The following is a 42,162-nucleotide window of genomic DNA, read 5'->3' as shown; positions in this document are numbered from 1 at the left end:
CCCCCGGTAATACGGACAAATTCATTTTGTTTTGGAAAGGTTAGCATGAAGGTCGTTCCCGATCCAAGCTTTGATTGTACCGCCATTTTTATCAATAATGGTTTTGCAGCTTTTTTGGCCAGGTAGAGTCCCATACCGGTTGCACCACTCTCTTGATGCTTGGAAGTTGAGGTAAAGCCTTTATCAAATATCCGCGGGAGGTCTTTCGGATCAATCCCGCGGCCAAAATCCTGCACCTCAAGAATGGTCCGGTCATCTTGCTGATAACTTTTTATAATGATATCGGATGGCTCGCTGTATTTTACGGCATTGGTTAACAGCTGTCTTAGTATAAAGGAAAGCCATTTTGCATCTGTTAGCACTTCTGTTATTTCTAATTCCACTTCAAAACCAATTCCTTTTTGCATACACCATGTTTGCAGGGTTTTAATTTCATTGAAAATTAGCGTCTTTAAATTAGTTTTTTCTATATATAAATCATTTTCCATGAAGGGAATTCGCCTTTGATGAAGCTGCTGATCCAACAGCAGGTGAATACGAAGCCATTCATAGGTCAAATTTGCTTTCAACTTTTCATCGTCAACATGGTCGATCATTAAGGACAGTGCCGTTAATGGGGTTTTCACTTCATGGATCCATGACAACAGATCATCTTTCTCCTTCTCCAAAAGTAGGAGGTGTTTTTCTGATTCTTGTTTCAAAAATTCTGTTTGGCTTTTTACGCTATTTTCAATCATTTTTTCGAAAGGGCTTTTCGCATCAAGAAGCTTGGTGGTATCAAGATTATTTTCCCATTCTTCCAAGCTTTTATAAAACCTCGTTTCCTTCTGAAAACGGATGATCAAAAAAACGATAAAGATAATGGTAGATAAAAAAACGATGTACAACAAGGGCGCAAATGGGATAGTTGTATCAAGAAAAGCAATAAAAATTGTGAGGAATTGCAAGAAAAGAAAGAGCAAAATCCAGCTGCACCGTTCAATGAGATAATTTTTGATCATGGTAATTGGACCTCTTCAGCGGCCATATAGCCTTGCCCGACTTTTGTTTCGATGTATCTCCCAAGGCCAAGCTCATCGAGTTTTTTTCTAAGTCGATTCACATTGACTGTTAACGTATTATCGCTGACAAACCGTTCATCCTCCCATAGGTTTTTAATCAAGTGCTCACGGCTGACAATTTTATTTTTTTGCTCAATCAGTACTTTTAAAATGAACATTTCATTCTTAGTTAATTCTACTGTTCCTGCTTCATTTTTAACGGTATTATTTTCATAATCAACTGTTGCTCCGTTCCATGTTTTAAGGGAAATGGCTTCCGTATTACAATTATAAACGCGTCTTAAGATCGCCTGGATTTTGGCAATGAGCACATCAAAATGAAACGGTTTCTGAATAAAATCATCTGCCCCGAGCTGCATCGACATCACCATATCAGTCGGATGGTCACGCGATGACAAAAAGAGAATCGGCACATTCGAATGAGAACGAATCATCCTGCACCAATGAAACCCATCAAACCTCGGCAACTGTATTTGAATATGGAAATTTGCAGGCTCACTTTAAATTAATGAGATGTGAAAGGCACCATGTGAAAAATTCACAGGTGCCTGACACTTTTATATTTCAATGATAATAGGAAGGATCATTGGTTTACTCTTGGTTTGGGCGTATAGATATTGACCTATCGTTTTTTTGATATTTTGCTTGATGATATTCCATTGATAGATGTTAGATTCTTGCAATTCGGTCACAGTCTTTTTGGTAAGGCGGTTGACTTCCTTAATCAGCTCATCGGCATCACGGTTATAAACGAATCCGCGAGAAATGGTGTCAGGCCCTGAAATAATCGCCCGATCTCCTTTATTAATGGTAATGACAGTGACAAGCATGCCGTCTTCAGATAACTGTTTCCGGTCACGCAGCACAATTGTACCAACATCCCCAATCCCCATTCCGTCAATATAGGTGTCACCTGATGGAACTCTCCTTGTTTGACGGGCAGTACCCCCAGCAAAGTCAACGACATCGCCATTTTTGATTATAAAAATATTCTCACTTTCGACTCCAACTGATTTGGCCAACAAACGGTGATGATGCAGCATTCGATATTCCCCGTGAATCGGAATAAAGTAGGTTGGTTTGATTAGGGTAAGCATAAGCTTTAAGTCTTCCTGATAGCCATGACCGGAAACATGCATTCCAGTAGAACTGCCCGATCCATAAATAACATTGGCTCCAAGTTGATATAAGTTATCAATAATACGTGAAACGTCTTTTTCATTTCCTGGTATCGGTGAGGCCGCTAAAATAACAGTATCACCGGGATAAATCGCAGCATCCCGGTAATTGCCGGTTGAAAGGCGAGCCAGGGCAGCCATAGGCTCCCCTTGACTTCCTGTACAGAGAATTGCCACTTTCTCGGCGGGCAGTTGTTCAATCTCATTTGCTTCCATCAGCATGCCATCAGGGATCTTTAGATACCCGCGTTCCAAAGCCACCGAAACGACATTCACCATTGTCCGGCCCAAGAGTGCTAGCTTCCGTCTTGTTCGAAAAGCAGCATCCACCACTTGTTGAATTCGGTTCACATTCGAAGCAAAAGTGGAAACAATCACTTTTCCAGTTGCTTTCATAAAGGCCTCTGTTAAATGACCACCGACAATCCGCTCTGACGGTGTAATCCCTGGGCGTTCGGCATTGGTACTTTCCGATATTAACGCTAAGACACCTTGCCTGCCAATTTCGGCCATTTTATGAATATCGGAATATTGATGATTCTCGGGTGTTAAATCAAATTTAAAGTCCCCGGTGTGTACGACAATGCCCTCTGGAGTATGAAAAACAATGCCAAGGCAATCGGGAATACTATGGCTAACCCTAAAAAAGGATACTTGTATCTGGCCAAACTCTAGATTTGATTGAGCATTTATCTCGATAAGCTTCGTTTCCCTTTTAAGTCGGTGTTCCTTTAACTTTAAGTCAATTAAACCTAGAGTAAATTGTGTTGCATAAATTGGTATATTTAATTTTCTAAGGATATAAGGGATACCCCCGATATGATCTTCATGACCATGGGTCACAATCAAAGCCCGGATTTTGTCCTGATTTTCTTCGAGGTAGGCAATATCCGGGATTATCAAATCAATCCCTAATAAGCTTTCATCTGGAAACTTCCCCCCGCAGTCGATAATAATAATATCAGCACCATATTGTACCACATACATGTTTTTTCCAATTTCATTGATCCCGCCTAAGGCGAAAAAGGATAGGGTATTTTCACTATTGTTCATTGTTATCACCTGTCAATTTCTTTTAGATATCGATAGTATTCCCCGCTATAATGGCTTTATTTAGGTATAGAACGTATAAATTTTAAAAGAAAAAATCATAGTGTTATAGGAACTCTATCCTAAAAGATAATTGAGGAAGAAAAGATAGCCATCTTCAGGAAGGCCAAAAGAGGTAAACTCAGACCATTGGCGGAACTTAAAGCAGTGACTACTTCAAAATAAGAGGTGTAGAATTTGAAATTTTCAGTCATTAAAGATATTGACAGCGTTCTCATTGAATTATATACTTGACTCAACAAGTTAATATTTGTGACGGAGATAAGGAGATTCACACAGAAACCCAGTTTGGGTTAATTCTGTCGTGAATCTCTTTTTTGTATCCGTTTACTGCTATGACTTGAAAATATTTTCTTAAAAAGGGGATGGAAGAATGACACCATTTGTTGGGGAAATGATTGGAACAATGCTTCTAATTGTGTTTGGTGCAGGAATTGGAGCAGGCTCATCTTTAAAGAAATCCTACTCGAATAACGCTGGGTGGATTGTCATTACGCTTGCTTGGGGGCTTGCGGTTACGATGGGGGTTTTTGCTGTAGGTTCTGTAAGTGGGGCCCATTTGAACCCTGCTGTCACGATCGCTTTAGCGTTAAACGGAAGTTTTCCTTGGTCTGAAGTACCAGGCTATATTGCAGCACAAATGATTGGAGCTATTTTAGGTTCTGTTATCATCTATTTTCATTATTTACCGCATTGGAAGGAAACAGAAGATCCGGCGGCTAAGCTTGGAGTTTTTGCTACAAGCCCGGCAATTCCGCATACTTTTTCAAATTTATTAAGTGAAATTATTGGCACTTTTATTCTTGTTTTAGGTCTTTTATTTATTGGTGCAAATAAATTTACTCAAGGGTTAAACCCACTTGCCGTAGGGTTATTAATTGTCGCCATTGGTATGTCTTTAGGGGGAACAACAGGTTATGCGATTAATCCCGCTAGAGATCTTGGCCCTCGTATCGCCCATTTCCTCCTGCCAATTGCAGGGAAGGGAAGCTCCAATTGGGGATATGCCTGGATCCCAGTGATGGGTCCAATTTTGGGAGGAAGCCTTGGAGCAGTATTTTATAAAGCAGTTTTTTTAGGAAAGGTTACTAGTTCTCTTTTGATCATTATAGCAATAAATATTATTATATTATTTCTGGCATTTCTAGCAAGCAAGAATCAACCAAACGGTATCAGACGAACTAAAAAAGCAGCCTAATACAAGGATATAAACAAGGAGGAGAATTGATTATGGAAAAATATATATTATCTTTAGATCAAGGAACAACTAGTTCTCGGGCAATTATTTTTAATAAAAATGGGGAAATAGTTCAAATCGCTCAGAAGGAATTCACGCAATATTTTCCAAATCCAGGTTGGGTAGAACATAATGCGAATGAAATTTGGGGTTCTATTCTTTCTGTAATCGCACAGGTCTTATCAGTCTCTGAAATTCAACCTGAACAAATTGCAGGAATCGGAATTACTAATCAGCGTGAAACAACTGTGGTTTGGGATAAAGAAACTGGTAATCCAATATATAATGCAATTGTTTGGCAATCTAGGCAAACGAGTAAAATATGCGAAGAGTTAAAAGAACAAGGATATAATGACCTATTTCGTGATAAAACAGGGCTGTTAATTGATGCTTATTTTTCGGGAACAAAGGTCAAATGGATCCTCGATAATGTAGAAGGGGCACGTGAAAAAGCAGAACAAGGAAAATTATTATTTGGAACAATTGATACTTGGTTAATTTGGAAGCTTTCTGGGGGTCGTGCACATGTTACGGATTATTCCAATGCTTCAAGAACCTTAATGTTCAACATACACGAATTAAAGTGGGATCATGAATTATTGGATATTTTAGGTGTGCCTAAATCAATGCTCCCTGAGGTTAGACCATCATCACAAATTTATGCATATACTGCGGATTATCATTTCTTCGGTAAAGAAGTCCCGATTTCAGGAGTTGCAGGAGACCAGCAGGCTGCATTGTTCGGGCAAGCATGCTTTGAAGAAGGTATGGCAAAGAATACCTATGGGACTGGCTGTTTTATGTTAATGAATACCGGAGAAAAAGCTGTTCGCTCAGAACAAGGATTATTAACGACAATAGCATGGGGATTGAATGGTAAAGTTGAATATGCACTTGAGGGAAGTATATTTGTAGCTGGTTCTGCTATTCAGTGGCTGCGAGACGGGTTACGGATGTTTAAAGACGCAAAGGATAGTGAGGAATATGCAACAAAAGTTGATTCCACAGAGGGTGTCTATATTGTTCCAGCTTTTGTAGGATTAGGAACCCCTTACTGGGATAGCGATGTACGTGGAGCGGTGTTTGGTTTAACCCGCGGTACAACAAAAGAACATTTCATTCGAGCAACATTAGAGTCACTTGCCTATCAAACAAAAGACGTATTATCTTCTATGGAAGCGGATTCGAAAATTGAACTTAAAACTCTTCGTGTTGACGGCGGGGCTGTTAAAAATAATTTCTTAATGCAGTTTCAAAGTGATATTTTGGGCGTTCCAGTAGAAAGGCCGGTTATAAACGAAACAACCGCATTAGGCGCAGCCTATCTAGCTGGACTAGCCGTTGGATTTTGGGAAAGCCAAGTTGAAATTGCCAAGCAATGGGCAGTTGATGGAAAATTCTCACCAAAGATGTCTGCTGAAAATCGTAACCATTTATATAAAGGCTGGAAAAAAGCTGTTAACGCAACAATGGCTTTTAAATAAAAGCAATAGGCAAGCCTTTATACTACCTTTTTCGACAACAGCATAAGACGTTTTTTATTCAAGCAAAGGATTAAACATTCCCGATAAAAAAAGCCCTTTAAATAGGGCTTTTCTTATCTAGCCAATCGCATTCAGCAGGAAATTGGCTAAGAATAGAATTGAGATAATATAGGTTGATATAGAAAGCTGGTGTTTTCTATTGGTAAACAGCTTTACCAATGGATAGGAGATAAACCCAAAGGCAATGCCATCCACTATGCTATATGTTAAAGGTATCATGACGATCACAAGGAACGCTGGAAACGCTTCGGTAAAATCGTTAAAATCAATATTAACGACATTTGTCAGCATCAACCCGCCAATTATGATAAGGATTGGTGCGATTGCCGCATTTGGAACTAGTTTGATAAATGGCAAAAAGAAAAGTGAGGAAAGAAATAACAAACCCGTCACGATGGAGGTTAAACCAGTTTTACCGCCTGCTGTAATCCCTGCAGCTGTTTCAACCGTTGAAACGGAAGGACTTGTGCCTAATAATCCACAAATAATAGTGGATATGGAAATGGCTTTTAACGATTTCCCGTTCTTTTCAGGTGCCTCCAGCATTCCATTTACTTGGGAATGAAGCAGGCCAATATTTTCAAAAACAAGAACCAAAACGATTGAAAAAGCAGCAGTCCAAAACGGAATGGCTGTTATTTTTCCAAAGTCTGCACTAACGAATACCTTTTGATAATCATGGAACGAGATAAACCCAGTATCCATAGCTGAAAAATGCACAATTCCAAAGAACCAAGATACTATGGTGCCCGAAATGATACTAATTAAGAAATTTCCCGGTACTTTCTTTAAGAAAAGAAATAACGTCATGATGAGATTAATGATCGAAGCCAGTACAACCGGCGATGATAGATGGCCGAGCGCTACAAAATTAGTAGAGTTTCCGATAATAAGCCCGCTTTTTTGCAAGCCGATAAAGGCAATAAATATCCCAATTCCCACTGAAATGGATTCTTTTAATGAGTTCGGGATTGCCTTTGTCAGGATGACTGACAATTTTGTGAAAGCTACCATAATAAAGAGAATACCGGAAATGATAACAACTGCTAAGGCCTCTTTGTAATTCAGTCCTAACGATCCTACAACCGTATACGTGAATAAGGCATTAATTCCCATCCCAGGAACGATAATCAATGGTGCATTGGCGATAAACGCAACCAGCAAGCAGCCAATTAGTGAAGAAAATACGGTTGCGATGATTCCGGCTTCAAGCGGTATCCCGGCATCCTGAAGTATCTTTGCATTGACAGCAATAATGTAGACAATGGAAAAAAACGATGTAAGCCCTGCAATAACCTCCTTTTTTATATTTGTTCCGTGCTGTTTAAGTCTGAAAACTCCTCTCATATGTTTGATCACACTTTCGTGTTGCCCTCTCCCACCCGCATCAAGTAAATATACTTATGCCGGAAAATATTATAACACAGAGTAAGCTCCGCTGCCTGTCTTTTCTATTTCCATCTCTAATGTCGAGACTGTAAAAACACCGGGATTCTCAAATTTGACTGGACATGGCGGATTTATGCCGAATGGATTAAGTAATGTGTTATTGGGCATTACGGTCGTTATTTTTTCCTTTATGGGTACGGAAATTGTGGCGATCGCTGCGGGTGAGTCCTCAGAACCGGCCAAAGCAGTGCGGATTGCCACTAATAGCGTCATTTGGCGTATTCTGATCTTCTTTATTGGTTCTATTGCGATCGTCGTTACCTTGCTTCCATGGAACTCTGCTAATATTTTGAAAAGCCCGTTTGTTGCTGTTCTGGAACATGTCGGAATTCCCGCAGCAGCTCAGATTATGAATTTCATCGTGTTAACCGCTGTTCTTTCCTGCTTGAATTCCGGATTATATACAAATTCAAGAATGTTATATGGTATGGCAAAGGCAGGTGATGCCCCGAAAGTTTTTCTTAAAGTAAATAAGAACGGGGTGCCCATTTACGCCGTTTTGTTCGGAACCATTTTCTCCTATATCGGAGTCATTTTTGATTATATTTCTCCTGATAAAGTATTCTTGTTTCTAGTGAATGCTTCAGGCGGGATTGCTTTGTTAGTGTATTTGGTCATTGCGTTTTCTCACTTACGGATACGTAGAAGGGTAGAAAAGACAAAACCGGAAGCTCTTAAAGTCAAAATGTGGCTGTTCCCTTACTTAACCTACTTAACGATGGTAGGGATTATCGCGATTTTAGTCGCCATGGCTTTCATTGATTCCTTGCGCCCTCAATTATTACTTACATTGCTAATCGCCGTACTCGTAGTCGGTTCCTTTTTCCTCGTGCGTAATAAAAAAGGAAATCAAATGATAGTAGAAACCATAGAGAAAATCAAACCATAAAAGTTAAAAAAGGTGTCAGGCACCATTTAGTGCCGACACCTTTTTTGTAATATGAGAATTTATAAAAATCGATTTCGAAAATTGTCCAGCGCAAGCAGCCTAGCCCCTTGTTATGTGCTCCTGCGCCAAAGCTTATTCGAAGAAGCAGGCAGGCTGACCAAGGCGCTTACGCTTTCTAATTCACTTGACAAAATGCGGGGAATAACAGGTACTCACCCAACCAAATCGATCCTCTTTCTTCCCCAACTGTATTCCAGTCAATTCATCATAAACTCTTTGAGAAAGCTTCCCAATTTGATTATCATTAATCGTTATAGCCCGCCCTTTCCAGTTGAGTTCGCCAATCGGCGAGATAACGGCTGCTGTTCCGGCTCCGAAAACTTCCTCCAGTTCACCTCGGGTCTGGGCAGCAAATATTTCTTCAATTGAAATTTTTGCTTCACGGATGGGAATATTCCAATATTTTAGAAGTTCAATAACCGAATCGCGAGTAATTCCCGGGAGAATGCTGCCGTTTAATCGAGGAGTTACCACTTCGCCATTGATTTTAAAGAAAATATTCATGCTTCCGACTTCTTCAACATACTTATTCTCTTTTGCGTCGAGCCAAAGAATTTGGGCATATCCATTTGCCTCTGCTTCTTTCTGGGCTTTTAAGCTGGCAGCATAGTTTCCGGCGGTTTTTACATGGCCGACGCCGCCCACAACAGCCCGGACATAATGTTCTTCCACATAAATTTTAACAGGGTTCAATTGGTTTCCGTAGTAGGCTCCAGACGGCGACAGGATGATAAGTAATTTGTATTCATGGGCCGGCCGGACGCCGAGGTAGGATTCTGTCGCAAAAATCAACGGACGGATGTACAGTGATGTTCCTTCCTCATTAGGAACCCAGTCCTTTTCGGTTACAATTAATTGCTTAATGGCATGTAGTAAAAAATCCTCATCGATTGGGGGAATGCACAGCCTCTCGCAGGATGCATTCAAGCGCTGCAAATTTTTCTCTGGGCGGAAAAGCTGGATGGTTCCATCTGCTGCCCGATAGGCCTTTAATCCTTCAAAAATAGCTTGACCATAATGAAAAACCATTGCGGCTGGCTCAAGGGTCAGCGGCTCATAAGGAATAATCCGAGGATTATGCCAGCCCTTTTCACTATGATAATCCATCTCAAACATATAATCAGTGAAATACTTCCCGAAGCCAAGTGAAGCAGGATCAGGTTTTACCTTTAAAGTTTCTCTTTCAATAAATGCAATTTCTTTCATGATTACACCTCCGTGTTTTTATTATTATCTATTTTCAGACTACTCCAAATTTCATCAAAACACAATCATTTGAAATTTAGCATAAAAGTGATACATTAACATATGGTATAGTCTTTTAGTTGGATGTTGTTGGAATATATTTTTGATCAAATATTCTCTTGAAGACTGCAAGTAAAGAGTACTAACCCGTATCAAATATGGAAGGGAAGGAAACAATGAGGCGAATTATTCAATTTTCGATTTCAAACAAATTTGCTTTGTGGCTGTTAACACTGATTGTAGTGGTAGCTGGGATCTATTCTTCTATGAATATGAAAATGGAGACTTTACCCAACATCACATTGCCGGTGATTACTGTTACAACAACTTATCCTGGAGCTACACCGCAAGAAGTGGATGACCAGGTAACAAAACCTTTGGAACAGGCCATCCAAAATCTATCTGACGTTAATACGGTGTCATCAAGCTCTAATAAAGATGTTTCTTCGATCCAGATTGAGTTTAATTATGATACGGATTTGGATAAAGCAGAGAGTAATTTAAAAGATGCAATCGGTAAAATAACTTTTCCAAACAATGTGCAGGCACCGAATGTAACGCGGATTTCTTTTAATGCTTTTCCGATTGTTACGTTAAGTGTGGCGCAAGCGGGTAAATCGCTTGCCGATTTGTCGGATACGGTAACTAATCAAATAGTCCCGAATCTTCAAGGGATTAAAGGAGTATCATCTGTTGAGGTTTCAGGGCAGCAGGTAAATGAAGTTGAGTTGTCTTTTAAAAACGATGAACTGCAAAAGTATGGTTTAGATGAACAGACTGTGCAAAATATCATAAAGGGGGATAATCTCAATTATCCGCTTGGGTTATATAACTTTAGTGATTCGCAACAATCTGTGGTGATCAACGGGAAATTAACCACACTTGATGATTTGAAAAACTTGCCGATTCCAATTACGGGCACAGCGGGAGCTGCACAAGCACCAACAGCGGCAGGACAAACGGCTGGACAGTTTGCAGGTGGGAAAGCTGCAGGAAAAAATCCAGGCCAAGCAGGAGGAAAGGCTTCTGCCATCCAGGGACAGAATATGGTTCCGAAATCACAGGCTATCAAGCTCCCAACGGTTAAACTCAGTGAACTTGCGACGATCAATCTGGTTGGGAAATCCGAATCCATTAGCCGAACAAATGGTAAGCCGTCCATTGCGATTCAGATTGTGAAATCTTCAGATGCAAACACAGTCGATGTCGGTAACGCGGTTCATGATGCGATCTCCAAGTTAAAGAGAGATCACCCGGGTCTTGAAGTTACTACAACTCTGGACCAGGCAAAGCCGATTAAAGATTCGGTTCACACGATGCTTGAAAAGGCCATTTTGGGCGCCATTTTTGCGATGCTTATTATTTTACTGTTTTTGCGAAACTTTAAATCGACTATCATTTCGATTGTTTCCATCCCATTATCTCTTTTAATAGGAATCGTTCTACTGCACTGGAAGGGAATCACGTTAAATATTATGACTCTAGGGGCAATGACGGTTGCGATCGGAAGGGTTATCGATGATTCCATCGTAGTTGTTGAAAATATTTACCGCCGGATGTCATTACCTGATGAGCCATTAAAGGGCAGTGAGCTTATCATTTCCGCCACAAAGGAAATGTTTGTGCCAATTATGAGTTCTACCATTGTCACAATTGCCGTATTTTTGCCATTGGGATTTGTGACCGGGATCGTAGGGGAACTGTTTTTGCCATTTGCTTTAACGATTGTGTTTTCACTGGTCGCATCTTTATTAGTAGCCATTACAGTAGCACCAATGCTTGCACATAGCTTTTTTAAAAAAGGAGTCACATCGAAAAAGCCAAGGCAGCATGATAAAAAGCGGCGGCCTAAGCTTGCCCCTTTTTACCGAAACATTCTCAACTGGTCATTGAATCATAAATGGATTGTTTCTACACTTGCAATTGTCTTATTGATTGGCTCGTTATGTCTTGTTCCATTTATTGGTGTAAGCTTTATTGGTTCGGATGAAGAGAAAATCATGACGATTACGTATAAGACGGATCCAGGACAAACACTTGAAGATGTGGAACAGGTTGGAACAAAGGCGGAAGATTTTTTGCATCACCGCAAATTTGTCAAAACGATTCAATACTCAATCGGCGGAGGCCATCCGATGGCGATGGGGCGCGGTCAGGATAATAGTGCCTTATTCTATGTACAATATGCCGATAACACACCAAACTTTGCAAAAGAGCAAGAAAAAGTAATGGCGCACCTGAAGAAAATGACAGACAAGGGGCAATGGGGAACGGTGAATATGTCAAGCTCCGGTACCTCTAACAATTTGACAGTATATGTTTATGGGAATTCCATTGAGCAGATCAAACCAACTATTAATAAAATCCAAGGGATCATGAAGGATAACCGCAATCTTAAAAATGTCACCACAAGCCTCTCGAAAAATTATGTTGAATATTCACTTGTGGTTGACAAGGATAAGTTGAGTCAGCTTGGATTGACAACGGCGCAAATTGGTTCTGCACTTGGCCAAAATAATCAGCAAGAGCTTTTAACAACGATTCAACAAGAGGGAAAAGATGTGAATGTTTATCTTCAAAGTGACACCAGCAGTTACGCCAGTATTGATGATTTAACGAATAGGACCATTACGTCACCAACTGGGCAGACAGTGAAAATTTCTGACGTTGCAAAAATAGTCAAGGGACAAACATCTGATACCATTACTCGGAAAAATGGCGATATTTATGCTAGTGTTACCGGTGAGATTAAAACACAGGATGTCTCGAAAGTAAGCCAGGATGTGAAAAGTAAGCTTGACAAATTAAAATTGCCTGTAGGTGTGAAAACGTCTATGGGCGGTGTGACAGAAGATATTAACAGCTCATTCTCACAGCTGGGTTTAGCGATGCTTGCAGCGATCGCTATTGTGTATTTAATTCTAGTCATTACGTTCGGCAGTGCTTTGGTGCCGCTGACAATTCTATTCTCATTGCCATTTGTCATTATCGGTGCGTTTATCGGTTTATTTATTACGAAAGAAACGATCAGCGTATCGGTCATGATTGGCGCACTTATGCTGATTGGGATCGTCATTACCAATGCGATCGTATTAATTGACCGGGTCGTTCGCAAAGAAAAAGAAGGCTTGTCAACAAGAGAAGCAATCCTTGAAGCAGCATCCACACGTCTGCGGCCAATTTTGATGACAGCAATTGCAACCATCTGTGCCCTTATACCACTTGCAATAGGAATGGAAGGAAGCGGCGGCTTGATTTCAAAAGGATTAGGCATTTCTGTGATAGGCGGCTTAACAAGTTCAACCTTATTAACATTAATTGTTGTCCCAATGGTATATGAGATTTTTCTGGGACGAAAGAATAAGCGATTAAAGAGGATGAAAGAAATGTAGCAACGCCCAGCCAATCAATGGGATTGTTCCTGTTTTGACTGTAAAAAATTCTAGAGCAGGGTGCCCAAACATAGGTATTCTCATAAAATTGAACGGCGGTCCTTGCTGCCGTTCTTTTTGTTTTGCTAAAAACCAGTGGAATGGTAAAATAATATTCGAAATATTTAGATTACCATTTTCGCCAGGTCAAATAAATGTGAAGGAGTCGAGTGGAGTATGGAGAAAGTTAGGACAGAAAGCAAAGGGTATTTTGGAGAATTTGGCGGGAGTTTTGTTCCGGATGATTTGCAGCGTGTGCTAAACGAGCTGGAAGAACAATTTCTGCGATATAAAGATGATCCGGAGTTTATTGAAGAATATAAGTTTTATTTAAGAGAATATATCGGGAGGGAGAACCCTTTAACATATGCCGAAAATTTAACGAAACAAATCGGTGGTGCAAAAATTTATTTAAAGCGGGAAGATTTAAACCATACTGGGGCCCATAAAATCAATAATGCCATTGGGCAAATTTTATTGGCAAAAAGAATGGGAATCAAGCGGATCATCGCGGAAACAGGAGCAGGACAACACGGAGTTGCGACTGCTACGGCATGTGCTATGTTTGGCATGGAATGTGTCATTTATATGGGGAAATTGGATACCGAACGCCAGGCATTAAATGTTTTTCGCATGGAATTGCTTGGGGCTAAGGTTGTACCGGTTTCAAAAGGCCAAGGCCGGTTGAAAGATGCTGTTGATGAAGCGTTGTCCGATTTAGTGCAAAACTATAAAAATACCTTTTATTTATTGGGGTCAGCAGTCGGACCACATCCATATCCAACTATGGTAAAGCATTTCCAATCCGTTATCAGTGAAGAATCCAAACGCCAGATTCTTGAAAAAGAAGGAAAATTGCCGACGGCCGTTATTGCCTGCGCAGGCGGGGGAAGCAATGCCATTGGAGCATTTGCCTATTATATTGATGAAAAAGATGTCCGCCTGATCGGAGTAGAGCCGGCGGAGGCCCCGACCTTAACAGAAGGAATTCCGGCAGTGATTCATGGGTTTAAATGTTTGACTTTGGTTGATGAAAATGGCGACCTGAAACCAACCTATTCCATAGCTGCTGGACTTGATTATCCCGGTATCGGCCCAGAACACAGCTATTTAAAAACGAGCGGCAGAGGGGAATATGTAACCGTTACGGGTCAAGAAGCGTTAGATGCATTTTTGTTGCTTAGTAAGACGGAAGGAATCATCCCGGCCCTCGAAAGTTCCCATGCTATAGCCTATACCATGAAGTTGGCAAAAGAATTAACGCCCGATGATGTGTTAATTGTAAACTTGTCAGGCCGCGGCGATAAAGATGTAGAGCAGGTTTATAAGATGTTGACAAATCAATAAGAGAAGCAAAATGAATTTATATGGCGGATAGTTCTTCACTGTCCGCCTTTTCCTATTTAGGCTTGTGACTGGGGCATTAGAATAGTAGATAAGAGCTGTTCAACCTTCCAATAGGAAAGATCGGCCGATCAGAACCTTTTGGTCTGTTGGTGCATGTTTTTGATCATGATCGAATATATTTTAGTAATTCTAAGGTGGGTAATGGGGGCTGTTATGTATTGGACAAGATATAAATATTACATTGATTATGTCAGATCACACTACATATCAATTTATAAACGGAGTTGTTTTATATTTTTGGGGACCGTCCTGGACGCGATTGCCTTAGAATTATTTATCGTTAAAAACTATCTGATTGATGGCGGGATTATCGGAATTGGCATTATTCTGTCCCATATTACCGGCTTTGAAGTAGGTCTATTGTTATTATTACTGAATTTACCTTTTTTCTTTATTGGCTATACGTGCCTTGGGAAGCGTTTTTTGGTGCAGAGTTTTTTTGCTATTTCAGTCTTAACAATTGTAACGAATCTTCTCGATCCTTAACCCGTCATCACCCGGAATCCCGTCTTTGTTATTATTTTTGGAGGGATGTGTTTAGGTCTAGGGGTAGGAATTATTATTCGCTTTGGCGGCTGTTTGGATGGAACTGAAGTGATTGCCATTTTATTTAGTTAGCGATCTAATGTTTCTATTGATCAATGTGTGTTTCTATTTAATTTTTTTTATCTTTAGCAGTGCTGTTTTTATTTTTGGGATGAAGGAAGCAATCTGCTCATTAGCTACCTTTTTTGTTGCTTATAAAACCATCGATTTAATAATAGACGTATGACTTCTGCACCGTCAGCGATACATTGTCCACATGCAAATTTCTTGAAAGCCCAGCTTCTTGTAAATGGTCCGGCAGCAGGAATATCATAAAAAAGGCATTTCGTTTTACCTTCATCAAGAATCTTTTTAAAAAATTTGTTCATAATGACTGTCGCCAAACCCTTAGAAAGTCTTGCCAAGTTCGGACAACAACAAATCAGTTCGAAGGCACGCTAAGTTTCACGTTGAATGAAACTTTCTCGGACAGTTTCCGTATATATATTATAATGCTTAGAAGGAGTTGGGAATGGAAGTTGTTCTTAAATGAACTTCAACCAGAGGAGAAGGTTGCGTTTCTTGAGCTTGCCACTTTGATGGCGAATATTGATGGGAAATTATCAGTTTTTGAAAGTTCAGTACTTGACAAATATCAAAAAGAAATGGGGCTTGAGAATTACAAATTGAAAGGTCTCTCAATGGATGAGATCTTAAAAACTTTCAAAAGTGAACGCTCTAAATACATTGTTTTAACGGAAATCTTCCAATTAATTTATGCAGATGGAGTTTATCATGATCGGGAAGCAGAAGCGGTCCGGTTAATAAAGGAGCACTTCGGATTTGCTGCTGATGAATTTGCCGATTTTAAAGATTGGATTGAGAAAATAAAAGAATTGTCAATGACTAAAGTTGAAACTAATAAAGGCCCCAGTCCCGGTAATTAACAAGGACAAGGGCCTTTTTCTTATATGGTGATTCACGAATTATTCCTCTTCTCCGTAAGATTCCGTTGTGGTATCCCTGCATGACCAGCATTCCGATCGATTCTTCTCCAAGATCGATAATTCTTCTCCACAAGAAATACATTTATCCATCCGCAATCCCCCTTTCATGTGGAAACAATAAATATATATGCATTATATATATTCAAATATGCTTATTTACTGTGCTTACTGACTTCTGAATATCCAAAAGACTATGCCTCCTCTAAAAATGTTCCTATTTATCTTTACATAAAATTCAATAACCCAAATAATACAATTGTTAGGAAAATATGGTGGAAGAGGACGTGAATTTGCGTAGTAGGTTCGTTAAGCTTTTTTCACAAATGATGAATATCAAAATAGCAGATGATAATACAAACGAAGAACTGTCATTTACAAATAAAGAACTTTCTAGCCATTTGGCTGAAAACGTAAAAGCTTTGGAATCTGTCTACGCAGATTGTTCAGATGTGAAGTTTCGTCATTTTTTAATTGGAAGTCATACAAAAGCTGTTCTCATTTATATTGACGGCATGTCAAATATCGAAGAAATTGACCGTAATATGCTGAATCCTTTAATGAAGCTAGAAACAGAAAACGATGTGCATGTTGGAACGATCCTTAAGAAAACCCTTACTGTTTCCAATGTAAAAGAAGTAAAAACGATTGATGATGTGATAAATGAAATTCAGGAAGGACATCCTGTTGTTCTGATTGATCAACAGGAACAAGGATTTTCCGCAGATTTACCCAAATGGGAAAAACGTTCGATTCAAGAACCGACTGCTGAAGCGGTTGTTCGCGGCCCAAGAGATGGTTTTATTGAAACATTAAAGACAAACATTGTCCTTTTGCGGAGGAAAATTAAAAGCCCTTCTTTGAAAATGAAATCCATTCAAATAGGACGTTACAGCCAAACAGAAGTCGTCATCATGTATATCGAGGGCTTAGCAGATCTAATGCTTGTTCAGGAGGTACAAAATCGATTAAGCAGAATTGAAATAGACGGTATTTTAGAAAGTGGGTACATTGAAGAGTTTATTAGGGATCACCCGTTTTCGCCATTTCCGCTAATGTTAAATACAGAACGGCCAGATACCGCCGCAGCAAGCTTACTTGAAGGAAATGTGGTCATTTTAACAGATGGTACGCCATTTGTCTTAATTGCTCCGACAACTTTTTATTCCCTGTTACAGTCCCCGGAGGATTATTATGAAGGATATCTTATCGGAACGTTGATTCGTTGGCTCCGATATGCCTTTTTATTAGTAGCTTTGCTGCTTCCTTCCGGGTATGTTGCCATTCTAACCTATCATCAAGAAATGATTCCAACGAACCTATTAATCAGCGTTGCAAGAACACGAGAACAGATTCCTTTCCCTGCACTAGTGGAAGCCCTTATTATGGAGAGTACGTTTGAGGCACTTAGAGAAGCAGGGATCCGATTGCCGAAAAATATCGGTTCGGCTGTTAGTATCGTTGGAGCACTCGTAATTGGGCAGGCTGCTGTATTAGCTGGAATCGTTTCAGCACCGATGGTCATGGTCGTCGCGATTACTGGGATAGATTTTTTTTTTAATACCGCGGTACAATGCAGCGATTACCCTAAGAATCCTCCGATTCCCCATTATGTTTCTAGCAGAACCATTGGGACTGGTAGGGATTATGTTGGCACTTCTCACCATTATTATCCATATGTGCACATTGCGTTCTTTTGGCGTTCCCTACCTGCAGCCGCTAGCACCGATAAGAAATTCTGAATTGAAAGATACGATCATTAGGGCACCGTGGTGGTCACTCAAGAAGCGTCGCCATTGGACAGGGGATTATAACAAATTTCGCCAGTCAAACGGTCAAAAGCCTTCTCCTGGGAAAGGAAATGAATAGGAGTTGTTTCAATTATGATGAAACAAGCGAAAATCTCACCGATTCAAATGGCATTACTAATGAACCCTGCCATAGCTGCAACAGTGCTTTTGTTAGTGCCATCCATCACCGCAAAACAAGCAGAGCAGGACTCATGGATCTCACCAATTTGGGCTTCAGTAATTGGTTTTTTGGTCGTCTTTATCGCTTATCAATTAAACAAAATTTTTTCCGGAGGAATCGATCATTGAATATAGTGAATATATTCTGGGAAAATTTTTGGGGAAATTGATTAGTGCTGCTTTTCTATTCTTTTATTTACATATAACAGGGATTATTGTTCGGGAATATGGTGAGTTTGTTTCTGCAACTTCTCTGTTTAATACACCCATGACCGCTATCATTGAGTCGATGGTTCTTGTCTGTTCCTTTGCCGTTCTGGGGGGACCCGAAGTTATAGGCCGTGTTTCAGAAATCATTGTGCCCGTTGTAATGCTTCTCTATATTATTATTTTTATCTTGCTGATTAAAGATTTAGAGGTTAAAAACATGTTTCTAATTATGGAAAAAAGTGTTAAACCCTCCTTAATGGGGTCCATTGTACCCCAAAGCTGGTTTAGCGAATTCATCCTTATTTCGTCTTTCCTCCCCTTTGTAAAAGATAAGAAAAAAGGGATGAAATGGGGGATGATATCCGTATGTAGTGTCATGATTTTAATGGTCCTTACCAATATCATGAATCTTTTTTTGTTTGGCAAATTGACTGCTTCCTTGACCTATCCTGTGATGGTTGCGGCTCGCTATATTAGTATTGCTGATTTCCTGGAACATTTAGAATCCATTGTAATGGCCATTTGGATCGCTGGAACTTTTATTAAAATATCCGTATTTTATTTCATACTTTCTCTTGGCATTGCTCAATGGCTAAAGCTTTCTGATTATCGTCCGATTGTTTTGCCGATTGGTTTTTTAATCCTTTTACAAGGTCTTTGGTCAGCCGGGGATTTGCAGGAATTGTCCCACTATCTTGCGACAACTGGTGCAGTCTATATTTTATCCTTCCAAGTACCGATTCCTGTGATCCTGCTGCTTATAGCAACCATTCGAAACAAAATTCAGCAGGGGAAAGGAAATAAACAGAATGAAGCCCCTGTCAATCATTAAAAGCAGCGAACTTTGCTTACTTATATTTTATTATGCTCCTTTCCGGATGCTGGGACAGGCAAGAATTAAATGATTTGGCTTTGATTATGGCTGCAGGTTTTGATATAAAGTCAGATCATAAAATTGAACTGTCTGTTCTTGTATTTATCCCCAAAGGCGGAGGAAGCCAGCAGGGGATGGATGTTTCTGGTGAAATAGGAGGGGGAGAGCAGACACTGGTTAGATCAGCCGAGGGAGTTACGAGTGCCGACGCAATGTCCAAGCTTCAGGAAATTTTGCCGCGTAAAATCTTTTGGGGACATACAGAGGTTTTTATATTTAATGAGGATCTTGCCAAGAAGGGAGTTTCTAAACAAGTTGATTTTATTATGCGACATCCGCAGCTCCGTGAACGTGGCCAAATTTTTGTCAGTAAACAACAAGCCAAAGACATTTTGAAACTGATTTCTCCACTTGAACGCGATTTATCGAGAGGTGTTAAGAGAATTGGGAGAGCACAAAATAGGGCTGAGTGTCATGACTAAAGAATTATCGGAAATGCTGATTGGTGACTCCAAGGATTATGCATTGCCTTGGATTAAAATACTGCCAGCCGAAAGTAGCAAGAATCCCAAGCAAACCATTGTCTATATTACCGGAACAACCATTTTCAAGCAGGATAAAATGGTTGGGAAAATTTATGATTCGTTGACAAGAGGCCTTCTATGGCTGCGAAATGAAATTCGGTTAGCTGTCTTCACGATCAAGCTGCCAAACACATACGGTTATATTTCGTTGAATTTATACAACGCAAAATCGGAGTTAACACCGGAAATAAAGAATGGGAAGTGGGAAATCGTCCTTCATGCTGAATCCTCTAGTGACATTGTTCAAAATACAACGAATTTAGATGTATCCAACCCAGCGATCGTAAAAAAACTGGGACATTATTTACAAGAGGAGATAGAGAAAAGAATCGAGCGTTCAAGAAATCGTGTTCAAAAGGAGATGAAAGCAGATGTTTTTGGATTTGCTGAAGCCTTTCATCGTAAATACCCTGAAATTTGGAATCGAGAGAAGGACGATTGGAACGAAATTTTCCCGAAAGCAGAAGTAACTTATGATATAAAAACGAAAATCCGCAGTTTGACTTCTTAGGAATAGGAGGAGGGAGATCATGAATTGGGGCTTAGTATTCGCAAGTATTTCCATCATAATTGCGATGTTCCTATATCATTGGCCAAAACTAAAAAAGAATCAAAAAAAGGAGAAAGCAGCATTTCTCTTCTTTTCAATACTCGGATGGCTTTTATCCATTTTGCTGATGATAAACCCGGAAATACCAGGCCCCACCCAATTGACTGATTGGATATACAAACCGATTGGAAAACTTTTGGAGAAATAACTTGTTAGGGTAAAAATAGTTTATAAATAGAAAAGTAAAGTATAAATTTTGAATTTGAAAATTGTCTAGCGCAAGCTCCCTAGCCCATCGGGGTTAAAATCCAGATGCACTAAAAGTCGAAAGGCAGACTTTTAGTGCAGAAGAAACATTTGCCCGTCGGGGATGACCAAAACGCTTTCGCTTTTCTTATAATCCACCGCAAGATGGCTTTTCGCTGCTTTCTTGGCCGGACTGCCTGTTCTCCGAGTTATCGGTGGTAACAGATTCCAGCCCGTATCCGGTAGAGATGATCTTCAATATTTGTTGATTCTCTTTATTTTTTGTTGGCTCCCGAAAATGATCTTTGTTCAAATGATAGGCCTCCTTTTCAAACAATTGATTTCAGGATTATTATTTGAAAAGTGAAGGGAAAATATCATTTGGTTCTTTCGTGATCTGATCATTCGCCGATTTCGTCCGCTTTCAACATTCGTTTCGCTCGTATAAAGGCGGTTATATCGATTAATTCATCCTGTGACAATGGCTCCCCATCCAGCGAAAGCCTATTGGAATCATTTTTTATTAGAGCTGTAATTTCGATAACATCATGTTCCGCATCCGTTCTTCCTAATAAATAATCAACCGTTGTTTCAAATAAATCGGCAATTTGTGATAATGATTGAAGGGAGGGTTCACGGTATCCAGATTCATACCCGGCATACGTGCTTTTCGCAATCCCGAGCTGATCAGCGGTTTCTTGTAAAGACCATTTTCGCTTTTTTCTTAACTCGTATAATCGTTCCAGCATATGTTCATACTCCAATTTGAAATTTTGCCCCCATTATAGCACAGGAAAATAGACTAGACTAGAAAAAAAGTACGCGAATTGAATACGAAATCTTGATTTTTTATTATTTAGTTCTATAATTACAGTTGAAAATACGCGTTTCGCGAAAATGAGATGATCCTGGCTATGGAGATGGTGTTTATGAAGAAAATTTTATTACTTGCTACCGGCGGGACGATTGCTTCCGTTGAGGGAAATGAGGGACTAGCCCCTGGCTTAACTGCGGAAGAATTACTCCATTTCTTACCAGAATCGCCTAGCAATGTAAAAATAGATGGTAAAATTTTAATGAATATCGATAGTACGAATTTGCAGCCGGAGCATTGGGTAATGATTGCGAATGCCATTTATAAACATTATGATGAATATGATGGATTTGTGATTACGCATGGAACGGATACATTAGCCTATACATCGTCAGCGCTTTCTTATATGCTACAGGGCCTGAAAAAGCCTGTTGTTCTAACCGGATCACAAGTTCCGATCAGTTTTAAAAAAACCGATGCCAAGAAAAATGTTGCGGATGCACTAAGATTTGCCAGCGAGGATATTGGCGGCGTGTATATTGTATTTGACGGCCGGGTTATTCTCGGAACGCGGGCGGTTAAAATGCGAACCAAAAGCTATGACGCTTTTGAGAGTATTAACCACCCATATGTGGCCTATATCAATAAAAATGAGGTCAAATATCATTGGAAGCCTGAACCATCGAGTGGACCTATGTCCTTAAATACGAATTTGTGTACAGATGTTTTTCTAATGAAATTATACCCTGGCACAAAGCCAGAGATTTTTGATTGTCTGAAAAATTTATACAAAGGAATTATTATTGAAAGTTTTGGTAATGGCGGGCTACCTTTTGAAGGAAGAAATTTGCTTCCTAAATTGCAGGAGCTTACCGAACAAGGGATTGCCGTCGTTATTACGACACAATGTCTCGAAGAAGGCGAAGACTTGCTCCTATATGAAGTAGGACGCAAAGTTGCTCAGTACAAAGTGATTTTATCCGGGGATATGAATACCGAAGCCATCGTTGCCAAATTAATGTGGGCACTTGGACAAACAGATTCTTTGGAGCGGGTCAAGGAAATCATTGAAACCCCGTTGGCTGGAGATTTAACCATTAAAACAGAAGATGAGTAATGGGACGGTTTTGTAAGAACCGTTAAATTTAAGGAGAGCGAGTATAGTATGTCAGTTACAATGAATCAAATGCGAATAGAAAAAGATTTTTTAGGAGAGAAAGAAGTTCCTGCTAACGCCTATTATGGGGTCCAAACACTCCGAGCAGTTGAAAATTTCCCTATTACAGGATACCGGATTCATGAAGAATTGATTACAGCAATGGCGATTGTGAAAAAAGCAGCCGCACTTGCGAATATGGATGTTAAACGACTATATTCCGGTATTGGGGAAGCCATTGTGAAAGCTGCAGATGAATTAATCGAAGGCAAATTGCACGATCAAATTATCGTTGACCCGATTCAAGGTGGGGCAGGGACTTCGATTAATATGAATATCAATGAAGTCATTGCCAACCGCGCATTAGAATTGATGGGGAAAGAAAAAGGGGATTATGCCCATTGCAGCCCTAATAGTCATGTCAATATGTCGCAATCGACCAATGATTCCTTCCCGACCGCGATTCATATTGCCGTGCTTAAACAATTGGAAAAATTACTGGCAACTATGGAAGATATGCATGCTGTTTTCCAACAAAAAGCCCAAGAATTTCATCATGTGATTAAAATGGGGCGTACCCACCTTCAGGATGCTGTACCGATTCGGCTTGGACAAGAGTTTGAAGCCTATAGCCGTGTATTGGAACGTGATATTAAACGGATTCAACAGTCGCGCCAGCATTTATACGAATTGAACATGGGAGCAACAGCAGTTGGTACTGGTTTAAATGCAGACCCTCGTTATATTGAATTAGTTGTAAACTATTTGGCACAAATTAGCAACCTGCCATTGACCGGTGCAGAACATCTTGTAGATGCGACACAAAATACCGATGCTTATACAGAAGTATCCGCTGCATTAAAGGTTTGCATGATGAATATGTCGAAAATTGCCAATGACTTGCGTTTAATGGCCTCCGGTCCGAGAGCAGGTTTAGGTGAAATCACGCTGCCGGCCCGCCAGCCAGGCTCATCCATCATGCCAGGGAAAGTAAATCCGGTTATGGCTGAAGTAATCAATCAAGTAGCATTTCAAGTCATCGGCAATGACCATACAATCTGCCTTGCATCCGAAGCAGGACAGCTGGAGCTGAATGTGATGGAACCTGTTCTTGTATTTAATCTGCTGCAATCCATCAGCATTATGAATAATGCCTTCCGTACGTTTACGGACAATTGCTTAAAAGGAATCAAGGCGAATGAAGAAAGATTAAAAGAGTACGTAGAAAAGAGTGTAGGCGTCATCACAGCGGTTAACCCGCATATTGGATATGAAGCAGCAGCACGCATTGCCAGAGAGGCAATCTTAACTGGCGCTCCAATTCGGGAACTTTGTTTGAAATATGATGTCTTAACAGAAGAGGAACTTAATTTGATCCTAGACCCGTATGAAATGACACATCCTGGCATCGCAGGCGCTGTTTTATTGGAAAGACAGTGATATATTTTAGAAGGAGAAGAGAAATGGTCTTTTCTCCTTTTTTGTATTTGGGGCAGCGAGATTGTAAGAGAATTCCATACTCATTCCAAGTGATTGATAACAGAAGCGAGAGTAAACAGTTTAGTTCCGTACCTAACTAAAGAGTATTGGAACTGGAATCCGAGAAAAAAAGCCAGCTTCGGGTTTCAATCAAAGGTATTGGAACTGGAATCCGAGAAAAAAAGCCAGCTTCGGGTTTCAATCAAGGGTATTGGAACCGGAATCGGCAAAAAGAAGCCTAGTTTTCGTACCTAATCAAGACGCTTGGAACCGGTAACAGAAGAAGGAAGGATATCTGGGAGAGGCAGACTAACTTTCCTTACGAATTCTAAAGAGTCTGCCTTGGGAGTTGATTGCTAAATATTTCTACAACCCCGGCAATATTCTTTACTACATAATCAGCATAAGTTTGGCCCCCGATATTGTGAGTATCAATTAAAATTGTTCTACATCCCAATTTATTCGCTGGAATGATTTCATTAATGGCATTGTCACCAATGCTAAGAATATTTGAAAATGATACATGATAATGGTTACGAATAATTTCGAAATATTCTTCTGATTTCACGGGCTTCTGCCCTTTAAAGATTTTATAATCAAAAAAATCCCTAAGCCCCAGCTTTTTCAAAATTACTTCACTATCTTTTTGAGGGGAATTTGTATAAAGGACTAGTTTTTTTGTTTTACTTAACGAACAAAGTATTTCTTTGAAGCCGGGAATTTCCTTCATTTGAAAATCGGGAGACATCATATATTCTCTTGTTTGTAAAAATGCTTGCTCGGCACCATCATCAGAAATACCATAATGTTTGGCAATCGAAACTGGGATCCACCAGAAGTCCCCTACATTCAAGAGCGAGTGAAAATTAAATTTCAATTTCTCTGAATAAAGCTCCCTTACCTTATCCTCGGCCAGTTTTTTTCCTGCCCAACTGATAGCATGAAGAACTTTTCCATCCCTTTGGATTAAAATAAGATCTTTGACAGCATCATATACCGAACCTACTTTTAATGGGTGCTTATTTTCTTTGACTAATTGATAATCCTTATAAAAATCATCTCTGTTTTTCGGATTTAACTTTTCGCATAACCGCTCGGCATAAAAGTTAAAATGATGCGTATCATCGTATAGAGTTCCATCAAGATCAAAAACAATGACTTCAATATCCTTTAACATCTGATTGACAGTCCTTTAAATGATTGGATTGATTTATTGTGTGCCAAAATAAAGAGAATAATCAACATATTGTCGATAAATTTGAAATTTGTGTTGATATCCATCCAAAATATGTCGATATCCATTAAAACTAATTGATATCCTTCAAAAATGTGTCGATATTAGCAGCTCATCAAAAAAAGGGCGTAAAATCACGCCCAAATAATTTTATAATGATTGCTCAAGCTCATACCAATAGTAACAAAGTGTTTCCAACCCTTTATCGAAATTTTCCAGATGGAAATGTTCATTTGGAGCATGGAAGTTTTCATCCGGCAATCCAAAACCCATTAACACAACTGGCTTTCTTAAAATTTGATCAAATGTTGCGACAATCGGAATGGACCCGCCCATGCGTGTAAAGGATGTTGGAACATGATATACTTTTTCATACGCTCTTCCGGCTGCCTGAATAGCAGGGTGGTCAAAAGGCGTCACAAATGGTGCTCCTTTGTCCAACAGGGTTATATTTACCGTTACGCCAGGCGGTGTATGGGATTGAATATGTTTTTGCAAAAGCTCCACAATCTCATCCGGGTCCTGATTAGGGACAAGGCGGCAGGTGATTTTTGCATGAGCTTCAGAAGGGATAACCGTTTTAATTCCTTCTTCTTGGAAGCCACCATAAATTCCATTTACTTCAAGGGTCGGACGCACCCATGTTCTTTCTACTGTTGTATAGCCTTCTTCACCAAACATTTCCGGCACTTCCAATTGCTCAATGAAGGATTGATCGGTAATGCCTAGCGATTCATAAGCTGCTTCTTCAGCAGCTGTTAGTTCAGCCACTTTATCGTAAAAACCTTCAACGGTAATTTGGCCTTTTTCATTGTGGAAAGAGCTGACAATTTCAGCTAAGGCATGAATCGGATTTTGAACCGCTCCACCGTACAACCCAGAATGGAGGTCGCTTTTTGCTCCTTTTACATCAATCTGCAGGCCGCAAAGCCCCCTTAAACCGTAGCAAACGGCAGGCTTTCCGTGTTCGATCATACTAGTATCGGAAATTACGATAACATCTGATGACAATAACTCCTTGTTTTCCTCTACAAAGAGAGGCAGGTTCGGGCTTCCCACTTCCTCTTCCCCTTCAATTAGAAATTTGACATTGATTGGAAGGGTGCCTGTCGTTTCAAGAATCGCCTGCAGTGCTTTGATATGCATAAACACCTGCCCTTTGTCATCGCTCGCCCCGCGCGCATAAATCTTCCTGTCACGGATCTCAGCCCCAAATGGCGGACTTTCCCATAAATGAAGCGGATCAACTGGCTGAACATCGTAATGGCCATAAATAAGAACAGTAGGTTTCCCCTCGGCTTTTAACCATTCACCATACACAACTGGGTGCCCCTTTGTCTGATGCACTTCAACCTTCTCCATCCCAATTTCTTGAAGGGCATTCGCAACCCATATAGCTGCTTTTTGCACATCTTCCTTATGTTCCGGTAGTGAACTGATACTGGGAATTGCCAATAATTCTTTTAATTCTTCTAAATGGTTTTCTCTTTTTTTGGTTAAATATGTAATAATCGACTGATTCAATGAAAAAACCTCCTGGTAATTAGTCTTTTTTTAACTATTCTTCTTATAAGAAAATTTTCCTGCTAATTCCAATAAGTATTGAATCTTGAAAATTAAAAAAATGAATAAGAACTTAATGGACATCATAAACAAAGGCAAAAGGAACAAGCTAACGAATAGAATCTGCAGCAGTAGAGGTGTAAACATGAGAAGAAGATTGGGAATTTCCATTTTGATAATTGCTTTGTTAAGCATTGCAGTTATTGGCTGTAATACACAAAACACAGAACAGAAGTCTTATCCAATTCATCCAACCAGACAGGATGTACAAACAAACTCCCCTATTCTAAAAATGGATTCTGTTGGTTCAACACATGCGTTAGTAAACCAGTTGAAAAATAATCCGTCGATCAAAACGATTCATCATACCGCTAACATTAAGAGTCATTACTATAAGAATGAGGCCGTTGTTGATTTTCACAATAATCCAGACGATGCCAGTTTAAATAAAATGCTCCGGGATATTGATGGTTTCGTTAAAGAAAAGCTTGATTCCACATTTATTTTTAAATCCAATTCCAAATCGACAGAAGCGTTATTACATTATTTTAAACAAATGAAAAACGTATCGTTTACGGAGCCACACTATATTTATCTGAAAAATGAAGTCAATGATACGTACTACTTGAATTATCAGTGGAATTTGCCTGCGATTGCGACGGAGGATGGTTGGACGATAAACCGTGGTTCAAAAAAAATAAAAATCGCTATTGTCGACACGGGAGTAGATCTTCAGCATCCTGATTTGGCAAATCGGATTGAGCCAGGATTTAACGCGATTAACAATACCAATAATCCGGATGATGATAATGGTCATGGCACACATGTAGCTGGCATTATTGCTGCAGATACAAACAATCATATAGGAGTTGCTGGGATTACTTGGTACAATCCGATTATACCTGTCAAAGCTCTAGGTTCTGACGGAGCAGGCGGTTCTCTGAATGTTGCAAAAGGCATTATATGGGCAGTGGATCATGGGGCAAAGGTCATCAACTTAAGCCTCGGAAATTATCAGCCTTCCGCAGTATTGGAAAAAGCGATCCGCTATGCACATAATAAAGATGTTGTATTAGTGTCCGCAGCGGGAAATGATAATTCCAGCAGACCAAGCTATCCAGCTGCTTATCCAGGTGTCATCGGGGTTTCTGCCATTGACTATAATGGAAACCGTGCGTCATTTTCGAATTACGGAAATTATGTGGACGTCGCTGCACCTGGTGTTGAAATTGCCAGTACCTATCTTCACGGACAATATGCTGCTCTTTCAGGGACATCCATGGCAGCACCGCACGTAACCGCTTTAGCAGCCCTGATTAAGTCTGTAGATCCAAGTTTAAAAAATACAGAAGTCATCGACATTATTACAAAAACAACCCAAAAGGCGGGACAAACAGGCCCAAATCCTTACTTTGGAAATGGAATAATCGATAATGTTAGTGCATTACAGTATGCCTCTCAGCACAAAAATAAATTTGAAGGAGCAGTGTTTCCAAATTTAGGAGAATAGACGAACACCCCCCAAAGCCCTATCAAACTATACTTGATGGGGCTTTTTCCGTAAGAGGCACACGCTCTTTCCCTTTTATATTTACTAAAATAACACCGGAAATGGCAATGATTCCGCCAATGATGGAAAGTGTACTTGGCCACTCGTGAATCCAGAACCAGGCGACGACAATTGCAACAATCGGTTCTAGATACAGCGTGCTTGAAACTGAACTGGCTTTGCCTGCTGCAAGGGCAATGGCCCAAGTTGCATAGCCAATTGCTGTTGGGAAAATTCCGATATAAAGAGCGGATAGACTCGCTTCCATTGATGCATGGTGAAGATCGTGCAGCAATCCAGGGAAGAAAAATAAAAATGGCAAAGTTCCGGCCCATGTGAAATAAGCAGTTAATTCCATGGATGTGTAGCGGGTGTACAGTGACTTTTGATAAACAAACATAATAGAGGTTGCCAGTGCAGCAGTTAATATATACAAGGATTCTTTTGGAATGTTTAAAGAAGTTCCTCCGGATGATCCAATGGTAATTATAAAAATACCGGCAAAACCAATAATTAATCCACCCCAACCCCATTTTCCGAGCCGTTCTTTTAACACAAACATGGCGATAAGAGAGGTGAATATCGGTCCGGAGCCAATCAGCATGCCAGCAGTACCAGCCGAAACAGTTCGTTCACCAAACGTAACGCCAAGATGATAAATCGTGATGCCAATCCAGCCAAGAACTGCTATTCGGAGAAGATCTTCTTTTCGTGGCAGACGAAATTTAACCCCCGGCCATAAAGCATAGACCGCAAACAGAACCGATGCAATGAGATACCGTATCAAAATTAAATGGCCTGCCGAATATCCGCCCTGCAATCCAACCCGAATCGCCGCAAAAGAAGAACCCCAAATCAAAACGGTGAAGAGGGCAATACTAAATGCTTTAATATTCAAGTCTGTTCCCCCCCAATTTCTTATTTCCTAATTTCAAGGGTATCATGGTTGGAAGGTAAATGTAAATATGAACGCCAATTGAATTTGAAAATCTATTTGCCAGGCTGATCTGCAGCATGGAACTTTAAATAGCCAGTCTCCGGAGAAAAATATGAAGCAGTGGAACAGTCACATCTCAGCCTTTATTTACGTAAAGAAAGCACTTTGACCTCGAAAATTGTCCACCTCCAGTGCCTTGCCCCTCGGGACAGACCAAGGCGTTTGCGCTTTTCTAATAAAAAATATGTAAGATTTTATAACACGGTTGTTGAATGGACAGAAGATTCAAATTAATATGTTAACTATATTTCCATGGTATGGAAGAATAAACGGGAGGAACTGTTATGACCAAACAGAAATTAGTGTTAGTAGGTAACGGTATGGCTGGAGTAAGAACGATTGAGGAAATTATTAAGTTGGCACCAGACAGGTTTGAGATCACGATCTTTGGGCGTGAACCTTATCCTAACTACAATCGGATCCAGTTATCAAAGGTTTTGCAGGGAGATACTTCCATCAAGGATATTACCATTAATGATTGGCAATGGTATGAAGATCACCAGATTCTTTTATATCCTGGAGAGACAGTTATTAACATTTATCCGGAGGATCAGTTAGTTTTTACAAGCAAGGGACGGAAGGTTCAATATGACAAATTGATTCTTGCCACTGGGTCTCTTCCTTTTATGCTGCCAATCCCGGGAGCAAATAAAGAAGGAGTTACAGCCTTCCGTGATATCAAAGACTGCGAAAGAATAATTGAATATTCAAAAATGTATAAAAAGTCTGCGGTAATCGGCGGCGGCTTATTGGGACTGGAAGCAGCAAGGGGACTGCTAAATTTGGGAATGGAAGTCAGCGTAGTACACCTCGGCGATTACTTAATGGATAGACAGCTTGATAAAACAGCAGGGAAGCTGCTGCAAAAAGAGCTGGAGCTTCAAGGAATGAAATTTTACCTTGAAAAACAGACAAAAGAGATTTTGGGAGATCAAAAAGTTAAGGGATTGCGCTTTCATGACGGACAGGAAATTCCAGTCGATTTAGTTGTCATGGCTGTGGGCATCAAACCCAATATCCAATTGGCGAAAGAAAGCGGAATTCCGTTTAACCGAGGGATTCTAGTCAACGATTGGCTTGAAACTCAAGCCCCGAATATTTACGCTGTCGGTGAATGCGCAGAGCATAGGGAGACGGTTTATGGGGTGGTAGCGCCTCTTTATGAACAAGGAAAAGTTTTAGCGAAAAGGATTTGCGGCAAGGAGTCACTTCCTTATAAAGGCTCTGCTGTATCCACACAATTAAAAGTTTCGGGCGTGGATGTCTTCTCAGCAGGTGAAATTTTCGAGAATGAGCAAATAAAAACAATCATGTCGTATGACGATTATCGCGGAATTTATAAAAAGATCCTGATTCGGGACGGGAAAATAATTGGTGCAGTGCTGTTTGGAGATACCGGTGAAGGAAACAGATTATTCAATCTCATAAAAAAAGAAGCCGATATTTTTGAATATACATTAAGCTGTAGAAATGAACAAAACGGATGCAGCCTAGTCGCTACCATAGCGGACGAAGAAATCATCTGCGGCTGTAACGGCGTAAAGAAAGGTACAATTGTTAACGCGATTCAATCTCAAGGATTGACGACTGTTGAACAAGTGAAAGGATACACAAATGCCTCCAGATCATGCGGAGGATGTAAATCTTCAGTAGCCGATCTACTTGAATACACGCTGGGAGATCAGTTTAAAAGACAAGAGCAAAATGAACCGATTTGCAGTTGTACCACACTTTCAAGAGATGATGTCATCAAGGAAATTCGTGAAAAAGTTTTAACTATGACAATGGAAGTAATGAGAGTTCTGAACTGGAAAACGGAAGATGGCTGTTCCAAATGCAGACCGGCACTGAATTACTATTTAGGAATGCTCCATCCGCTCCTGTATCAAGATGAACGGGAATCCCGTTTTGTGAACGAAAGACTTCATGCAAATATCCAAAAGGATGGCACTTTTTCGGTTGTGCCAAGGATGTATGGAGGCGTCACCAATGCAGAGGAATTACGGAGGATTGCGGATGTTGCCGAAAAATATAATGTTCCGCTTATAAAACTGACTGGTGGACAGCGAATTGATTTAGTAGGTGTAAAGAAAGAAGATCTTCCGAGTGTATGGGCTGATCTCGGGATGCCATCCGGATTTGCCTACGGAAAATCACTTCGGACAGTAAAAACCTGTGTGGGAGATACTTTCTGCCGATTTGGCACCCAAGATTCTATTGCAATGGGAATCCGGATGGAAAGGAAATTTCAACGTATCAGCATGCCCCATAAGGTAAAGATGGCTGTGTCTGCCTGTCCAAGAAACTGTGCAGAATCAGGAATTAAAGATCTCGGCGTTGTCGGAGTGGATGGAGCATGGGAAATCTATGTCGGAGGTAATGGCGGGACCCATTTAAGGGCGGGTGATCTTTTCTGCCGTGTAAAAACTCAGGAAGAAGTGTTAGAGATGGCAGGGGCTTATTTACAGTATTACCGCGAAACGGCTCATTACTTAGAGCGAACCTCCATATGGGTAGAACGATTGGGGTTAGAGCATATTAAATCCATATTGGCTGACAAAGATACCCGCCAAGCTTTAAATGAGCGCCTCGATGAAACATTATCGGTATTAAAGGATCCATGGCAGGAGACGATTAATAGCGGCGAGATTCAAAAGGAACTCTATAAAACTGTCAATATACCTGTAGATATAAAATAGGAGGGATGGATTTTGAAAGCGATGCGTTACCGAATAAAAGTAGGGTCATTGAATGATATTCCTGAAAGATTAGGAAAAACTGTCAAAATTGGCCCAAACGAAATTGCCATCTTCCGGCTTGCCAATGGAGACATTCGTGCGATTGAAAACCGCTGCCCGCATAAAGGCGGCGTCCTGGCCGAAGGGATGGTCAGCGGAGAGTATGTCTACTGTCCTATGCATGACTGGAAAATCAATTTGAAAGATGGAAAGGTTCAAGCACCAGACTTCGGTTGTATTAAAACCTATGAAACGGAAATCCAGAATGGAGAAGTCATTGTGATTTTGTAAGGTAATCTTTTAAAAGAGAGATATAAAAAAGGACATAGGAGGTCTAAACTGAAGAATCCTACAAAAAAATCAAATGATCATAGCTTTATAAAAGGTTGTTTATGCATATTTCACTATGAAAGGTAGTGTCAAAAGTTCTATGAAAACTCAGTAGGTGTATTGGCTCTATTCCATTTATTGGGTGGTAAACTCACGCAATCGCTATGAAAACATGAGGTGGAATCATGGAAGAATTCAATGGATATCAAGGGAACAAAAAAATTCTCTTATTCACTACTTTTGCGTTTTTTTTAACCTTTGTTGTTTGGTTTAATATGGCGCCGTTTACCACAACCATTATGGCAGCTCTTCACTTATCAAAGGCAGAAGTGGGAATTTTAATGAGTTTTAATGTCGCCTTAACGATTCCAGCCCGGATTGCCATTGGCCTGCTTGTTGACCAATTCGGACCAAGAAGAACTTATTCCGCGTTATTAATCTTAATGAGTATCCCTTGCTTCTTTTTTTCCTTTGGAAACACCTTTTGGCAGTTATTTATTTCGAGGATTTTCCTTGGAATCATAGGGGCAGGGTTTGTCATTGGAATTAGGATGGTATCTGAGTGGTTCCCAGAGAAACAAATCGGATTGGCAGAAGGTATTTATGGCGGCTGGGGAAACCTTGGCTCTGCAGCTGCAGCCTTTTCACTGCCTCTAATCGCTCTTTGGATGGGAGGAGAGAATGGATGGAGATATGCGATTTGCCTTACAGGGATACTCTCTTTGATTTATGGATTTATTTATTATTTTTCCGTTCAAGATGTCCCAAATGGAAAGCCATATAGACTGGTCAAACGAAGAGGCGCAATTGAGGTCACTTCTCTGAATGGTTTATTGGGCTTAATGATTATGACTTTTCCCGTTTATGGCATTTTAGGTGTGCTTACTTGGAAACTGGAGACAGCATCCATTATATCGATGAAAATTGCTGTAGTGCTATATGGGGCACTCGCTGTACTATACCTGGTGAATCTGTCTAAAATATGGACCGATAACCAGGAGGTATTTGGCAATGAGATTCATGAAAACGAAAGGTATTCGTTCCGTCAAGTTGCCATTCTCAATCTGGCTTACCTGATTACGTTTGGTTCTGAGCTTGCGGTTGTTTCGATGCTCCCTATGTTTTTTCAGCAAACCTTCCACCTTTCTGTGGCAAAGGCGGGAATGATTGGGGCCAGCTTTGCTTTCACAAACCTTGTTGCACGGCCTCTTGGCGGCTTTCTAAGTGACCGGTTTGGCAGAAAAAAGATGTTATTGATTCTCTTATTAGGCTTAAGCATTTCGTACATTGGAATGTCGTTTATTTCTTCAGAGTGGCCGATATTTTTGGCAATTTTGTTAACCATGTTATGCTCTATTTTTGTTCAGGCAGGAGCAGGATCCGTGTTTTCCAAGGTTCCGTTGATTAAGAAAAAGATTACGGGGCAGGTGAGCGGGATGGTCGGAGCAGATGGAAATATCGGTGGCGTCATCTTTTTGACGATATTGGGCTTTGTCACCTCTTCTATCTTTTTTATGGTGATTGGCAGTACCGCTTTCCTATGCTTTGTAGCCGCTATTTTCTTAGAAGAACCATCTGAAAGAGAATGTGTGTATGATCCAAAAGAAATAAAACAGAAAATCACCGTTAGTACGGTTAGAAAAGGATTTGATTAGTATGAAAGATTTTCTGGCAAATTTTCAAACAAAATACAAAGAACTGAATAAAGAAGATATTTATGATGCCAGATGCCCCTTTTGCAGTGTCCAATGCAGTATGCAAGTTATCGAGGAGCGTATTGTCAGCCGAAAGGTTTTTAAGGTAAAGCCCAACAAAGAAGATCCTGTCTCTGGAGGCAGGCTTTGTATTAAAGGGGTCAATGCCCACGAACATGTCGTAAATGGCCAGCGGATTCTCTATCCTTTATTAAAAATTGACGATGAATTTCACCGTGTTTCTTGGAGCTTGGCCCTTGATTACATTAAAGAAAAGCTTGTTAAGCTTCAGGCAGAGCATGGAAACGACAGCTTGGGTGTTTATGGAGGGGGCTCATTAACGAATGAAGAGGCCTATTTGCTGGGGAAGTTTGCCAGGGTTGCCCTTAAAACAAAATATATCGATTATAACGGAAGGTTTTGTATGTCATCTGCTGCAACAGCCGCCAATCTTGTATTTGGAATGGACCGCGGTCTGACCTGTGAATTATCCGATATTCCGGAGGCAGAGTGTATTATACTGGCAGGAACTAATATTGCAGAATGCCAGCCTACTTTGATGCCATATTTTCTTAAAGCCAAGAAAAAGGGAAGTTTCATCATTGTGATTGATCCAAGAGAGACGTTGACAACGAAGCTGGCAGACTTGCATATCAAGGTAAGACCCGGTATGGATGCAAATCTGATCAATGGAATGTTGAAGTTCATAGTAGAGAAAGGTTACGTAGATCATTCCTTTGTCAAAGAAAGGACGAAAGGCTTTGAGAAACTGCAGGAGTTTTTGCAATCTGTTAAATTGCAGGTAATCTCCGAGTTAACTGGAGTGTCGGTACATGTTATCGAATTAGCAGCCGAGAAATTTGGGAAATCCAGGTCGGGTATTGTACTGACAGCAAGAGGAGTAGAACAGCATGCCAGCGGGGTCGAAACCGTCAAGAATTTTATTAATCTGTCTTTAATCACCGGGAAAATCGGCAGGCGTGGCTGCGGCTATGGTTCGATTACAGGGCAGGCGAATGGCCAGGGGGGAAGAGAGCATGGGCAAAAAGCAGACCAACTCCCCGGTTATCGGTCTCTGAGTAATCTTGCACATCGAAAATATATTGCCGGAGTATGGGGCATCAGGGAAATGGAATTACCTAGGAAGGGTGTTTCAGCATATGAGATGATACAAAAAGTGGCCGAGAAAGAAATAAAGGGTCTATTTATTATGGGCTCCAATCCAGTAGTGTCCAGTCCAAATGCCATTTTCGTAGAAAAAGCTCTCGGTCAATTGGAATTTTTAGTTGTGGCCGATTTATTTTTATCCGAGACAGCTCGGATGGCGGATGTCATTTTACCAACGACTTCCTATCTGGAAGATACGGGAACCGTAACGAATCTGGAATGCAGAGTCGTGCTTCGGGAAGGAATGCGAAGGAAACTTGGTGAGACAAAGCATGATTGGGAAATTCTCTGTGAACTTGCAAACAAAATGGGTAAAAGCGAGTATTTTTCTTATTCCAGCGCAGAAGAAATTTTTGAGGAGCTGAGAGTGGCGAGTAAAGGCGGCATAGCAGATTACTATGGAATAACCTACCAGCGGTTAAAGGATGAGCAAGGGTTATATTGGCCTTGTCCTGTGGACGGTCATCCAGGTAAAAAGCATTTGTTTACAAGTTCTTTTGCTCATGAAGATGGAAAGGCTGTTATATTTACAGTAAAGCAGCAAGTGCCGAAGGAGACGATTAGTCCAGAGTATCCATTATTTCTGACGACAGGGCGTATCATGCATCATTATTTGACGGGAGTACAAACAAGAAAATGCTCAAAGCTAAAAGGTTCGGTGTCTGAACCTTTATTAATCATCCATCCAGAAACTGCTAAAAAGTATCAAATTGAGGAAGGCGTCTTGGTGAAGGTTCAATCGAAGAGGGGCTGTGCTGTCATGAGGACATCATTTTCACCGGGTATTCGCGAAGATACTCTTTTCACTTCGTTTCACTGGGGAGACCTCCAAAGCATCAATAGAGTAACTAACCCCGTATTAGATCCGCTTTCAAAAATGCCGGAATTTAAAGTCTGCGCGGTAAAAATTACTTTACTATAGGGGGATGAACCCCCCCTGTAGTAAGATTTCAAAAAAAGCAAAGATTCCTTATTATGCTGCAATCTTACACTTATTTCACCTGTTTTCTTTTATGCAGCTGTTCGAGGACCAAAGGAATAAATTCTGTATAACTATCAATATGAAAGTCTGCTTCAATACTTTGATTTTGAAAGGCAACGGTTGGAATTTGTAACTTCCTTGCCGGAATCAAATCCAAATCACGGTCGCCTACGACCAAATGAATAGGGTGATTTTTTAATACATATTCATAGGAAGAACAGTCAGGCTTTCTTGCAAAGCCTTGTTCTTCAACCGACACAATGTCTTTAAAATATTTTGTTAACTGAAATTTCTCAAGGAGGTAAAGAGTAGACTCTTTATCTCGATGAGTGACAATAACGTTGGTTTCAACAGATGACAACGCAGTCTCAACGTGATCGAACGGCCTGCTGCTAATTTTTGCATAATGGTTATATAACCTTTGGTATTCTTCCCTTTGATCTTCATTAATACCATAATGTTTAAAAGCTGTTTTAGAATCAATTTTTAGCCATTTCAAAACTTCACCGCGGTTAAGGTTCCTCCCGCTTAAGGAGACAAATCCTTCAACAAGCGCCGGATAGGTATCAAAAAGTGTTCCGTCGAAATCCCACAATACGTTAATCGTAATCCCTCTTTCAAAAATTTTTACTTTAAAGAGATTACCATATTGTGAAAGATCACGCAAAAATCACCCACTACAGTATCGGCTCCTCCTTCGCCAAATACCATGGCAGCCACTCATGCTGCCCCCACTGATAAACACTATAACGCTATTTTGTTAATAAACTATGACACGGATGTTAATCATTCATTAAATAACATGGTCTAAATCTTACGAAAATCCTATATTTTATAAGGAGGCTTAGCACATACAAAATGAAAAGGGGCGGGAACAAGGTGTTTGCTGTATCTTTTCTCGAAAACAAAAATGTTTTGTTACTTCAGCTCTTGATACGTATTCCATCTGTAGGTGAGGAGTTAAAAATTAAAGGCCGTAAAGCTAAAGTTTTGAAAGTCGAGAATGTTGATGACAAAAAAGTCCATGTTCAAGTCGCCTTAGAAGCTGTTGCAAAGAAAGATATGAAGCTTGTCGATCAATCCAAAAGGAAAAAACGATAACCCGAACAGACCTAGAGCTGTTCGGGTTTATGTATTTAATCTCCTGTAGGTTATGCTTTCGTTCCTGTGATACAATCATTATTATGTATTTACCTTCTTTAAGGAAGGAGCAGGAACACGAACATAGCTTTAAATCATAAGATCATTAAAGAGATGTGTGGTGTTGTCTCCTATAAACGAGGAGATTATTTTTATCGTATGAATAAAGTAACCATTCAAGAATATCATCCTGAATGGTGCCGGGCAACCGTTACTGGAGAAGAAGAATTCCAGGTGAAAATTGTAACAGATGCTACAGGCAATCTAAGAACAGAATGTACCTGTCCAAAGCTTACATCTTTTAAAAAGGATTGCCAGCATATTGCTGCTGTCTTATTAGCGATTTATGAACATCAACGGCAGGAAAAATGGACGATTTCTCATTCAGCGAGCAGAGATTTATCGGAAGGTTTGCTGAATCTTTTTTCGGAACAGCCTGTCCGTTCTAGCGGACAGCAGCTGTATTTTGAAAATAGACAAATTCTTGATGTGGAGTTTATATGTAAACCAGTTGCTTTAGCCGATGGACGTACGTTGTTTGAAATAGCATTAAAGCTTGGACAGGATAAAGTGCAAAATATCTGTTTATTTCTGGAACAAGTGAGAGAAGGTACGGCTAGTTCCTTGTATGATCCTAGCCTTCATTGTTTCGACCGGCAAACGGATGCAATTATTCAAGAGCTTATCCAGTGGCTCTGGATGAAAAAGTATTTGGTGAGGCTGATTCGAAAAAGGATCGCCGTCAAATTCTATATATTCCTCCCAGTTCATGGGAACGACTGCTGCCATTACTCCAAAAAGCACCTCGGGTAAATCTGGAGTATGAAGGCCAAACATTCACCGGGCTTACGTTAACAGATCAACCGCTGCCACTGCAGTTTCACTTTCATATAACAGAGAACGGAACCTGTCAACTGGAGGTTTCTGGCTTTGACCGGATCCTAATTCTTGATCACTATAGAACGGTTATATTTGATGGGAAATTGAATCTGTTAGAAGTTCAGGCATGTAAACGTCTGATTGAGTTAAAACAGATGCTAAGCGTTTCCGGAACAAACTCGATTCCAATTTCTCAGGAGCAGGTTTCTTTTTTTCTAGAGAAAGTGGTACCCGAGTTGAAAAAACTCGGCAAAGTGACGCTGGCCGAAGCGTTAACGAAAAAGATTTTGAAGAAGCCTTTAGTGGCTAAGCTTTACTTGGACCGGGTGAAAAATCTGTTGTTGGCAGGACTTGAGTTTCACTATGAACATGTGATCATTCACCCCTTGGTAAATAGGGAGCCTCCAGAAGGGGTAATGGTGTTCAGGGATATAGAAAAGGAAGAGGAAATCCTTCAGCTAATGGAGGAAAGTTCGTTTGCTAAGACGGATGGCGGCTATTATTTGCAAAATGAAGAGCTGGAATATGAGTTTTTAGTAAATACGGTCCCGAAATTGCAAAAGCTTGCACATGTATATGCAACGACTTCAGTTAGAAATCGAATTGTTAGAGATCCTATCAAACCTCGGCTGAGGGTGAAGGTGCAAAAGGAACGATTGAACTGGCTGGAATTCAAATTTGAAATAGACGGTATTTCTGATCAGCAGATTCGTGATGTTTTGGCGGCTTTAGAGGAAAAACGAAAATACTATCGATTGCCAAACAGTTCGCTATTATCGCTTCAAACGAGAGAATTTGAATAAATTCAGCGGTTTCTTCAAGCTCCAAATGTTCAGAAGAAGGATATTGCAGCCGGTTTGGACTTGCCAATGGAGCAATGTCTCGAGCTCTTGGATTCTGTTGAGATCAGCGATACATTCGAGCTGGAACAATCGTTCCGACAGTTCCTAGATACCCTTCACAATCCCGACCGAATAGAGTTTGAGGTGCCCGAAGGTCTTAAATCGGTTCTTAAAGATTATCAAAGATTCGGGTTTAAATGGATGAAAACACTTGCCTATTATGGATTTGGCGGAATTTTGGCCGATGAGATGGGACTTGGTAAAACCGTTCAAAGCATCGCCTTTATTGTTTCCGTGCTTTCCGAAATACGTAAGGAAAAGTTGCCGTGCCTTATTGTTTGCCCATCTTCCTTGTCTTATACTGGCTTAGTGAAATAGAGAAATTTGCACCTGATTTAAAGGTAGTTGTCTTAGATGGGACGAAGGACGAACGCTCTAAGCTATTGAAGGAATTCGAGGATATGGATATCCTGATTACTTCCTATACACTATTGCGGAGAGACATCACCTGGTTTTCGGCCCAATCTTTTCATACAGTGTTTTTTGACGAGGCACAAGCATTTAAAAATCCATTGACGCAAACAGCGCGAGCGGTAAAGAAGCTCACTGCCCGGCATCGTTTTGCGCTAACCGGGACACCAATTGAGAATTCACTTGAGGAATTGTGGTCCATTTTTCATGTTGTCTTTCCGGAGCTTTTTCGTGGACTGAAGGAATTTAGTAAGCTACCGCATGAAAACATTGTCCGAAGAATCCGGCCGTTTTTACTTCGGAGGGTAAAGGAGGATGTTCTTCCAGAGCTTCCTGAAAAAATCGATTCATTGGAATTGGTTGAACTACTGCCTGAACAAAAGAAATTATATGCAGCTTATTTAGCGAAACTGCGACATGATACATTGAAACATCTTGACAAGGATACGATCCGGAAAAAATCGTATTAAGATTTTGGCGGGTTTGACACGGCTCCGGCAAATTTGCTGTCATCCGGGCTTGTTTGTCGATGGCTATAAAGGGAAGTCAGCGAAATTTGACCATTTAATGAGGATCATAGAGGAATCAAAGCAATCAGGAAGACGGTTATTAATTTTTTCTCAATTTACGAAAATGCTTGAGTTCATTGGCATAGCATTAACTAGAAAAGGGCTGTCTTTCTTTTATTTGAATGGGCAAACTCCAGCGGAAGAGCGAGTAGAAATTTGCGAACGCTTTAACCGCGGAGAAAGGGATTTATTCTTAATATCACTGAAAGCAGGCGGAACAGGCTTAAACCTAATGGGCGCAGATACCGTTATATTATATGACACCTGGTGGAACCCGGCAGTAGAGGAGCAAGCGGCTGGCCGCGCCCACCGTATGGGGCAGAAAAACACAGTCCAAGTCATCAAATTAGTAGCCCGTGGAACGATTGAAGAGAAAATGATGGAACTACAGGATAGAAAAAGACATCTTGTGGAAGAAGTAATTGATTCTCATGAGAGAGCAATGGGTGCTCTTACTGAGGATGACATTAGGGAGATCTTGATGATTTTATAAGGAGAGGAAAATCAGGAAGATATTGGTGCCCGAAGCATACGAAAAATAAAAGGTTCGGGCGCGAATTGGGTGATTGGAATGCGAACCACCAAATCTGATCCAGAGTATTCAAATGGTTAAGGGCATCAAAACAATTTTTTCGAAATATTGAAAATTTCCTATTTGCGTATTATAATAACTGCTAAAAAATTGCTATTCTACTATGAATACATGAAACTTGGGGGAATTGAATGAATCTATCAAATGCACAACTGGAATCGGCGCAAACCTCAAAAGACGAAGATTCCTTTCTTAAAGGTGTAAAGGATTGCATCCCGACACTGCTAGGATATTTAAGCATTGGATTCGCGGCAGGTGTAGTGGAAAAGACCTCAGGGCTCAGTATTATAGAAATTGCCTTGTTAAGCCTAGTCCTATATGCTGGCTCAGCACAGTTTATTGCAGCAGGAATGATTGCTGCTAATAGCTCAACAACTGCCATTATCATTACCATCTTCTTTGTAAACTTAAGGCATATTTTAATGAGCGCAGCTCTTTCACCCTATTTCCGCCAGCTTTCTCCGTTTAAAAACATGCTTATCGGTACTTTGCTGACCGATGAGACATTTGGTGTAGCCATCAATAGAGCAGCCCAAAAGCGAAGCATCAGTGAGAAATGGATGCACGGGTTAAATATTACGGCATGGTTGAACTGGGCCGCGGCCAATTTAGCAGGGGCTTTTTTCGGCAATTGGATTTCAGATCCTGAAAAATTTGGGTTAGACTACGCCTTGCCGGCTATGTTTATAGGACTTCTTGTTCTCTCTATGTTAGGTAGGAAAAAACTTAAATTGGACGTCGTTGTGGCGATCATTTCCGTTGTAATGGCTGTTATTGTCAGTTCAATGTTTTCAAGCAGTTTCGGTGTCATCGCGGCAACGCTTATTGCTTCAACAGCAGGGATGGTGGTGGAAAAATGGAAATAAGATGGGGAATTTTGATCATTATTTTAGGAACAGCACTTGTTACCTTTCTTCCCAGGGTCCTACCGCTCATGGTACTTAGCCGATTTGAACTGCCTGAATGGGGAACCCGCTGGTTAAGCTTTGTTCCAATTTCGGTTATGGCCGCATTGGTTGGCCAGGAGATTTTTATGCACGATGGGAAGATTGCATTCTCTTTTGGAAACCTTGAAATGCTGGCCGCCATCCCAACCTTTTTGATAGCGGTCAAGACACGCAGTTTATTGGGAACAGTAGTGACTGGAATCATTTCTTTGATGGTTTTACGCTGGATTTTTTGAAACTAAATAAACAATGAGTCATAATTTACAATAAAAATGTCCTTCATAATCCTAATGAAGGACATTTTTATTGTAGAACAACCATGTTTCGTCCTTCATGTTTGAGGTGAAGAACATTTTTCTTGTCTTTCGCTCAAGTTTTTGTCTTTCATGTCTCGGATGAAGGACATTTTTCTTAAAGTGTACCCAAGTTTTGTTCTTCATGTCCC

32 protein-coding genes and 5 pseudogenes are annotated in these 42,162 nt (G+C 40.4%); 25 read left to right on the top strand and 12 right to left on the bottom strand.

All coding sequences use genetic code 11. The annotated features are described in order from the left end of the window. The 3 genes and pseudogenes from BFU02S_RS04785 to BFU02S_RS04775 all read right to left on the bottom strand — a co-directional run. Nucleotides 1-1,001, bottom strand: a 1,001-nt coding sequence (locus BFU02S_RS04785) for a sensor histidine kinase (protein WP_066367302.1), incomplete at its 3' end; no start/stop codon positions are given. Next, nucleotides 998-1,540 (bottom strand): annotated as a pseudogene (locus BFU02S_RS04780) (response regulator transcription factor); the annotation flags it as partial. The pseudogene BFU02S_RS04780 and the gene BFU02S_RS04785, both read right to left, overlap by 4 nt. Before the next feature lie 78 nt (nt 1,541-1,618). After that, nucleotides 1,619-3,292 (bottom strand): ribonuclease J, encoded by a 1,674-nt coding sequence (locus BFU02S_RS04775; protein WP_066367300.1) that lies wholly within the window; start codon nt 3,290-3,292, stop codon nt 1,619-1,621. 430 nt (nt 3,293-3,722) lie between these two features. Here BFU02S_RS04775 and BFU02S_RS04770 point away from each other — a divergent pair, with 430 nt between their 5' ends. Together BFU02S_RS04770 and glpK are read left to right on the top strand one after the other, a co-directional pair. Continuing rightward, complete coding sequence (locus tag BFU02S_RS04770; protein ID WP_066367298.1) at nt 3,723-4,547, top strand: MIP/aquaporin family protein; 825 nt, start codon at nt 3,723-3,725, stop codon at nt 4,545-4,547. A 32-nt stretch (nt 4,548-4,579) separates the two neighbouring features. Further along, the gene (glpK, locus tag BFU02S_RS04765; RefSeq protein ID WP_066367297.1) at nt 4,580-6,070 is read left to right on the top strand and encodes a glycerol kinase GlpK; all 1,491 of its coding nucleotides are present in this window, start codon (nt 4,580-4,582) and stop codon (nt 6,068-6,070) included. Nucleotides 6,071-6,187: 117 nt separating this feature from the next. Here glpK and BFU02S_RS04760 read toward each other — a convergent pair whose 3' ends face one another. Continuing rightward, complete coding sequence (locus BFU02S_RS04760; protein ID WP_066367296.1) at nt 6,188-7,477, bottom strand: NCS2 family permease; 1,290 nt, start codon at nt 7,475-7,477, stop codon at nt 6,188-6,190. 139 nt (nt 7,478-7,616) lie between these two features. On the opposite strand from BFU02S_RS04760, the pseudogene BFU02S_RS04755 reads away from it, so the two are divergent. Then, nucleotides 7,617-8,468: pseudogene (locus BFU02S_RS04755) on the top strand (amino acid permease); the annotation flags it as partial. Between the two features lie 180 nt (nt 8,469-8,648). Here BFU02S_RS04755 and BFU02S_RS04750 read toward each other — a convergent pair. Continuing rightward, nucleotides 8,649-9,734, bottom strand: coding sequence for a branched-chain amino acid aminotransferase (locus BFU02S_RS04750; protein ID WP_157075854.1), 1,086 nt, complete (start codon nt 9,732-9,734; stop codon nt 8,649-8,651). Between the two features lie 215 nt (nt 9,735-9,949). Between BFU02S_RS04750 and BFU02S_RS04745 the strand changes: the two genes are divergently transcribed. From BFU02S_RS04745 to BFU02S_RS04735, 3 genes and pseudogenes are all read left to right on the top strand, one after another. Further along, nucleotides 9,950-13,165, top strand: a complete 3,216-nt coding sequence (locus BFU02S_RS04745) for an efflux RND transporter permease subunit (protein WP_066367291.1) — start codon at nt 9,950-9,952, stop codon at nt 13,163-13,165. Nucleotides 13,166-13,381: 216 nt separating this feature from the next. Further along, entirely contained in the window at nt 13,382-14,551 is a 1,170-nt protein-coding gene (gene trpB, locus BFU02S_RS04740; RefSeq protein ID WP_066367289.1) for a tryptophan synthase subunit beta, read from the top strand. A 153-nt stretch (nt 14,552-14,704) separates the two neighbouring features. Further along, nucleotides 14,705-15,229: pseudogene (locus BFU02S_RS04735) on the top strand (YitT family protein). Nucleotides 15,230-15,394: 165 nt separating this feature from the next. On the opposite strand, the pseudogene BFU02S_RS17790 reads toward BFU02S_RS04735, so the two are convergent. Beyond that, nucleotides 15,395-15,495, bottom strand: a pseudogene (locus tag BFU02S_RS17790) (GNAT family N-acetyltransferase); the annotation flags it as partial. Nucleotides 15,496-15,675: 180 nt separating this feature from the next. Here BFU02S_RS17790 and BFU02S_RS04730 point away from each other — a divergent pair. The 8 genes from BFU02S_RS04730 (at nt 15,676) to BFU02S_RS04705 (ending at nt 20,536) form a co-directional block, all read left to right on the top strand. After that, nucleotides 15,676-16,083 (top strand): hypothetical protein, encoded by a 408-nt coding sequence (locus BFU02S_RS04730; protein WP_066367288.1) that lies wholly within the window; start codon nt 15,676-15,678, stop codon nt 16,081-16,083. A 329-nt stretch (nt 16,084-16,412) separates the two neighbouring features. Continuing rightward, nucleotides 16,413-17,882 (top strand): spore germination protein, encoded by a 1,470-nt coding sequence (locus tag BFU02S_RS04725; protein WP_501193340.1) that lies wholly within the window; start codon nt 16,413-16,415, stop codon nt 17,880-17,882. Beyond that, the gene (locus BFU02S_RS17810; protein ID WP_501193339.1) at nt 17,770-18,009 is read left to right on the top strand and encodes a spore germination protein; all 240 of its coding nucleotides are present in this window, start codon (nt 17,770-17,772) and stop codon (nt 18,007-18,009) included. The genes BFU02S_RS04725 and BFU02S_RS17810 overlap by 113 nt, the downstream gene beginning before the upstream one ends. A 14-nt stretch (nt 18,010-18,023) precedes the next feature. Then, a complete protein-coding gene (locus BFU02S_RS17635; protein WP_369690644.1) occupies nt 18,024-18,239 on the top strand; it encodes a GerAB/ArcD/ProY family transporter in 216 nt (71 codons plus the stop codon). 28 nt (nt 18,240-18,267) lie between these two features. After that, nucleotides 18,268-19,152, top strand: a complete 885-nt coding sequence (locus BFU02S_RS04720; protein ID WP_369690643.1) for a GerAB/ArcD/ProY family transporter — start codon at nt 18,268-18,270, stop codon at nt 19,150-19,152. Nucleotides 19,153-19,226: 74 nt separating this feature from the next. Continuing rightward, the gene (locus tag BFU02S_RS16640) at nt 19,227-19,676 is read left to right on the top strand and encodes a Ger(x)C family spore germination protein (RefSeq protein ID WP_066367285.1); all 450 of its coding nucleotides are present in this window, start codon (nt 19,227-19,229) and stop codon (nt 19,674-19,676) included. After that, on the top strand, nt 19,669-20,289 hold the full coding sequence (locus BFU02S_RS16635; protein WP_066367283.1) for a Ger(x)C family spore germination C-terminal domain-containing protein: 621 nt from the start codon (nt 19,669-19,671) through the stop codon (nt 20,287-20,289). The genes BFU02S_RS16640 and BFU02S_RS16635 overlap by 8 nt, the downstream gene beginning before the upstream one ends. A gap of 19 nt (nt 20,290-20,308) precedes the next feature. Beyond that, nucleotides 20,309-20,536, top strand: coding sequence for a hypothetical protein (locus BFU02S_RS04705; protein ID WP_066367281.1), 228 nt, complete (start codon nt 20,309-20,311; stop codon nt 20,534-20,536). A gap of 186 nt (nt 20,537-20,722) precedes the next feature. On the opposite strand, the gene BFU02S_RS16630 is transcribed toward BFU02S_RS04705, so the two are convergent. Next, nucleotides 20,723-20,887, bottom strand: coding sequence for a hypothetical protein (locus BFU02S_RS16630; RefSeq protein WP_157075853.1), 165 nt, complete (start codon nt 20,885-20,887; stop codon nt 20,723-20,725). Between the two features lie 88 nt (nt 20,888-20,975). After that, entirely contained in the window at nt 20,976-21,323 is a 348-nt protein-coding gene (locus BFU02S_RS04700) for a helix-turn-helix domain-containing protein (protein ID WP_066367278.1), read from the bottom strand. Between the two features lie 180 nt (nt 21,324-21,503). Between BFU02S_RS04700 and BFU02S_RS04695 the strand changes: the two genes are divergently transcribed. Beyond that, a complete protein-coding gene (locus BFU02S_RS04695; protein WP_066367277.1) occupies nt 21,504-22,505 on the top strand; it encodes an asparaginase in 1,002 nt (333 codons plus the stop codon). Nucleotides 22,506-22,553: 48 nt separating this feature from the next. Further along, nucleotides 22,554-23,984, top strand: a complete 1,431-nt coding sequence (gene aspA / locus BFU02S_RS04690; protein WP_066367274.1) for an aspartate ammonia-lyase — start codon at nt 22,554-22,556, stop codon at nt 23,982-23,984. A 367-nt stretch (nt 23,985-24,351) separates the two neighbouring features. Here aspA and BFU02S_RS04685 read toward each other — a convergent pair whose 3' ends face one another. Both BFU02S_RS04685 and BFU02S_RS04680 read right to left on the bottom strand, forming a co-directional pair. Next, nucleotides 24,352-25,200 (bottom strand): HAD family hydrolase, encoded by an 849-nt coding sequence (locus tag BFU02S_RS04685; protein ID WP_066367270.1) that lies wholly within the window; start codon nt 25,198-25,200, stop codon nt 24,352-24,354. A 207-nt stretch (nt 25,201-25,407) separates the two neighbouring features. Further along, nucleotides 25,408-26,781 carry a dipeptidase gene (locus BFU02S_RS04680; RefSeq protein ID WP_066367267.1) on the bottom strand — a complete coding sequence of 458 codons (1,374 nt, stop codon included), beginning with the start codon at nt 26,779-26,781 and terminating at the stop codon, nt 25,408-25,410. A gap of 184 nt (nt 26,782-26,965) precedes the next feature. Between BFU02S_RS04680 and BFU02S_RS04675 the strand changes: the two genes are divergently transcribed. Further along, complete coding sequence (locus tag BFU02S_RS04675) at nt 26,966-28,330, top strand: S8 family peptidase (RefSeq protein ID WP_066367264.1); 1,365 nt, start codon at nt 26,966-26,968, stop codon at nt 28,328-28,330. 22 nt (nt 28,331-28,352) lie between these two features. Here BFU02S_RS04675 and BFU02S_RS04670 read toward each other — a convergent pair whose 3' ends face one another. Beyond that, nucleotides 28,353-29,267 (bottom strand): DMT family transporter, encoded by a 915-nt coding sequence (locus tag BFU02S_RS04670; RefSeq protein ID WP_066367261.1) that lies wholly within the window; start codon nt 29,265-29,267, stop codon nt 28,353-28,355. Between the two features lie 383 nt (nt 29,268-29,650). Here BFU02S_RS04670 and nirB point away from each other — a divergent pair, with 383 nt between their 5' ends. From nirB to nasC, 4 genes are all read left to right on the top strand, one after another. Next, nucleotides 29,651-32,065 (top strand): nitrite reductase large subunit NirB, encoded by a 2,415-nt coding sequence (gene nirB, locus BFU02S_RS04665; protein WP_066367255.1) that lies wholly within the window; start codon nt 29,651-29,653, stop codon nt 32,063-32,065. Between the two features lie 21 nt (nt 32,066-32,086). Further along, nucleotides 32,087-32,395, top strand: coding sequence for a nitrite reductase small subunit NirD (nirD, locus tag BFU02S_RS04660; RefSeq protein ID WP_066367312.1), 309 nt, complete (start codon nt 32,087-32,089; stop codon nt 32,393-32,395). Between the two features lie 224 nt (nt 32,396-32,619). Beyond that, complete coding sequence (locus BFU02S_RS04655; RefSeq protein ID WP_066367254.1) at nt 32,620-34,089, top strand: nitrate/nitrite transporter; 1,470 nt, start codon at nt 32,620-32,622, stop codon at nt 34,087-34,089. Nucleotide 34,090: 1 nt separating this feature from the next. Continuing rightward, nucleotides 34,091-36,217: an assimilatory nitrate reductase catalytic subunit NasC gene (nasC, locus tag BFU02S_RS04650; protein WP_066367252.1), complete on the top strand. Its 2,127-nt coding sequence runs from the start codon at nt 34,091-34,093 to the stop codon at nt 36,215-36,217. Nucleotides 36,218-36,287: 70 nt separating this feature from the next. On the opposite strand, the gene BFU02S_RS04645 is transcribed toward nasC, so the two are convergent. Beyond that, complete coding sequence (locus BFU02S_RS04645; RefSeq protein WP_235841982.1) at nt 36,288-36,944, bottom strand: HAD hydrolase-like protein; 657 nt, start codon at nt 36,942-36,944, stop codon at nt 36,288-36,290. A 212-nt stretch (nt 36,945-37,156) separates the two neighbouring features. On the opposite strand from BFU02S_RS04645, the gene BFU02S_RS04640 reads away from it, so the two are divergent. From BFU02S_RS04640 to BFU02S_RS04625, 4 genes and pseudogenes are all read left to right on the top strand, one after another. Beyond that, nucleotides 37,157-37,378 (top strand): hypothetical protein, encoded by a 222-nt coding sequence (locus BFU02S_RS04640; protein ID WP_066367305.1) that lies wholly within the window; start codon nt 37,157-37,159, stop codon nt 37,376-37,378. A gap of 153 nt (nt 37,379-37,531) precedes the next feature. After that, nucleotides 37,532-40,671, top strand: a pseudogene (locus tag BFU02S_RS04635) (DEAD/DEAH box helicase). 230 nt (nt 40,672-40,901) lie between these two features. After that, nucleotides 40,902-41,636 carry an AzlC family ABC transporter permease gene (locus BFU02S_RS04630; protein ID WP_066367248.1) on the top strand — a complete coding sequence of 245 codons (735 nt, stop codon included), beginning with the start codon at nt 40,902-40,904 and terminating at the stop codon, nt 41,634-41,636. Next, entirely contained in the window at nt 41,627-41,953 is a 327-nt protein-coding gene (locus tag BFU02S_RS04625) for an AzlD domain-containing protein (protein ID WP_066367245.1), read from the top strand. Before BFU02S_RS04630 ends, BFU02S_RS04625 begins: the two co-directional genes overlap by 10 nt. The last annotated feature ends 209 nt before the right edge of the window (nt 41,954-42,162 follow it).

Origin of the sequence: Neobacillus fumarioli NBRC 102428 (genome assembly GCF_001591485.1) — a bacterium.
Taxonomy (GTDB): domain Bacteria; phylum Bacillota; class Bacilli; order Bacillales; family Cytobacillaceae; genus Neobacillus; species Neobacillus fumarioli.
The sequence above is the reverse complement of the archived record's forward strand: the minus strand, read 5'-3'. Positions and strand labels throughout refer to the sequence as shown.

What these genes read in the sequence shown, in the direction of transcription:
- glpK (WP_066367297.1), top strand. Translation starts at nt 4,580, where the DNA reads ATGGAAAAATATATATTATCTTTAGATCAAGGAACAACTAGTTCTCGG.
- BFU02S_RS04705 (WP_066367281.1), top strand. Translation starts at nt 20,309, where the DNA reads ATGAATTGGGGCTTAGTATTCGCAAGTATTTCCATCATAATTGCGATG.
- nirB (WP_066367255.1), top strand. Translation starts at nt 29,651, where the DNA reads ATGACCAAACAGAAATTAGTGTTAGTAGGTAACGGTATGGCTGGAGTA.
- BFU02S_RS04745 (WP_066367291.1), top strand. Translation starts at nt 9,950, where the DNA reads ATGAGGCGAATTATTCAATTTTCGATTTCAAACAAATTTGCTTTGTGG.
- BFU02S_RS04700 (WP_066367278.1), bottom strand. Translation starts at nt 21,323, where the DNA reads ATGCTGGAACGATTATACGAGTTAAGAAAAAAGCGAAAATGGTCTTTA.
- BFU02S_RS04725 (WP_501193340.1), top strand. Translation starts at nt 16,413, where the DNA reads ATGGTGGAAGAGGACGTGAATTTGCGTAGTAGGTTCGTTAAGCTTTTT.
- BFU02S_RS04625 (WP_066367245.1), top strand. Translation starts at nt 41,627, where the DNA reads ATGGAAATAAGATGGGGAATTTTGATCATTATTTTAGGAACAGCACTT.
- BFU02S_RS16635 (WP_066367283.1), top strand. Translation starts at nt 19,669, where the DNA reads ATGACTAAAGAATTATCGGAAATGCTGATTGGTGACTCCAAGGATTAT.
- BFU02S_RS04630 (WP_066367248.1), top strand. Translation starts at nt 40,902, where the DNA reads ATGAATCTATCAAATGCACAACTGGAATCGGCGCAAACCTCAAAAGAC.
- BFU02S_RS04675 (WP_066367264.1), top strand. Translation starts at nt 26,966, where the DNA reads ATGAGAAGAAGATTGGGAATTTCCATTTTGATAATTGCTTTGTTAAGC.
- BFU02S_RS04685 (WP_066367270.1), bottom strand. Translation starts at nt 25,200, where the DNA reads ATGTTAAAGGATATTGAAGTCATTGTTTTTGATCTTGATGGAACTCTA.
- BFU02S_RS04695 (WP_066367277.1), top strand. Translation starts at nt 21,504, where the DNA reads ATGAAGAAAATTTTATTACTTGCTACCGGCGGGACGATTGCTTCCGTT.
- trpB (WP_066367289.1), top strand. Translation starts at nt 13,382, where the DNA reads ATGGAGAAAGTTAGGACAGAAAGCAAAGGGTATTTTGGAGAATTTGGC.
- nasC (WP_066367252.1), top strand. Translation starts at nt 34,091, where the DNA reads ATGAAAGATTTTCTGGCAAATTTTCAAACAAAATACAAAGAACTGAAT.
- BFU02S_RS04770 (WP_066367298.1), top strand. Translation starts at nt 3,723, where the DNA reads ATGACACCATTTGTTGGGGAAATGATTGGAACAATGCTTCTAATTGTG.
- nirD (WP_066367312.1), top strand. Translation starts at nt 32,087, where the DNA reads ATGCGTTACCGAATAAAAGTAGGGTCATTGAATGATATTCCTGAAAGA.
- BFU02S_RS04655 (WP_066367254.1), top strand. Translation starts at nt 32,620, where the DNA reads ATGGAAGAATTCAATGGATATCAAGGGAACAAAAAAATTCTCTTATTC.
- BFU02S_RS04750 (WP_157075854.1), bottom strand. Translation starts at nt 9,734, where the DNA reads ATGAAAGAAATTGCATTTATTGAAAGAGAAACTTTAAAGGTAAAACCT.
- BFU02S_RS17635 (WP_369690644.1), top strand. Translation starts at nt 18,024, where the DNA reads ATGATGAAACAAGCGAAAATCTCACCGATTCAAATGGCATTACTAATG.
- BFU02S_RS04760 (WP_066367296.1), bottom strand. Translation starts at nt 7,477, where the DNA reads ATGAGAGGAGTTTTCAGACTTAAACAGCACGGAACAAATATAAAAAAG.
- BFU02S_RS04775 (WP_066367300.1), bottom strand. Translation starts at nt 3,292, where the DNA reads ATGAACAATAGTGAAAATACCCTATCCTTTTTCGCCTTAGGCGGGATC.
- aspA (WP_066367274.1), top strand. Translation starts at nt 22,554, where the DNA reads ATGTCAGTTACAATGAATCAAATGCGAATAGAAAAAGATTTTTTAGGA.